Here is a 44711-nt window from a genome sequence, read left to right on the forward strand (position 1 = left end):
GGCCGGATCCGGCCATCGCCTCGGCATCCCCCGGCCCACCTGGGAAAGGATTCGGGCACCGGTCATGTGCCGATCATCGAACTCGGGAATATCCTGGGAAAAGAAGAAGGTCCAGGACCTCTTGCCGGGTGGGCACACTCCCGGGAGGTGACGCAGATGCGCGGGTCCGGCATCGGCCGGCGAGGCGGGCCGCTCGTCCGGCTGCGCCGCAGGTGCGGCTGGGAGCACAACGAGCTGCGCCGCCGGATCGACCGCGTCCAGCGGCTGATCGGCCTCGGGCTGCTCCTGCTGCTCCTCGCCCTCGCGCCGCCGCTGGCCCTGTGGGCCGGCACTTGGTCCTACCAGGCGGGCAGCGGCGCCGAACGCGCGGAGCGGGCGCACCGCCACCAGGTGGTCGCCACCGTGATCTCGACCGGCGGCATCGGGTCGTCCGGCGACCGCTACATCCACGAGACGGTGCAGGCCCAGTGGCCGGGCGCCGGCGGGGCGGTGCGCACCGGCGCCGTGCCCAGCTGGAAGAACGCCGAGGTCGGCGCGCACCGGACGATCTGGATCGACGCGAAGGGCGAGCCTACCGTGCGTCCGCGCCCGCACAGCCGCACGGTCACCGACGCGGCCTACGCCGCCACGGCCGCGGTCCTCGGCGTCGCGGCACCGGTGCTGCTGGCCTACGTGCTCGTCCGCCGCCGCTGCGACCGCCACCGCGACGCGCTGTGGGAGGCCGACTGGGCCCGCATGGACGCCGCCGGCCAGCGCTGAGGCGCCGCGGTTCGGAGGCGGACCGGCCTAGTGGTCCTCGACCAGGCGGGCGGCCACGCGGTCGAGGACGGCCAGGTCCTCCGGCGGGAGCTCGTAGAGGGCGGCCGGCGGGGTGCCGAGGATGCGCTCGGCCTCGGCGGCGGCGGCGCGGCCGGTGTCGGTGACGGTGACGAGCTTGGAGCGCCGGTCGGCGGGGTTCGCGGTCCGCTCGACGAACCCGCGCTCGACCAGGTCGTCCACCACGAGGGTGATGTAGGGGCGGTCGGTGACGAGCAGGTCGGCGAGGCCGCGCAGGGTGAGCGGCTCCGGCGCGGCGGCCAGCCGGCGCAGCACCTTGGTCCGGAAGAAGCTCATCCCGAGCGCCTCGGCGACCTCGGCGCGCCGGTCGCCCCGCTCCTGCATCAGCGTCCACAGGTTGCGCCAGACGCGGCGGGCGCGGTCCGGGTCGGTGCCGTCCGCCGGACGGGTCGCGGCGCCGGGGCCGGGCTGGTTCATCGGGTGGTCGCTCCCGTCACGTGGCGTCCGCCGGAGGCCGGCTCGGCGGTCTCGAACAGCGCGGCCGTCCGCTCGCCGCTGCGGGCGGCGCGGCGGCCGGTGGTGACGGCGCCGAGCACCAGCACGGCGGCGGCGCAGCCGGCCAGCACCCAGTATGCCGGGCGGGCGGCGGCCACGAAGCCCGCACCGCCGGACCGGCCGCCGGACGTGCCGGCGGCCAGCACCGCGCCGATCACCGCGACGCCGAGGGCGTTGCCGATCTGCCGGCTGGTCGAGGCGACCGCGGCGGCGACGCCGGCCTGCGCGCGCGGCATCCCGGACACCGCGGTGTTGGTGATCGGCGAGTTGACCATGCCGAACCCGATGCCGAACAGCACGTAGGCGAGGAACAGCGTGACGTTGCGGGTCTCGGCGTCGAACACCGCCATCAGCAGGGCGCTGGCGAGCGTGGCGGCGCCGGCGACGACCAGCGGCAGGCGCGGGCCGCGGCTGCCGACCAGGCGTCCCGACAGCGGCGCGAACACCGCGCTCATCGCGGCCATCGGCAGCAGGTAGAGGCCGGCGTGCAGGGCCGACAGCCCCCGGACGTCCTGCAGGTAGAGGGCGTTGAGGAACATGAAGCCGCCGAACGCGGCGAACATCGACACCGCGATCACGGTCGCCCCGGTGAACGGGACGCTGCGGAAGAAGCGCAAATCGATCAGCGGTTCGCGGACGCGCAGCGCGTGCCGGACGAACCCGGCCAGCGACAGCGCGGCGGCGATCGCGGCGCCGAGGACGGCGGGGTCGCCCCAGCCGCGCCCGGGCCCCTCGATGATCGCGTACGTCAGGGCGCCGAGCAGCACGATCATGAAGACCTGGCCGGCCGGGTCGGCGCGGCGCGGCCGCTCGGCGCGCGACTCGGGCACGAACACGGCGGTCAGCGCGAGCGCGGCGAGCCCGATCGGCACGTTCAGCCAGAAGATCGAGCGCCAGCCGACGGAGTCGACCAGCACGCCGCCGACCAGCGGGCCCATCGCCATGCTGAGGCCGACGACGGCGCCCCACACGCCGATGGCGCGGGCCCGCTCGCGCGGTTCGGTGAACACGTTGGTGATGATCGACATGGCGACCGGGTTGAGCATCGAGCCGCCGACGGCCTGCACGACGCGGGCGGCGACGAGCCAGCCGAGCGACGGGGCGAGGCTGCACAGCACCGAGCCGAGCACGAACAGCGCGAGCCCGGTCTGGAAGACGCGGCGGCGGCCGATCCGGTCGGCGGTGGAGCCGGCGAGGATCAGCAGGGAGGCCAGCACGATGAGGTAGGCGTCGATGGTCCACTGCAGGCCGGAGACGGAGCTGTGGAACTCGCGCCGCAGGGTGGGCAGCGCGACGTTGAGGATGGTGTTGTCCAGGCTGACGATCAGCAGGCTCATGCAGCAGATGGCCAGCACCAGCATCCGGCGGCGGGGGCTGAGGTCGGTCAAGCGGACTCCAATCGTTGTACGCCTATAACCGTTGTAAGCGTACAACTATTTCCGGTTGCCGCCGGCATTCCGCCCGTGTCCCTCATCACGCCGCGGCCGGCGGCCCGGTCACGAGGCGCGGGCGTCCTCCACGGCGCGGGCGCGCTCGGCGCCGCGTGCCTCCTGGGCGTCGCGCGCGTCCTCGGCCGCCCGGGCGAGGCGGGCGGCGCGCGCGGCGGGCACGACCAGCGGCGTCCCGGTCTCCGGGCACTCGATCACCCGGCACGGGAGCCGGAAGACCTCCTCGACCAGCTCCGCCGTCACCACCGTCCCCGGCTCGCCCTCCGCCACGATCGCGCCGTCCCGCATCGCGATCATGTGGGTGGCGTACCGCGCGGCGTGGTTGAGGTCGTGCAGGACGGCGACGACGGTGCGGCCCTCCTCGTGCAGCCGTGCGCACAGGTCGAGCACCTCGATCTGGTGGGCGATGTCGAGGTAGGTCGTCGGCTCGTCCAGCAGCAGCAGCGGCGTCTCCTGCGCGAGCGCCATCGCGATCCACACCCGCTGCCGCTGCCCGCCCGACAGCTCGTCCACCGGACGGTCCGCCAGCGCGGCCACCCCGGTGGCCTCCATCGACGCGGCGACCACCCGCTCGTCCTCGCGCGACCACTGCCGCAGCAGCCCCTGGTGCGGGTACCGGCCGCGCGACACCAGGTCGGCGACCGTGATCCCCTCCGGCGCGATGGACGACTGCGGCAGCAGCCCGAGCGTGCGGGCCAGCTTCTTCGCGGGCCAGCCCGCGATCGGCTCGCCGTCCAGCACGACCGTGCCGGACGCGGGCTTGAGGATGCGCGCGAGCGCCCGCAGCAGCGTCGACTTGCCGCACGCGTTCGGCCCGACGATGACGGTGAACGAGCCGTCCGGCACCGTGACGTCGAGGTCCCGCGTGATGGTGCGCTTGTCGTAGGCGAGGGTGAGGCCCGAGCCGCTGAGCCGCGCGTTCGCGTCCTTCATCAAATCCGTCCCGTCTTGCGTTGGGTCACCAGGAGCCAGACCAGGTATCCGCCGCCGAGCAGCCCGGTCACCACGCCGACCGGGAGCTGGTGGCCGGTGAACGCGCGCTGCGCGGCCCAGTCGGCGGCCACCAGCAGCGCCGCGCCCATGCACATGGACGGCAGCAGGTTGGGGCCGGGCGTGCGGGTCAGCCGGCGGGCCAGCTGCGGCGCGGTCAGCGCCACGAACGACACCGGCCCGGCCGCCGCCGCGGCGAACGAGGTGAGCAGCACGGCCGCCGCCAGCATGATCAGCCGGGCCCGCTCGATGGGGACGCCGAGGCCGTGCGCGGCGTCGTCGCCCATCTCCAGCATCCGCAGCGCGCGCCCGCAGCCGACCACGACCAGCGGGCCGAGGACGGCGAGCGCGACGAGGACCGGCGCCGCGTCGGCCCAGTCCCGCCCGTCCAGGCTGCCGGTCAGCCACAGCACGGCGCGCGCCGCGTCGGTGATCTTCGCCTGGGTGAGCAGGTAGCCGTTCACGCCGGTGAGGATCGCGGCGACGCCGATGCCGACGAGGATCAGCCGCTGCCCGTGCGCGCCGTGCCGGCCGGCCACCGCGTACACGACCGCGCCGGTGAGCAGCCCGCCGGCGGCGGCGCCCGCCGCGACGGCCGCGCTGCCGCCGCCGGTCAGCACGATCATCGCGAGCACGCCGGTCGCCGCGCCCTGGCTGAAGCCGAGCACGTCGGGGCTGCCGAGCGGGTTGCGGGTCAGCGACTGGAAGATCGCGCCGCCCAGCCCGAGTGCGGCGCCGACCGCGAGCGCGGCCACCGCGCGGGGCAGCCGGATCTCGTTGACGATCAGCGAGTCGGCGGGCGTGCCGTTGCCCAGCAGCGTCCGGACGACGTCGGCGGGGCTCATCGGGAAGTCGCCGCTGCCGATCAGCAGCACGCCGACGCCGAGCGCGACGGCCAGGCAGAGCAGGGCGACGGCGAGCGCGCGCGGGCGGAACCGCAGCGACAGCCCGTTCGGGGTCCTGATGACGGCGGGCTTCATGCCGCGACCGCCTTGCTGCGCGGGCGCCGGACGAAGTAGAGGAACACCGGGCCTCCGGCCACCACCATGACGATCCCGACCTGGAGTTCCGACGGCCGCACGACGACGCGTCCGAGGACGTCCGCGGCCAGCATCAGCGCGGGCGCGAGCACCGCGCAGTACGGCAGCAGCCAGCGCAGGTCGGGCCCGGTCAGCGCGCGGACGAGGTGCGGCACCATCAGCCCGACGAAGATGATGGGCCCGCAGGCCGCCGTGGCCGCGCCGCACAGCAGCGTGACCGTGACGATCGCCACGATCTTGGCGCGTCCGGGCCGGGCGCCGAGCGCGCGCGCCGCGTCCTCGCCCATCGCCATGGCGTTCAGCGGGCGGGCCAGCAGCAGCGCGAGCACGAGCCCGACGGCGACGAACGGGGCGACCTTCTCAACCGTGGACGTCTGCGCGGCGGCGAGCGACCCGACCGTCCAGAACCGCATCCGGTCGAGCGACGCGGTGTCGAGCAGCTGGACGGCGTTGACGTAGGAGTACAGCGCGGCGTTGAGCGCGGACCCGGCGAGCGCGAGCCGCGCGGGCGTCGCGCCGCGCCCCCCGCCGACCGCGTAGAGCAGGACGGCCACCGCCCCGGCGCCCGCGAACGCGAACCACACGAACCCGGCGAACGACACGATGCCGAGGAACGAGATCGCGGACACGACGGCGGCGGACGCGCCCGCGTTGATGCCGAGGAGCCCGGGGTCGGCGAGCGGGTTGCGGGTCAGCGCCTGCATCACCGCGCCGGCCAGCCCGAGCGCGACGCCGGCGAGCAGCCCGAGCAGGGTGCGCGGCAGCCGCATCTGGTGGACGACGGTGTACGAGCCCGAGCCGCTGTGGACGAGCCCGTCCCACGCCTGCCCGATCGACAGCGGTTTCGCGCCGACCGCGAGGCTCAGCATGACGACGGCCAGCAGCAGCACGACCGCCGCGACGAGTCCTGACGCGCGGGCGGAGCGGCGCCGCACGGGCTCCCGCGCGGGTGCCTCGGGCACCCGCACCGGGGCCGTCGGCTGCGGGGTTCTGGTCAACGGCACTGGCTGGCTCCGGGGGGACGGACGGGGGCTGCGGGCTCCCCCTGCCACTGGACAACGGCTTAGGTTAGGTTAACCTAAGCCGCCATCGGGCCGGAATCCGGCCATCAGGTTCGATCGGAGAAGAGCAGCCGAAATGTGGACATCCCCCTCCCCCCGTCTCACCCGCCGCGGCTTCCTCGGCGCCGGCGGCGCCGTCGCCCTCGGCGCCCTGATCAGCGCGTGCGGCGGCGGGGACGGAAACGGCGGGGCGGCCCCGTCCGGCGGCGCCTGGACCTTCACCGACGACCGCGGCACCACGGTGCGGGTCAAGTCCCGCCCGCAGCGCGTCGTCGGCTACGTCGGCGCCCTCGCCGCCCTCTACGACTTCGGCGTCGACCAGCAGCTCGTCGGCGTCTACGGGCCGACGAAGCTCAAGGACGGCAAGCCCGACCCGCAGGCCGGGAACCTGCCCGTCGACCGGCTCACGATCATCGGCAACGCCTACGGCGAGTTCAACATCGAGAAGTACGCCTCGCTCCGCCCCGACCTGCTCGTGGACAACATGTTCGTGCAGAACGAGCTGTTCTACGTCCCGGCAGAAAGCAAGGACAAGATCTACGCGCTCGCGCCGCAGGCCGCGATCTCCACCGGCGCGGTGCCGCTGCCCAAGCCGATCGAGCGGACCGCCGCGCTCGCCGCCGCGCTCGGCGCGGACCTGAAGTCCGCCAAGGTCACCGCCGCCAGGGCCCGGTTCGACAAGGCGGTCGAGTCGCTGCGCGCCGCCGTGCAGGCCAACGCCGGGCTGAAGGTGCTCGCCGCGTCCGCCAGCCCCGACCTGTTCTACGCGTCCAGCCCGGCCAAGAACACCGACCTCATCTTCTTCAAGCAGCTCGGCCTCGACCTCGTCGTCCCGGACAAGCTCGACAAGGACGGCTACTTCGAGAGCCTGAGCTGGGAGAACGCCGACAAGTACCAGGCCGACGTCATCATGCTCGACAGCCGCACGCAGGCCCTGCAGCCCAAGGACCTCGGCTCCAAGCCGTCCTGGAAGGACCTGCCCGCGGTGAAGGCCGGCCAGGTCGTCCCCTGGCAGCCCGAGCCCCGCTTCTCCTACGCGGGCTGCGCCCCGATCATCGAGGCGCTCGCCGCGACCGTCCGCTCCGCGAAGAAGACCGGCTGACCCACCGAGAGGCCCCGCGTTCACCGAAAGGCAGTGTGATGAGGACCCCCAGCCACCCGTACGCCTTCTTCGACCTGCACGTCCTTCGCTCCGCGCCGCTCGGGCCCTCGATGGTGCGCGTCACCTTCGGCGGGACGTGCCTGGACCGCGGCCCCGGCGGCTTCGTCACCGGCGGGCGCGACCAGCGGTTCAAAATCTTCCTGCCGCACCCGCACCAGGACGCGCCCGTCATGCCGGCCGACTGGTCGCCGGACACCTGGTTCGCCGACTGGCGCGCCCTCGACCCCGCCGAACGCGGCATCATGCGGTCCTACACCGTGCGGGCGCAGCGCCCCGGCGAGCTCGACGTCGACTTCGCGCTGCACCCCGGCGGGACGTCCGGCCCCGCGTCCCGCTGGGCGTCGGCCGCCGCCCCCGGCGACCGCGTCGTGGTGCTCGGCCCGACCGGGCCCGACAACGGCGGCTGCGACTTCCGCCCGCCGGACGGCCGGCCCGTGGTGATCGCGGGCGACCTCACCGCGCTCCCCGCCATCGCCGGGAACCTCGACTGGCTGCCCGCCGGGACGCCCGCCCGGGTGTTCGTCGAGACCCCGCACCCGGACGACCGCCAGGACCTGCCGACCGAGGCCGACGCGGAGATCGGCTGGGTCTCCCCCGGCGGCCTCCTCGACGCCGTCCGCGGCGCGGCGGTCCCGGACGGCGCGTACGCGTGGATCGCGGGCGAGTCCGCCACCGTGAAGGCGCTGCGCCGGCACCTGGTGAAGGAGCGCGGCATCGACCGCCGCTCCGTCACCTTCACCGGCTACTGGCGGCGCGGCGCCACCGAGGAGGACCTCCTCGCCGAAGTGGTCGCCGGCGGAAGCCCCGCCACCGAGGAGTGACCCTGCTTCGAGGGGCACCGCTCAGGGCCGCGGCAGGACGCCCTGCTCGATCGCGGCCATCACCGCCGCCGTCCGGTCCGACACGCCGAGCTTGGCGAACACCCGCAGCAGGTGCGTCTTCACCGTCGCCTGCCCGATGAACAGCCGCGCGCCGATCTCGGCGTTCGTCAGCCCCCGCGCGACCAGCGCGAGGACCTCCGACTCCCGCGCCGACAGCACGGCCGGCGCGGGAGCCGCCCGCACCGCGCTCAACCGCGCCGACACCGACGGCGACAGCACCGTCCGGCCCGCCGCGACCGCCCGGATCGCGGCCGCCAGATCCGTCCGGGACGCGTCCTTCAGCAGGTAGCCCGCCGCGCCCGCCCGGACGGCGCGGACGATGTCCGCGTCGTCCTCGAACGTCGTCAGCACCAGCACCCGGTGCGCCGGGCCGAGCCGCTCGATCGCGCTCACCCCGTCCCCGCCGGGCATCCGCAGATCCATCAGGATCACGTCCGGCCGCACCCGCGGCGCCAGCGCGACCGCCTCGTCGCCGCTCGCCGCCTCCGCCGCCACCTCCAGGCCGGGCTCGGCCGCGAGCATCCCGCGCAGCCCCTCCCGGACGATCGGATGGTCGTCCACGATCATCACGCGGAGCACGGCAGCACCGCCTCGACCACGGCGCCCGCACCGGCGCCGCCGCGCACGGCGAGGTCGCCGCCCGCCTGCTCGACGCGCCCGCGCATGCCGCGCAGCCCGAACCCGGACGCGACCGCCGCCGGGTCGAAGCCCCGGCCGTCGTCGGCGACCGTCAGCCGCGCCGCGTCCCGCCCGTACTCCAGCGACATCCACACCGCCGTCGCGCCCGCATGCTTGCGGACGTTCGCCAGCGCCTCCTGCGCCACCCGCAGCAGCACCACCTCCGCCGCCGGGCCGAGCGGCCGCTGCTCCCCCTCCACGTCCATGTCGACGGGCAACGCGAAGTCGGCGGCCAGCCGCCGCAGCGCCTCCGCCAGCGAACCCCGCGCCAGCGCGGGCGGCGCCAGCGCCGCGACCAGCGCGCGCGTCTCGGCGAGGTTGTCGCGCGCCGTCCGCGCCACCAGCTCCAGATGCCGGTTCGGCCCGACCTCCGCCTCGGCCGCCTGCACCAGCATCACGATGCCGGTGAACCCCTGCGCGATCGTGTCGTGGATGTCGCGGGCGAGCCGCTCCCGCTCGGCGAGCACCCCCGCCTCCCGGCTCACCTCCGCCAGCTCGCCGCGGGTGCGGTCCAGCTCGCCGATCAGCCGGGCCCGCTCCCGGTTCTGCGCGCTGAGCCGGCCGATGAACGTGGCGAGCAGCCCGCTGCACGCGATGCCGACCAGCATCATCACCAGCGTCAGCGTCACGCCCGCGCCGGACGCCACCATCGTCGACCCGATCGCCCCGGAGAACAGCACCACCATCAGCACGAAGCCGCGCGCCGTGCCGTACACCATGTAGACCTGCGGCGCCAGCGCGGCCAGCCCCGTCGACGTCACCGGCGCCAGCACCGTCGCCGGCACGAACATCAGCACCAGCGCCGCCGCGTACAGCCGGCACCCGGGGCGCCGCTCCTCGCGGGACCGCAGCGCCTTCCGGCCCACCGCCGCGTACGCCAGGCTGAGCAGCACCAGCAGCAGGACCGCCGCCGCCTTCCGGCCGGGCGGCAGCCCGTCCGCCGCCGTCGCCGCGATCGTGCCGACCAGCACCAGCGCGAAGTAGGCGTCCCAGAACGGGTACGACCGGTACCAGACGTCCTCCGCCCGCGCCACGCCCCCGTCGACACCGCTCATGAACTGCCCGCTCTCCCGGCGCGCCGCCCGGCCCGCCCGCCCTGTCCACCGACCGGTGGATAGTACTGCCGCCCCGCCGCCGGGAGCATTGCGGACATGAGCAACAACCCCGTCCGGGCCGCCCTGTTCGCCCTCACGATCCTCTACGGGCTCCTCATCGGGCTCCTCGCCATGCTGGACACCCCCGCCCTCGGGCTCGTCGCCGCGATCGGCGGCGTGCTGCTCGGCCTCGGCTGGGCGTTCGCCGGCCGCTTCGGCCGCGGGCGCGCCTGACCGCCGGCCCTCCTTCCGCGCGGACGCCTCGCAGGGACGGCGTCCGCGCCGGTCACGGCCACCGGCCCTCGGCGAACAGCCCGATCAGCGCGGCGTGCGACAAGGGCTTGGTCAGGTCGTCCACGTCCCCGTTGACCGTGTAGTCGAGCAGCACCACCTCACCGAGGCGCCGCACATCCTCGACCAGGTCGGCGACCTTGTTCTCCAGCACCCAGCGGTACGCGGGCAGGTAGATCTCCCGCCGCGCCCGCCCGTACGGCAGCAGCGCGTCCCCGCCGAGCCCCGCCCGGTGCCCGCGCACCGGCCCGTACCTGCGGACCGTCCGCTTGATCCCCCGCATCGAGGTCACCGCGAGCTTGGACGCGTCCACGTCCACGCCGTCGAACACCTTCAGCGCCTGCCAGACCCCCTCCACCGACGCGGCCGTCACCCCATCGGTGAACGGCACCGGTATGTCCCCGTGCGGGTAGAACGGGCTGAACCGCACCCACGGCTCCGGCCCCCGCGACGTCACGTCCAGCACCACCGCCCCGGGCCACTGCGCCACCACCGACTCCCGCGCCCGCCGCCGACTCGCCACATGAATCCCCACGCCCGCAGGCTCCCACCCGCCACCGACAATCCACCGACGCCGACGAGTGGCACGGCTTCGGTGTCGAGGACGATCTCACCGTCGGACACCAGGCCGAGCATCCGGTCGAACGCGGCGGCCGCCTCCTCGATCGACGGCGAGCCGCCCGTCCCGCTGCCGACCACCTCGACGCCCACGGCGCGTCCAAGCCCTCATGGACGCCCGCGACGCACCGCCGGACGCCTAACGGCGGCTCACTGCGAGCCGGACGGCGCGCGGCTCAGGTCGACGACGCAGAAGAGGTTCCCGTCGGGGTCGGCGAGGACGACGAAGTCCGGGTCCGGCGGGTACAGGTCCCAGTCGACCCGGCTCGCGCCGAGGCCGACCAGCCGCTCGACCTCGGCCTGCTGCTCGGCCGTGCTGTCCACGAACAGGTCGAGGTGCAGGCGCGGACGGGGTTCGGCGGGCGACTCGCTGCGCATCAGCCCGAGCGCGCGGCCCGACCCGTCCGCGTGGTTGAGCGTCCGCCAGACCGCACTCTCGAACTCCGGCGTCGGTACCAGGTTCAGCGCCGCCGTCCAGAACGCCACGGCACGCGGAAGGTCCTCTACACCGATCACGGGAAAGCCCAGCCTCAGCATGGCTCCGAGTCTAGAAGCCCCCGGATCCGTGGCGCCGCGCCCCTCCCCCGGTGTATTCATGGGCCAAATGGATATCGAGGATCTCTCGGACGCGGAGCGCGCGGTCTGGGACGCGTTCCCGCGCGCGGGCAAGGTCGATCTGACGGGAACCGGGGAGGCGGTCCGGGGCGAGGTCCTCGCGGCGCTCCTGCTCGGCGCCCGGCCCGCCGACGCCGGGCAGGTCCCCGCGCTGCGGCTCACGGGCGCGCGCGTCACCGGCGTCCTCGACCTCTCCTTCGCCGAGGTGCGGTACGCGGTGCTCCTGCGCGACTGCACGTTCGACGAGCCGCTCGCCCTCTATGCGACCCGGATGCGGCAGTTCAGCCTGACCGGCTCGCGGCTGCCCGCCGTCCACGTCTCGGACGCCCAGGTCGACGGCCTGCTCTGGTTGCGGAGCTGCCGGCTGGACGGCCCGCTGCAACTCGTCGGCACCCGCATCGACGGGACGCTGTCGCTGCGCTCGGCCCACGTCGCGGGCGTCGAGGCCAACGCGCTGACCGTCGTCCGCAACATCGACGCCACCGACGCGCATATCACCGGCGAGCTCATGCTGCAGGGCGCGCATGTCGGCGGGACCTGCGTCCTCGACGGCGCTCGGCTGTCCAATCCCGGCGCGGTCGCGCTCGACGCCTCGGGGATCGAACTGCCGTCCGGACTGCACGCGCGGCGCCTCACCGCCGACGGCGCGGTCCGCCTGCCGGACGCGCGGATCGGCCGCCGCCTCGTCCTGACCGGCGCGCGGCTGTCCGATCCGGACGGCACCGCCCTCGACGCCGACCGCGCCCGCATCGACGGGGCCGCCGTCCTGGACGCGGGATTCCGCGCCGAAGGCAAGGTCAGCATGCGCTCGGCGGTGATCGGCAGCACGCTGCTGCTCAGCGGCGCCGACCTCGACGCCCGCGGCGGCACCGCACTGAACGCCCGCCTGATCAGCATCGGCAGCAGCCTGCGCGCCGCGGACGGATTCCGGACCAGCGGGCGCGTCTGCCTGGACTCGGCGACCGTCCAGGGCGCGGCCGACTTCACCGGCGCGCACCTCAGCGACCCGGGCGGCCAGGCGCTCAGCCTCTGCCGAGCCCAGGTCACCGGCGGCCTGTTCAGCCAGGGCCTGACCGCCGAAGGCGAGATCCGCCTGCTCGACTCCGTCATCGGGGCGAGCGTCGAGTTCGACGGCGCGCACCTGTCCAACCCCGGCGGCCGGTCCCTGATCGCCTATGGCCTGACCGTCAGCGGCGTCCTGAACTGCTGCGACGGCTTCACCGCCGTCGGCCGCGTGTCGCTCGCCGGCGCCCGCGCCGGCGAACTCAGCTTCGACGACGCGACGATCAGCGGCTTCGGCGACCTCGCCCTCGGCCTCCGGCGCGTGCGGGCGGAGATGCTCTGGTTCTCCCGCTGCACCCTCACCGACGGGACGGTCGACCTGCGGCACGCCCGCATCGAGGTCCTCCGCGACGACCCCGCCCGCTGGCCGGCCCGTCCCCAGCTCGACGGGTTCGTCTACCAGACCATCGACAAGCCCGGCCCGCTCGCCGCCCGCCTCGCCTGGCTCGACGCCGCCGACGGCTACCACCCGCAGCCCTACGAGCAGCTCGCGGCGGTCTTCCAGGGCATGGGCCGCGACACCGAGGCCCGCGCCGTCCGCCTCGCGAAACAACGCCGCCGCCGTCGCACCCTTCCGTTTCCCGCCCGCGCCTGGGGCCTCGCCCAGGACTGGACCGTCGGCTACGGCTACCGCCCGCCCCGCGCCGGCATCCTCCTGGCGACGCTGCTTCTCATCGGCACAGCACTCTTCGCCGCCCACCACCCCGTCCCCCTCAAAAAGGACGAGGCGCCCGCCTTCAACCCGTTCCTCTACACCCTCGACCTGCTCCTGCCGATCATCAGCTTCGGCCAGGAACCCGCCTTCAACCCCCGAGGCCCCTACCAATGGCTGGCCGCCGCCCTGATCGCCTCCGGTTGGATCCTCGCCACCACCATCGCCGCCGGCATAACCCGCGTCCTCTCCCGCCAATGACGCACCGCCGATACCTCATGCTTGAGAGATGGGCACCTGGGTCTACATCCGCGGCTGGCTGGAGTTCTACGGCCAGGAAGCCGAGGCCAAGCGCATCATCCTCGGCAGCGGCGAAGGCTGGACCTTCCCCGAAGGCGGATGGCTCGACGCGGCCTGCTACGCCCGCGCCGTCCGCGCGAACCACGTCGACGCCGTCCTCACCCAGATCCGTGAAATCGCCGGCCTTCCCGCGACCGACGAAGACGGCGACCGCGTATGCGGCCTCTTCTTCGCGCACCACGAAACAGACGGCCAGACCGAATGGCAAATACGCGACGGCGACGTACACATCACCCCAGCACCAACCCGCTACGACTACTTGTGGCGGTAACGTCAGGAGCGAGGCCGGTACTGGCGGATGTAGTACGCAACACGCCCGCTGTACGCACGCTGTTGCGGAGGGACGCCCTTGGATTCGACGACACTCCGGGGTGACGTCCGGTACGCAACGGCCAGATTGACGGCCGGGTCGCCGGGAACGTTCTTGAGATCCTTCCCGAACGAGCACAGGTAGCGCCCCAGAGCGGGGATGGACAACACGGGGGTGATCTGCTCCGGCCTGGGAGCGGGCTCGCTCACCCCACCCGGCTGCCAATAGGCCAGCACAGCGGGCGTCCAACGAGCGATCCCGTACTCGTCCCTTCCCGGATCGCGCAGACGAGGGTCGAAGCCGCTCTCCACCTTCAGCATGGCGGCGATGAGGGCCGGACTCATCCCGGACACCTCGCACGACCGCCCCGCCTGCACGATCAGCCCCCGATAGACCCGCGGGACGTCGCTGTCGCTGCGCAGCCACCGCGCGTAAGGGTCCGGACGGACCGTGGTCATCGGCCGCACAACCGTGGAACGACCGACGACCATGCTCGCGAGCACCAGACTCAGCATGGCCCCCGCCGCCAGAAGCGGCGCCCACCCCCCGCCCCGCTGCCGCCTTCCGCCCCGAACCACAGGAACGGGCGGCCGAGCAATCGCCACCAGCAGAGGCGCCCGTCCCGTCCCCGGCGCGTATGGCGGTGAGTCCCGGGCCAGCTGGTCGATCAGGCGGCGGGTGAACGTGTCACCGCGCATCGCTCGCCGCCTCCACCGGGTCCGCCGAGGCCCGCCGCGCCTCCTCGGCCGCGGCGGCGTCAGGCAGGTGCGGTACCTGCTGGGCGAGCTTCTCGATGATCAACGGCGCAGCGACCCCGATGGCCACGGCCCCGAAAGGCCCGTTGACCTGCCCGCTGGCGCCGGTGGCGGCGGCGAGCCCCATCCCCATGGCCAGCCGGATCACGATGGACGCCAGATACGGGCCCGCACCGGGACGATCCACCGACGCCCAGGGCCAGTCGTTGGTGTGCCGGATCGACTTGGTGAACTCCAGCCCTTCGACCAGCGCCGCTCCCGCCAGCCCCCACAGCGCGCAGGTGAGTGTCGTCATCACATCTCCGGTCAGGTGACCCGAGTAGCAAGTCTGACACAGTGAGTGACGACGCGAGTCCAATGCGGCGAGCCGCGTTGATCAATCCCGGGGCACTCAGCGCTTTGTCTCGTACCTGGTCAGAACCACGCCCTCGGGGAACGTCCGGGTCTCCACCAGGGACAGGTTCACCCAGTTGTCCAGCGCCGTGAAGAACGGCGTGCCGCCGCCCACCAGGACCGGTGCGGTGGCCAGCACGTACTCGTCGATCAGCCCGGCCCGCATCGCCGCTGCGGCGAGTGTGGCGCCGCCGATGTCCATGGGGCCGCCGTCCTCGGCCTTGAGCCGGGTGATCTCGGTGACCGCGTCGCCGGCGACCAGGCGGGTGTTCCAGTCGACCGTGCTGATCGTGGAGGAGAACACCACCTTCGGCATGTCCTGCCAGCGGCGGGCGAACTCGATCTCCGCCGGTGTGACGCCGGGCTGCTGGTCGGCGGTCGGCCAGTAGGAACTCATCGTCTCCCACAGTTTGCGCCCATACAGCGCCAGGCCCGTCGCCGCCACCCGGTCGGACCACCACTGGAACAGCTCGTCGCTCGGCACGCTCCAGCCGAGGTCGTCGCCGGGTGCGGCGATGTAGCCGTCCAGGCTCAGGTTCATGCCAAAGGTCAGTTTCCGCACGGCGTCAGCCTCCAGTAAGCCGGTATTCGGCGTACAGACCAGCACGGCCCGAAAAAATCATCGCTCAGGCCACACCGAGCGGATGCTGCGTACGAGCCTCGGACACCCGATCCAAGCAGAGCCCGAAGCTAGACGGTTCCGGACCTGCGTGGAAGAGGGCCCTCGTAACCTGAACCAGCGGACGGGCAGCACCTGCCTACCCGCAACGCCTGGTCTTCCGGGACGAGTGGCCGGGTGGCTCCCGGACGTCGAAAGGCCCCGGTTCCTTGATCGGAACTGGGGCCTGACCTGTGCTTTTCTTCGCGCGCAGAGAAGCTCCCGCGATTGGACTCGAACCAATAACCTGCCGGTTAACAGCCGGCTGCTCTGCCGATTGAGCTACGCGGGATCGTGCGTCCGGCGGGGCCATGGCCCCTGCCAGCGCGTCTAGGTTAGCGCATGTGCGGGGCTGTTCGCGCACGCGTTAGGGGTGGCGGCGGCGTTCTCGGGTATGGAGGTTGGACGATCGGCCCCCATAGGGAGTGAACATGAAGTCGCGAATGATGTTCATGGCAGGCGCCGCGATCGGTTACGTCCTCGGGACGAAGGCCGGGCGGGAGCGCTACGAGCAGATCAAGCGCCTGTCGCAGCAGGTGTCGGAGAACCCGAACGTGCAGGAGGCCGCGGGCAAGCTGCGCGCCAAGGGCGGCGAGCTGGCCTCCACCGCGAAGGAGAAGGTGCCGCAGCAGATGCCCGGCCGCCACAAGGCCGACGCCGACGCGGACGCGGAGCCGAAGGTCTACCCGGGTTAGAGGCCCGTCTGGCGGCGCAGGTCCTCGAGGACCTGTTCGGCCTGGGCGCGCAGGCCCGGGTCGGCGGGGTCGAGGCCCGCGTCGAAGACGAACGTCCAGCGCACGTCGCCGCCGGCTGCGGGGCGCCGGCCGGCGATGCGCACCTTCCCGCCCCCGGGGAGCCGGGCGTGGTGGGTGACGGCGATGGTGGCGGTGACGCGTTCCCGGACGGTCTCGGGGACCGAGCCGGGCTCGGTGAGGCGGACGTGGTGCTCGGCGCCGCCGGACGTCTCGGTCACGTGCAGCCAGCCGTCCTTCCAGGTGGCCTGGTCGACGCGCTCCCACGGGACGCGGGTGAAGCCGCCGGCGGGGGCCGGGACGTGCAGGGCGGTGGTGGTGGCGACCACGTGGGAGCCGCCGCGGGTGGGGGCGGACGCGAGGACGCGTTCGCCGCGTTCGATGGTGAGCGCGTCGCGGACCGTGGAGGGCAGGTGGCCCCGGAGTAGGCGCATGCCCCAACGGTAGGCGATCAGGCGGCCTGCGGGGCGCGGCGGGCCGCGAGCAGGTCCAGCACGAGGGCGGCGGACCAGGAGTAGTCGTGGCTGCCGCGCCCGGTGCCGTCGAAGGGGTCGAAGAACTCGCGGAACCCGGACTGGCGGACGAGCCGCATCGTGGAGCCGTACAGCAGGTCGGCGACGACGGGCAGGCCGTGCGCGAGGGCGCCGTACCAGATGAGCCAGTTGGTGCTGATCCAGGTGGGGCCGCGCCAGTAGCCGCCGCGGTCGAAGGCGGGGGCCTGGATGTCGCAGGTGGGGACGGGGTAGCCGGCGGCGCCGGCGAACCGGGCCGACAGGAGGAGGTCGACCAGGTTGCGGACGTGCGCGGCGGGCAGTTCGGGGTCGAGGAGCGGGCCGAAGGAGCCGGCGGTGATGACGGGCAGGAGCCGGTCGTCGCGCAGGTCCCGGGCGCGGAAGCAGCCGGTGTCGGCGTCCCAGAGGCGGTCGAGCATGGCGGTGTGGACGCGCTGCGCGGCCTCCAGGTGCGGGGCGGGGTCGGCGCCGACGATCCGGGCGACCTCGGCGAGGGCGTGGGCGGAGGCGAGGTAGGTGGCGTTGAACAGCGGGTCCTCGACCGCGAACGGGTGCGATTCGCGCAGGTAGGCGCGGTCGTAGCGGGCCTCCCGCAGGAGGGCGACGAGCCGGACATAGCGGTCGTAGTCCTCGCCGGTGGGCAGGGTGCGGGAGCGGTGGCCGGGCGCGTAGGCGGTGGGCGGGAGCTGGAGGGCGGCGAGGGGGCGGTCCCAGGCGGGGCTGTTGTCCAGGCCGGACTCCCAGGGGTGGCAGATCGCGGCGAGGCCGGCGCCGCCGAGGTCGCGGGCGGTGGCGAGGTAGCGGTGCTGGGCGGCGAGCAGCGGGTAGAGGCGGGCGAGGAAGGCGCGGCTGCTCTCCCCGTCGTGGGCGCATTCGTGCAGGCGGAGGGCGACGAGGGCGTGGACGGGCGGCTGGGTGAGGCCGGAGGTCTGGACGCCGCGGGGGGCGGCGGGCTGCTGGGCGCTGCACCACAGGTCGGGACCGGGGAAGAACGCGTGCCGGGCGAGCGAGGTGTTGAACACGATGTGCGGGAGCATGCCGTCGGCCCACTGGCCGCGGAAGAGCGAGAGCAGTTCGGTCTCGGCGCGGGCGGGGCGGTGCCGGGCCAGGCCGAGGCTGATGAAGGCCGAGTCCCAGCTCCACTGGTGGGGGTAGAGGCCGGGGGACGCGGCGGTCGCGGTCCCGGTCCAGTTCGCGTCCAGCACGCGGGCCGCGGCCTTCCACAGGGCGGTCTCGTCGCCGGTGAGACGGGAGCTCATGCGCTCAGGGGTTCCTCCTCGCGGGCCGGGGTCTAGTGTGATTGTGACCCGCGATCGCGGCCCCGGCGACCCCCTGTGCGGCGTCGGTTGTCGACGGGGACGGGCGGTCAGCGGTGATTTTCCACCGCGTGCAGCAGCCAGTCCGTGATCTCCTGGCCGGCGGCGATGCCGCGGGACGCGGTGACGGCGGTGGACGGGGACGTCCAGCCGGCGTCGTGGAGTTCGCCGTGCGCGGGGCGGATCGAGCGGTCGGCGGCTTCGAGCAGCTCGACGTCCAGCAGCGAGTCGCCGGCGGCGAGCATCGCGGTGGCGCCGGTGCGGCGGGCGACCTCGGCCGCGGCGGCGGCCTTGGTCAGGCAGGCGGGCAGGCAGTAGACCTTGCGGCCCTGCAGGGAGGTCCGCCAGCCGCGTTCGGCGCACCAGCCGGTGAGGTCGGTGACCCAGGCGGGCGGGAGCGCGGCGCGGTCCACGACCGTGTAGGCGAACAGGTCGGACGCGGTGCGGCGCTTGAGCACGAACTCGCCGCCGACCGCGGTGAGGTGGTCGCGGATCTCGGCGAGCGGCGCGCATCCGTCCGCGATGCGGGCGCGGACGGCGGACGACCAGGCCGGGTCGTCCTCGCCGTCGACGAGGAGATGCCCGCCGTTCGCGCAGATCGCGTACGCGGGCGTCTTCTCCAGCAGGTGGATGCGCCGGTACTGCTCCGGCGTCCGCGTCGTCGTGGGGACGAACACGGTGGACGCGGCGAGAGATTCAAGGGCCTGCGCGGCCGTCTCGGTCATGTAGGAGAGCGGCGCGCCCTGGTAGAACTCGACGCAGACGAGGCGCGGCATGGTCTCGTCGGGGCCGTGCAGGGAAAAGGCCGCCTGCGAGTAGATGAGCGTACGGTCCAGGTCGGAGCACACCAGCACGCTCATTGGGCCGCTCCCTTGCCGAACCGCGGATGGATGAGCCCCATGCACGCATAGGGGAAGCGGTCCGGTTCGACGTCCACGACGGGCACGCCGCGCTCCTCCGCCAGGTGTCTGATATGCCGAAGTTCGGGGCCCGCGTCGGTACGTGCGAGGACCTTCCATGGGACGCGGCGCAGCAGCACCCGGGTCGTCTCACCGATGCCGGGTTTGATCAGGTTGAGATCGTCGATGCCGTGCTCCCCGGCGACGTCGCGGACCGCCTCCCACCCCGACCAGTCGGGCGCGCGGTCGGAGGCCGGCAGGCCCGGCGCGTCCTTGGCGACGCGCTCGGCCACGTCCGCGAACCGCGCGCAGACGGTGTCGAGGAACAGCGCGGACACGTCGTCGGCGGCGAGGTCGGCGTAGAACTTCGCGCCGTGGAAGTCGTCCGGGCCGATCAGCCGGTCGTTCAGGACCGTCCGGCTGACCAGCCCGGACACGGTGGAGTTCAGGCACGCGGACGGGATCAGGAAGTCGTCGCGGGTGCCGTACAGCGGCGCGCAGCGGCCGGGATCGGCGAGGACGGCCAGGTCGTCGCGGAACGCGGTCCCCGCGAGTGCGGCGGTCAGCTCGCGGGTGATGGCGCCCTTGCCCGTCCAGCCGTCCACGAACATGACGGCGGACGGGTCGTGCCGTCCGGCCAGGTACCGCAGCGCGACGGTGTCGATGCCGCGGTCCCGGACGATGCTGACCGCGTAGTGCGGCAGGTCGAGGCCGTGCGCGAACCGGGCCCAGCGCCGCACCAGGATCCCGACCGGCGTGCCCGCGCGCGCGAGCGAGACCAGCACGGCGTCCGGGCCGCGTTCGGCGAGGATCTGCTCGGTGACGAGCCCCGTCGCGTACGCGAGCCGTTCGGCGGACGTCTCCAGCGCCTCCTCGAACAGGCGCCGGTACTCCGGACCCGGCTGATACTCGATGGGCAGTGATTCGGCGTAGTGGGCGCGGCCCGTCTGCACCGCGGCCTCGCGTTCCTCCGCGGGCGCCTCCAGCCGGACGTCCGACAGGTCCTTCAACAGCCACGTGACGTCCTCCGCCGGGTAGCTGCCGAAATCGGGCCCGTGCAGTGGCCTCACTGGTCTCCCCTATAGGACGGGACCGTCACGACGAGGACGGGCGCCAGCGAACGCAGGCGCGCCAGCAGCCCGTCGGTGAGCGCCTGGGTGTCGCCCACGTCGTCCACGACGAGAACGATGCGGTCGAACGCCGGCCCATCGGAGGCGGGCGCGACGTTGTAGGCGTACCGCTCCCCCGGCCCGTCCGCCGGGTGGTCGTGGGAGGGGAAGGCGAGCCGGGTGCGGATCGCGTATCCGGGGTCGTCCACGGCCAGGACGGGTGACCGGGTGGTGGTGGAGTAGCGGACGTCCACGCCCGGCAGGGCGTCGGCGAGCGCCTCCCCCAGCCGCAATGGCGCGTACATCAGTTCCTCGAACCCGAGCATGAGGACCCGGGACGCATCGGCTCCGAGTTCCGACACCATCGAGTCGGCCAGGCGCGGCAGGTCCTTCTCCAGGGCGACGCGATGCTCGGGCAGGAACCCGTGGCGGCCGCCGTCCGGCACGCCGTGCGGCCAGGCCGGCGAGATGCGCGCGACAGGGAAGGAGCCGCGCTCTCGCGGCGGCGCAACGTCCGCCGACAGGTCGGAGACGATCCGCTCCCCCATCTCCAGGACGTCACCGGGCAGCTCGACACGTCCTCCGGCGAGCGACACGGCGTCGATACGCGTTCCCAGCCGCGCGGCCAGTTCGTCCACGCGCGCGCGGTCCTCCTCGTTGCGCAGATCGATCAGTGCCGCCAGGACGTAGTGCTTCCGGGGACGGATCTCATGCAGGGCGGAAATGGTGTTGAGGACCGTCTGCCCTGTCGAGAGCTCATCGTCCACGAGCACGACCGGCACATCGCGGTCGAGCGCCGCAGGATCCGAAGGCAGCAGCAGATGGCTCGTGGCGTGGCTGTGCTCCTCCTCGAACCCGCCGTAGGCGACGAAGCCCGGCACCGGCCGGCGGGTGGAATGCAGGTAGTAGGCGCCGCCCAACGCGTCCGCCACCGAATGCCCTAGCGCGGTGGCGGTCTCCGCGTAGCCGAGGACGATGGCGTCCACAGGCGGGCGTGGCTCCCGCAGAGCGTCGCGCAGGGCCGCAGCGGCACCGGGAGCGCCCGCCAACGCGTCCGCAAGCGAACCGGACGGAACGGACGCCGCCTCGTCCCGCAGGCGCGCGCGCACGAACTCGCCCAGCAGCAGCCCCGACCCGTAGACGAGGCGGGGATCGGTGGGGACGTGCTTACCGAGCACGGCCGACACCAGCAGGTGAGCACGCCGGGGGTTGCGCCGGACAGCGAGCCCCACCAGCGAGGCGAGCCCGGCACCCGCGGGACGGACGCCGTCCGCCAGCCGCACGCCGAGCCGCGACGCCACCCACTCGCCCGGCCACACACCCGTCATCGGCTGCCCGCGGCTTCCAGGAGCTCGACGAACGTGACGTCCCGCGCCGCCACCCCGAACACGCGCGCGCGCAGCATCAGCCGTTCCGCCCAGGCGCGGTGCGGTTTCGCCTCGTTCATCTTGTTCGCGTACGAGCTGGCCATGGCGCCGCCGCCGGTGAACCCGAGGATGTCGGCGGCGTCGCAGTACTCCTCGTGCGTCACCACTGACAGGGCGTGGACGGCCGCGACGTGCGTCGGGTGGATGACGGTCTTGCCGGTCAGCCCGTTCGCCTTGTCCAGATGTACCTCGCGGATAAGCCCGTCCAGGTCCGAGGTGATGAGCCGCTGCCGCAGCGGCGCGGCCCGCTGCGCCTCGAACGGCGACTGGCGCAGCTGCGGCTTGAACATCCGCTCGCCCGCCGAGAAGTACTCCCAGACCGGGCCGGTCAGCACGAAGCCGCTGCCGTCCGCGCGGCCGAGCACGTTGACGATGTCGGTGATCGCCGCGGCGACCGGCCGGATGTCGTAGATCGTCAGGTCGGGCGGGCGGCGCAGCCCGTAGGCCGCCGACATGTCGGTCGCGCCGATCCGCACCGCGAGGATCCGCTCGCGGTGCTTGGCCAGCAGCCGCGCCACGTCGTGCAGCATCTCGGTGCGGGTCTCGCTGTGCACCGCGTCCGGGCTCTCGATCACCGGCATCGCCAGCAGCCGCAGCCCGGTGCGGGCGGCGGCGTCCTCGATCGCGTCGAGGAACGCGCCACCGGCCGGAGCGGTGAACTTCGGCAGCACGAACCCGCTGACCAGCCCGGCGGCGGGCCCCAGCCGGGCGGCGATGGCGCCGATCTGCCGGGGCTCGCGGACCCGCACGAACAGCAGCGGCACGCCCCCGATCGAGCGGCCCCCGCCCCGGTCGCCGGCGTCCGGCCCGCCGGCGCCCCGGGCGTGCAGCTCCCGCAGCTGGGCGACCAGGTTGGCCTCCCCCTGCGGCACCTCGTCGTCGGCGATCGCGTCCTCCAGGCACACGACCATGCTCATGACGCCGCGCCGCGCCGCCTTCTCGATGTCGCGGGCGAGCTCCGGACGGGTGGCGGGGCAGTACAGGGTCGCGCCGAGCGCCACCGCCAGCACGTCCGGATCGTCATGCCGGCCGAACGGGCGGGGATGGCGGTAGAACAGATGCTTGCGGTAGGCGGTGTCAATATGGTCGAAATGCCGCATGTTCCCTGTCACCAATGAAACATCGGGGCACAGCTGGGTCCCCCCGTCACAGATGGGTCGACACCGTCGGCAGCAGGTGCTGGAAGGTGCGGCCGGTGGCCGTCGCGCCGATCGCCGTCATCGACCAGCCGTCGCCGTCCCGCGACACCTTCGCCATGATCTGCGCGTTGTGCTGGCCCGAGCCGGTCAGGTCGTAGCGGGCGATCTCCTGGCCGGTCGTCTCGTCCACCAGCCGGCAGAACGCGTTCTCGATCTGCGAGAAGTCCTGCCCGGTGAAGGAGTTCACCGTGAACACCAGCTGCGTGACGTTGGCCGGGACGCTCTGCAGGTCGACGTTGATGACCTCGTCGTCGCCCTCCCCCGCGCCGGTCAGGTTGTCGCCGGTGTGCTGGACCGAGCCGTCCTTGCTGCGCAGCTGGCGGAACCACACCGAGTCGGCGAGGTTGCCGCTGGCGTCGAACAGCAGGCAGGACGCGTCCAGGTCGATGGACTGCGCCTTGCCCTTGCCGAACAGGCCCTTCTTGGCGACGGCATCCCAGCCGAGGCCCATCCTGACCCGGGTGAGGGTGCCGCCGCCGGGCTTGGCCAGCGAAACCTTCTGCCCCTTCTGCAGCGAAATCGACATCGTCGGCTCCTTCGGTGATGATGCTGAATCGTCGCGGGGTGCGGGCGGTGTGCGGGTCCTGGCGGGCGGTGCGCCGGTCCTGGCGGGCGTGCGCGGGTCCCGGCGGGCGGGGCCGCGGGGCCTAGAGCTTGCTGGAGTGCAGTGGCTTGTCCTCGCCCGCCCCGGCGGCGGCACCGCCCTCGGTCCGGTTCCGCACGACGGAACTGATGAACGCGGCGATGATCAGGCCCGCGCCGATCCCGCCGGTGAGCCACTCGGGGACGTGCCGGCCGATGCTGACCAGCATGCAGACCGCCAGCGCGCCGATCGCCCAGTGGGCGCCGTGCTCGAGGTAGATGTACTCGTGCAGGGTGCCCTTGCGGACGAGGAACACCGTCAGCGACCGGATGTACATGGCGCCGATGCCGAGGCCCAGCGCGATGATGATCGGGTCGGTGCTGATCGCGAACGCGCCGATGACGCCGTCGAAGCTGAACGAGGCGTCCAGCACCTCCAGGTAGAGGAACAGGAAGAACCCGGCCTTGCCGGTGGCCAGCGCCAGCGAGCTCGGCCCGGACCTGGCCGGCGCCCGCTCCCCGGCGGCGTCCTCCCCGTCCCCGTCCTCGTCGTCTTCCCCGGTGGCCTCGGAGAACAGCTCGCCCAGCCCGTTCACCAGGATGTAGGTGACCATCCCCAGCACGCCGGCGATCATCACCTGGCCGGGGTCGTCGGCGAACAGCCCGGCGGTGAAGGCCAGCGAGCCGCCCGCGACGACCACCGACAGCTGGTCGAGCTTGCCGATCCGCTGCAGCGGCGCCTCCAGCCACGGCAGCCATTTGTCGGCCCGCTCCTCGAACACGAAGTCCAGGAACAGCATCAGAAGGAACATGCCGCCGAACGCCGCGATCATCGGGTACGCGTCGTTCATCAGGTGGTGGTACTTGTGCGGGTCGTTCAGCGCCAGGTCGAACGCGTCGTAGGGGTTCAGCTTGGCGGTGACGCCGACGATCAGAAGGGGGAAGACCAGCCGCATCCCGAACACCGCGATCGCGATGCCGACGGTGAGGAAGATCTTCTGCCAGAACGGACTCATCCGGTCCAGCACCTTGGCGTTGACCACGGCGTTGTCGAACGACAGCGAGATTTCCAGCACTGCGAGGACGGCGACCAGGGCCAGCCCGGTCCCCCCGTCGTACAGGGCTGCGACCAGAAGGCCGAGGACGGTGATGCCGAAGGCCCAACCGAAGGTGCGAAGAATCATGCGCGTATTTCTGTGAGAAAAGGGCGACCGGACGGAGCCGGCCGGCGGGCGGGGTCGCCGGCCTCAGCCGACGTTGACGCCGAAGTCCAGGGCGATGCCGGCCAGACCCGAGGCGTACCCCTGTCCGACCGCGCGGAACTTCCACTCGGCGCCGTGCCGGTACAGCTCGCCGAAGACCATCGCGGTCTCGGTGGAGGCGTCCTCGGTCAGGTCGAACCGGGCCAGCTCGCCGCCGTCGGCCCGGTTGACGATCCGGATGAAGGCGTTGCGGACCTGCCCGAAGTTCTGCTGCCGGTTGTCGGCGTCGTAGATCGACACCGGGAACACGATGCGGTCGCACTCCGGCGGCACGCCGGTCAGGTCGACGTTGATCGACTCGTCGTCGCCCTCGCCCTCACCGGTCAGGTTGTCGCCGGTGTGCTCGACGGAGCCGTCCGGGCTCTTGAGGTTGTTGAAGAACACGAAGTGCTGGTCGGACATGACCTTGCCGGTGGCGGCGAGCATCAGCGCCGAGGCGTCGAGGTCGAAGTCGGCGCCGGTGGTGGCGCGCACGTCCCAGCCGAGCCCGACGGTGACGGCGGTCAGATTCGGGGCGGCCTTCGTCAGCGAGACGTTGCCGCCCTTGGCGAGTGAGACTCCCATGATCGGGCCACTCCCTTCCCGGGGAAGAAGTCGTTAGAGGTTGACGCCGAAGTCCGTCGCGATGCCCGCGAGGCCGGAGGCGTAGCCCTGGCCGACCGCGCGGAACTTCCAGTCCGTCCCGCTGCGGTACAGCTCGCCGAAGACCATCGCGGTCTCCATGGACGCGTCCTCGGACAGGTCGTAGCGGGCCATCTCGGACCGGTCGCCCTGGTTGAGCACCCGGATGTAGGCGTTGCGGACCTGGCCGAAGTTCTGCCCGCGGCTGTCGGCGTCGTAGATCGACACCGCGAACGCGACCCGCTCGGCCTGCGCGGGCAGAGCGCCGAAGGTCACGTTGATCTGCTCGTCGTCGCCCTCGCCCGCGCCGGTGGTGTTGTCGCCGGTGTGCTCGACGCCGCCGTCCGGGGTACGCAGGTTGTTGAAGAAGACGAAGTGCTGGTCGCTGACGATCTTGCCGGAGGCGTCCAGCACCATCGCGGAGGCGTCGAGGTCGAAGTCGGTGCCGGTGGTGGTCCGCAGGTCCCAGCCGAGGCCGACGGTCACGGCCGACAGGCCCGGCGCCTGCTTGGTGAGCGAGACGTTGCCGCCCTTGCTGAGACTGACACCCACGGCGTTCCTCCAAGATCGCATGACGTACCGGACGCCGGCCAGGCGCCTCGCTATATCGACGCAGCAGCGATGCTATCCGTTCCCTCATTGGCGGTCGCATTGCGCGAGAACGTCCGGACTGCGCGAGACTGGGCATGAGGACGAGGGGAGGCGGCGTTGCGGGGACCGGGCGACCAGCGGCGGCGCGGCCGGGGCGGGCAGGCGGCCGACGCGGCGATCCAGGCGCGCGAGGCGGCCGCGGCCGCCTTCTACGACATGGATCAGGCGCAGAAGTTCCTGGACGGCCGCGTCACCGTCTTCGAGGACCTGGACGCGGGCGCCGCCGCGCCCGTCCGGCGGGAGTTCACCGGCCTCGCGGAGGCCGCCGACGCCGCGTCCGTGGCCTACATCGCGGTGCTGGACGCGCACGACCTCGACGACCGGGACCGGTCGGCCGCCGAGCACGACGCGGCGCGCCGGGCGTTCCTGGCCGTCACCGAGCGGCTTCAGCAGATCACCCGGAACCTGAACGGGTTCGCCGAGCGGCTCGCGCCGCGGATGGCGAAGCTGGAGGCGGCCCTCGACCAGCTCCCGCCGCGGCTCACCGCCGCCCGCGACGCCGTCGCCGCCGCCGACTCGGCCGTGCGGGCCGCCCGCGAGGCCGGGATGGACGCCTCCGACCCCGAGGCCGACCTGGCGCGCGCGAAGGAGGCCCTCGCGCTGCTGAGCTCGCAGGGCCTCGGCGGGCTCGGGCTGGACGGGGCGATCCGCAAGGCCGAGGAGGTCCGCGCGATCGCCGAGAAGGCGCACGAGGCCGCGGCGGAGCTGCCGAGGATGGCGGAGAAGGTGCGCAACTCCCTCGCCTCGGTGCGCACCCGGGTGGACGTCGTCGCGAACCGCGTCGAGCCCGTCCGGCAGGCGATGCGGGTGCTGCTGCGGGCCTACTCGCAGGCGTGCTGGCAGGACCTGCGCGGCGCGCCGGAGGCGATCGACGCGGGCGTCACGCGGGCGCGCGAGCGGCTGAACGAGGCGGCGGCGTTCGCCGGCCGCGCCGAGTGGAAGCAGGCCCAGCAGGCGCTGACGGCGGCGCGCACCGAGCTGAACGCGGCCGACCGGCGCGCCGGGCAGGTCACCGGGCGGGTGACGGAGCTGGAGGCGGTCGCCGCCGACCCGGACCGGCCGGCCGAGAGCGCCCGGTTCGCGGTGCGGGACGCGCAGCGCCTGGCGATGGCGCAGCCCGGCGGCGCCGCGCCGGAGCACGCGCGGGCGCTGGACGCGCTGGTCGAGCGGCTGGACCACGCGCCGAAGCGGCTCACCGGCGCGCACCCCGACTACTGGGCCTACCTGCAGGAACTGGAGTCCGTCAAGACGGCCGCGGGTGACGTGGTGACCCGCATCCGCTCCGAACGCGCCGCAGGCGGCTCCTGAGGGCCGCCTGCGCGCACCTCAGGGCGCGGGCCCTACGGCGCGGGCCCTACGGCGCGGGCCCTACGGCGCGGGCCCTACGCGAACAGGGTCTCGCCCCAGTAGCCGCCCTCCTTCACGCCGGGCGGGCACGCGAAGATCCCCGATCCGACGTGCTGGACGTACTCGTTCATCGCGTCGGACGCCAGCGACTCCTGGATCTTGATGAAGCCGGTGCGCGGGTCGCGCTGGAACGCGATGAAGAACAGGCCCGCCTCCAGCCGGCCCAGCCCGTCCGAGCCGTCGGTGAAGGAGTAGCCGCGGCGCAGGATCCGCGCGCCGCCGTTGGAGTCGGGGTGCGCGAGGCGGACGTGCGCGTCCGGCTTCATCCGCGCCAGGACGGGCTTGTCGCGCTCCTTCCTCTCCCCCACCGGCGCGCCCTCGGACTTGCTGCGGCCGAAGATGTCCTCCTGCTCGCGCAGGGACGTCCGGTCCCAGGTCTCGATGTGCATGCGGATGCGGCGCGCCACCAGGTAGGAGCCGCCCGCCATCCAGTCGGCGCCCTCGCCCCTGCCCGCCCACACGTGCTTGTCGAGCAGGTCCGTCTCGGTCGTGCCGATGTTGTCCGTGCCGTCCTTGAACCCGAACAGGTTGCGGGGCGTCTGCGCGTCCGGGGTGGTGGAGGACGTCTTGCCGAACCCGAGCTGCGACCAGCGGACGCCGACGACGCCCATCCCGATCCGCGCCAGGTTGCGGATGGCGTGCACCGCGACCTGCGGGTCGTCCGCACAGGCCTGCACGCAGATGTCGCCGCCGCTGCGGGCCGGGTCGAGGTTCTCTCCGGAGAAGCGCGGCAGGTCGACCAGCGCCGCCGGGCGCCTGGTCTTGATCCCGAACCGGTCCTCGCCGTCCTTCTCGAACAGCGACGGGCCGAACCCGATCGTCAGCGTCAGCCGGGACGCGGGCAGCCCGAGGGCCTCGCCGGTGTCGTCGGGCGGTGCCACGGCGACCTTCGGAATCGCGCCGTCGCCGATCGCCCGCCCCGCGGTCATGTCGGCCGCGGCCGCGGTCCAGTCCTTGAGCATCCGGACGAGCTTGGCGCGGTCGCCGGTGGTGACGTCGAACGCGGCGAAGTGCAGCCGGTCCTGGACGGGGGTGGCGATGCCCGCCTGGTGCGCGCCGTGGAAGGGGACGGCGGCGCCCGCCTCCGTCCCGCCCGTGTCGGCGGAGGCGACCCGGTCCAGGCCCGCCCCGGCGGCGGCGCCGACCAGCAGGCTGGCGCCGGAGAACCCGAGCATCCGCCGCCGGGACATCCCGGCGCGCCCGCCCTCCCGGCGGGACGGAGCGTCCGAAGCACCCGGCTGCGTCATTTCGCCACGACCTCCGCGAGCTTGGAGAGCGGCTCGCCCAGCGCGTTGACCGCGTCGGCGAGCTCCTTGCGGTCGTCCTTGCCGACCTTGTCGTAGGACACGTAGCCGTCGCCCTCCGCGTGCTTCTTCAGCAGCGCGTAGACGGCGGCGAAGTTGTCGTCCAGGTCCTTCGCCAGCTGCGGGTCCTTCTCCTGGACGACCGGCTTGAGCAGGTCGTAGGCCTTCTTCGCGCCGTCCACGTTGGCCTTGAAGTCGACGAGGTCGGTGTGGCTGAAGGGCTCCTCCTCGCCGGTGACCTTGCCGGTGGCGACCTCGTCCAGCAGGCCCTTGGCGCCGGCGGCCAGGTCGTTGACGGGGTCGAGGGCGAGGCTCGGCAGCCGCCCCTTCAGCGTCTCCAGGTCGGCCAGCAGCTGGTCGCCGTACTTCTCCTTGCCCTTGACCGACCCGTCCTTCCACAGGGCCTTCTCCAGCAGGTGCCAGCCGGACCAGTCCTTCTTCTCGTCCGGCTTGAGGTCGGCCTCGCGGGTGTCGACCTTGCCGTCGATGTCGCTGAACTTCTCCGCGACGGGCTCGATCGACTCCCAGCCGACGCGGGACGGCGCGTACAGCTTCTTGGCCTTCCCGACGTCGCCGGCCTTCACCGCCGCCACGAACGGCCTGGTCTGGGCGATGGTGTCGTCGAGCTGGGCGGTGACGTAGGCCTTGTAGTCGGCGGCGGCCTTGGTCAGCCGCGGGTCGGCGCCGCCGCCCTGGCCGGTGACCGTGACCTCCTGGGAGGGGCCCTTGCCGGTCTGCCCGGCGCTGCACAGCAGCTTGTACTTGCCCTCGGGCAGGTTCACGACGAAGTTCACGCTGGTGCCGGGGCCGATGTTCTCCTTCTCGGCGAGGATGCTGCCGTCCGGCTTGAGCACCTCGAACTCGTTGACCTCCGAGCCCTTGTTGGTCACCTTGAAGGAGTTCTTGCCGGCGGCCAGGGCGGTCTTGGCGACCTCGCACTTGTCCTTGGACGCCGTCACGGGGATGGCCCCGGCGGCGTCCGCCTTCCCGTCACCGCCGCACGCCGAGAGCAGGGACATCGACACGGCGGCGACGCCGCTGAGGGCGAGGACGGAGGCAGGGCGCATGGGGGGACTCCAGGGTGCAATGGTTAGGCTCACCTAAATTAGCCAAAGCTAACCTGACCCCGTCAAGTCGCCCCGGCGACAGTGAGAGGGATCCCACCCGCCCCGGAAGATCATCCGGCTTCGGGACCCGCCCCCGGACCCCTTCCCCGGCGGTCAGCGCGGACGGTCGTTGATGCCCATCGTCAGGTTCCGCGCGGCCATCGGCGGGCTCGACTGCGGGTCGCCGTAGGGCGGCAGATGCCCCTGCTGGGAGTGCTGCATGTGCTGCGACACCTGGGGGTGCGGCGCCTGCGCCGCCGGCTCGGCCCACACGGCCGTCCCGTACGCGCACACCTCGTGCCCCCCGCCGGGCAGCGCGGCCGTGTCGAACCGCATCCCGACCACCGTGTTCGCGCCCTTGCGGCGCGCCTCCTCGCCGAGCCGGTCCACCGCCTCGCGGCGCGCGCCGGCGAGCCCGGCGGCCGGCCGCTCGCCCGTCACCCGGAACGTCGCGCTGCTCCCCCCGTGCCCGGGCTGCCGCGCCCCGGCCTGATCGGTCTGGACGGCCGTCCCCAGGACCTCGCCGAGCACGCTGCGGACCTCGTACCCGGCAACGCCATCAGTCGTCACGATCAGCATGGCCATTACGGTAATCCACCGTCCGCCCGAAATGCGACGTCATGCACCGGATCCATGGGAACCGGCGCGCGCCGCCGGCGGCCCGCCCTCCGGCGGCGAGCGACCGCCCTCCGGGCCGCTCGGGCCCGGAGGGCGGTCGCCCCCTGTCGCGCTATTCGAGGTACTCCCGCAGCATCTGCGCGCGGGACGGGTGCCGCAGCTTGGCCAGGGTCTTGGACTCGATCTGCCGGATCCGCTCCCTGGTCACGCCGAACTCCCGGCCGACCTCCTCCAGCGTGCGCGGATGCCCGTCGGCCAGGCCGAAGCGCAGCTGGATGATGCGCTGCTCCCGGTCCGACAGCGTGCCGAGGATGTCCTCGAGCTGGTCCTGCAGCAGGATGAACGCGGCGGCCTCGATCGGCACCACCGCGTCCGCGTCCTCGATGAAGTCGCCGAGGTCGGAGTCCTCCTCACCGATCGGCGACTGCAGCGAGACCGGCTCCTGCGCGATCCGCTGGATCTCCACGACCCGGACGGGCGGCAGCCCCATCTCCAGGCCGATCTCCTCGGGGGTGGGTTCGCGGCCGAGGTCCTGGTGCATCTGCCGCTGCACGCGGACCAGTTTGTTGATCGTCTCCACCATGTGCACCGGGATCCGGATGGTCCTGGCCTGGTCGGCGATCGCGCGGGTGATCGCCTGCCGGATCCACCAGGTGGCGTAGGTGGAGAACTTGAAGCCCTTCGTGTAGTCGAACTTCTCGACCGCACGGATGAGCCCGAGATTTCCCTCCTGGATGAGGTCGAGGAACAGCATTCCCCGGCCCACGTACCGTTTCGCGATCGAGACCACCAGCCGCAGGTTGGCCTCGATCAGCCGTTGCTTCGCCCGGACACCGTCGCGGGAGAGCAGTTCGAGGTCGATCCGCTCGACGTGGGAGAGGACGGCCGTGTGCGCCATCTTCTCCTCCGCGAACAGCCCCGCCTCGATCGATTTCGCCAGTTCTACTTCATCTTCTGCCGTGAGAAGCGGTACGCGACCGATCTCTCTCAGATAGATCCGGACCAGGTCGCTCGTCGGCGCCCGCTTGCCGAGGTCTCCCTCATCCGCTCGCACGACGTCCTCGGTCTCCTGCTGAGATTCGAGGACCTCTACCCCCTGCTCTGCGAGCATCCGGACGACGCGCTCCAGGGAGTCGTCCGGCAAGTCCGAGCGATCGAGCGCGGCAGCGACGTCTTCGACGGTCACACCGCCGCGCTCTCTACCGCGTGCGACGAGGTCCGCCACCTGATCAACCGATGGCGCCTCGCTTGGCAGCACCGAAGGGCCCACGGGGACAGTCTGCGCCAGATGCGGCCTAGATCACAGGACCCATTTCGCGGTAATACCGGCTACTGGGATCCAAGCCCTCGCTCCCGCATCACCCGTCTCTGCTGCTCAAGCGCGACAAGATCGCCGAAGAGCCGGTTGTACTGGTCGGGGTGCTCGACCGGATTCAGCCGCTGGAGTTTAGATTTCGCATCGGCGATCATGCGGGTGAGCTGGCGTTCCTGTATTCGGGCCAGCAGTTCCACGGCATAGCGGTCGTCCGATTCCTGTGCGGACCGTACCGGCTCGACTCCGAGCATGGTGATCAGGTCCTTGACCTGGTCGTTCGGCGCCCTCTCCAGCAGGAGCAGCGCCCACTGCGAGGCGTCGCCCGCCGCCGCCACGCCGCCCGCCTCGGCGATCACCGCCCGCACCGCGGCGTGCGGCGGCGCGATGAACGCACCCGCCGGGACCTCGTCGAACACCGGCCCGAGCAACGCCGGCCGCTGCACCGCCAGCTTCAGCAGCTCGCGCTCGCGCTGCACCTCCGGGTCGTTCGGGTCGTAGGCCGGCCGCTGCGAGGGCGCGCCGCTCCCGTTCCCGTTGCCGCCGTTCCCGCCGTTCCCGGCGTTGCCGTTGCCGTTCGGGGCGCCGGTGCGGCCGTTGCCGTTACCGCGGCCGTTCTGGGCGCGGGCGTGGCGCCGGTTCGCGAGCTCCCGGACGCGCCGCAGCACGAACTGCTCGTCCATCAGCCCGAGCCAGCGGTCGAGGCTCACCGCGTACATCTGCCGCAGCGAGCGGTCCTTGATGGCCGCGACGACGGGCGCCGCCGCGTCCAGCGCGGCGAGGCGCCCCTCCACCGTGTCGAGGTCGTGCCGCTCGATCGCGCTGCGCACCGCGAACTCGAACAGCGGCAGCCGCGCGGCGACCAGGTCGCGGACCGCCGCGTCGCCGTGCCGGATCCGCAGGTCGCACGGGTCGAGGCCGTCCGGCTGGACGGCGACGAAGGTCTGCGTGACGAACTTCTGCTCGTCGGCGAACGCGCGCAGCGCCGCCTTCTGCCCGGCCGAGTCGCCGTCGAAGGTGAAGATCACCTCGCCGCGGAACTCGTCCTGGTCCATCAGCAGCCGGCGCAGGATCTTGATGTGGTCGTCGCCGAACGCCGTCCCGCACGTGGCGATCGCCGTCTGCACCCCGGACAGGTGGCAGGCCATCACGTCGGTGTAGCCCTCGACCACCACGGCCTGCCGCCGCCGCGCGATCTCCTTCTTCGCCAGGTCGGCCCCGTACAGCACCGAGCTCTTGTGGAACAGCGGCGACTCGGGGGTGTTCAGGTACTTCGGGCCGTCGTCGTCCTCGTAGAGGCGGCGCGCGCCGAACCCGATCACGTCGCCGGACAGGTCGCGGATCGGCCACATCAGCCGGCCGCGGAAGCGGTCCATGGGGCCGCGGCGGCCCTCCTTGGCCAGCCCGCCGGCGACGATGTCGCGGTCGGTGAACCCGCGCCCGCGCAGGTGCCGGACGAGGCCCTCCCACTCGCGCGGCGCGAACCCGACGCCGAAGTGCGCGGCGTCGGCGGTCTCGAAGCCGCGCTCGGACAGGAAGGTGCGGCCGATCGCGCCCTCGGGCGAGGCCAGGTGCTCGGCGTAGAACTCGGCGGCCGCCTTGTGCGCCTCCAGCAGCCGGGCGCGCTGCCCGGTGTCCTGCCGGGGGCCGCGGCCGCCGCCGTCCTCGTACCGGAGCTGGATGCCGACCTGCGCCGCGAGCCGCTCGACCGACTCCGAGAACGACAGGTGCTCGATCTCCTGGACGAACTTGATGACGTCGCCGCCCGCCTCGCAGCCGAAGCAGAAGTACAGGCCGCGCGAGGGCGTCACGTTGAACGACGGCGACTTCTCGTCGTGGAAGGGGCACAGGCCCTTGAGGTTTCCGCCGCCCGCGCTGCGCAGCTGCAGGTACTCGCCGATGACGTCGGCGATGGACGACCGCTCGCGAACGAGCGCGATGTCCTCATTGCGAATACGGCCTGCCACAGCGAAGGAGTCTACGGCGCCCCACCGACATCCGGCGCATCACGTCGCAACCCGCATGACCGCGGGACCGGCCCCGGCCCCGCCGCCGGATCCGGGCCCCGCGCGCGCCCGCGCGCCCCCGGGACGGGCGCGTCCGACCTGGCCGGACCCGGCCTTGTTAACCGCCGGTAACTCTGGATGGGCTATGGACAAACGCATTGTGACGCGATGAGATGACGCACCGAGTTCTTGCCCACCCCCAGGCGGCCCCGATGACGGATGTTGTGCTAGACGGCGTCGAGAAGGTGTATCCCGGCGGGCTGACCGCCGTCCGGAAGGTCCGGCTGCGGATCAACGACGGCGAGCTGTTCGTCCTGCTCGGACCGTCCGGCTGCGGCAAGTCGACCATCCTGCGGATGATCGCGGGGCTGGAGGAGATCACCTCGGGCGACCTGTGGCTGAACGGGTCGGTGGCCAACGAGCTGACGCCGCGCGAGCGGAACGTGGCGATGGTGTTCCAGGAGGGCGCCCTCTACCCGCACCGCACCGTCAAGGGCAACATGATGTTCCCGCTGGAGGTGTCGGGCGACGACCGCGCGGAGGCCAGCGCGAAGGTCGTCGAGCTGGCGCGCGCGCTCGGCCTCAACACGATGATCGACCGGCTCCCGGCGACGCTGTCGGGCGGCCAGCGCCAGCGCGCCGCGATCGGCCGGGCGCTGATCCGCGAGCCGTCGCTGTTCCTGATGGACGAGCCGCTGTCCAGCCTGGACGCCGGGCTGCGCGCCGAGCTGCGGGTGGAGATCGCCGCGCTGGTGCGCTCCAGCCGCACCACCACCGTCTACGTCACGCACGACCAGATCGAGGCCATGACGATGGCCGACCGGATGGCCGTGCTGCGCGACGGCGTCCTGGAGGACGTCGGCACCCCCGAGCAGATCTACGAGGACCCGGCGACGGTGTTCGTCGCCGCGTTCCTCAGCTCCCCGCCGATGAACCTGCTGCAGGCGACGGTGTGGGCGGTCGAGGGCGAGGGGCTGCTGCTGGACCTCGGCCCACAGCGGCTGACGATCCCGTGGGACGACCCGCGCGCGTCCTCGCTGATCAGCCACCACGGGCAGATGGTGATCGCCGGGATCCGGCCCGACACCCTGGTCCCGATCGCGCCGGGCTCGCCCGCCCGGCCGGGGACGGTGCTGTCCGGGCAGGTCCACGGGCTGGAGTTCCACGGCCACGAGTGGCTCGCCTACGCGCAGGCGGGCATCCCCACGGTCGACGCGAACGAGTTCGGCCGGCCGCGCCCCGCGCCGGCGGTGGCGGCCGCGCAGCCGGGCCTGCGCGACCGGCTGCGCGGGATGCTCGGCCGGCCGTCGCACGAGCCCGGGCGGGCCGAGGAGCACTCCGGGCACCACCGGCGCTCCGACCTGATCTTCCGCGCCAACCCCGGGCAGCGTCCGAACCGCGGCGACCACGTCGCGCTGACCGTGAACCTCGACCGGATGCTGCTGTTCGGCGCGGACGGCCGCCGCGTCACGCCCGTCCAGCGCTGACGCCCGTCCGGCGCCGGTGAGCGCCGGCCCTCAGGTCTCCTTTCCGTACACGCCGGCGTCGCGTTCGAACGCCGAGAGCGTCGGGTCGTGGTCGAGCGGCCCGGTGTCGGACATCACGCTCATCCAGTGGTGGAAGTTGTCGCCGCGTTCCACCAGCAGCTCGTAGAGCCGTCGGGTGAGGCGGCGCCGGACGTCCGCCAGCTCGGGGTGGTCGATCCGGTTGAGCAGCTCGTGCGGGTCGGCGCCCAGGTCGTACAGCTCGTCGCGGGACTCGGGGTTGACCACGAGCTTGTACCGGCCGTCGTGGATCATCCGCTGCGGGTACGGGAAGTGGTGGCCGTGGAACTCGGCGACGGTCTCCCGCCGCCACGGGACGTCGCGCCCTTCGACCAGCGGAAGGACGCTGCGCCCGTCGACCGCCGGGGCGGTGTCCTGCCCGGCGAGGTCGAGGATGGTGGCGGTCAGGTCCATCAGGCCGACGAACTCGCCGCGGACGCGTCCCTCCGGCGCGCCCGGCACCCGGATGATGCCGGGCGTGCGGTAGATGTCCTCGTACATGGCCGGGCCCTTGTCGTGCAGCCGGTGCGCCCCGGTGAACTCGCCGTGGTCGGCGGTGAAGAGGACGGCGGTCGAGTCGTCGAGGCCGAGGTCGGCGAGCGCGGTCAGGATCCGGCCGATCTCGTGGTCGATCATCGCGACGTAGCCCCGGTAGACGGCGATCAGCTCGCGGGACACCTCTTCCGGCAGCGTGTCGTAGGTCCACAGCTCGCTGTACCTGCGCTGCACGCTGGGCTTGCCCTCGAACGTCTCGGCCACCGAGGCCGGCAGTTCGACGGCCGCCGGGTCGTAGCGGTCGTAGTACTCGTCCGGCAGCAGGTACGGCAGGTGGGGGCCGAAGAAGTGGGTCGCGAGGAAGAAGGGGCGGCGGCCCGTCCGGTAGTCGTCGGCGTACCGCTCCAGGTGCTCGATCGCGCGGGTGGCGAGGTAGTGCTCGAACGTCGCCTCCAGCGGCTGGCTCAGCCGCGCGGCCAGCAGGTTCCCCGGCCGGCGGTTCGGCAGCGTCCCCCGGATCGGGTTCGTGATCGCGAACGGGGGCAGCCCGCGTTCCTCCAGGTAGGCGAGGTAGTCGGGGTGGTCCACCGGGTTGTGCCAGCCGGGCAGGTGCGGGCCGTCGAAGCCGTAGTCGCCGGCGCTGCGCTCAGCGCCGACATGCCATTTGCCGATGAGGCCGAGGTTGTATCCGGCCTTGGCGAGCGGCCCGGCGAAGGTGAACTGGCCGTCGGCCAGCTCGTCCAGGTAGCCGACGTTGCGCTCCCGGTTGGCGAGCAGCTTGTGCCGGAACGGCGCGTACCCGGTGAGCAGGCTGGCCCGGGCGGGCGCGCAGATCGCGGTCGGCGTGTAGGACCGGTCGAAGCGCGTTCCCGCCGCCGCCAGGCCGTCCAGGTGCGGGGTGCGCACCGAGCCGTCGGCCGCGTAGCAGCCGAGCGTGTCCACCCGGTGCTGGTCGGTCATCAGGAACAGGATGTTCCGGGGCGCTCCCCCTCCGCTCACTTCCCGGCCGCCTTCGCGTAGAGGTCGCCCGCGTAGTAGGTGTCGGCCTTCGGCGCGGTCTTCAACTTGCCGGACTCCACGAACAGCGCCGACAGCCCGTCCAGCCACTTGGCGACCGTCCCGTCCTGCGTCTTGGCGACGAGGTCGGCGGTGGTGGGGTACTCGCCGTTGGCGGCGTCGGCCTTGACCTTGTCGACCGGCAGCTTCATGAACGCGGCGGTCAGCTTGACGGTCTCGTCCAGGTGCGCGGCGCGGTAGTCGGCGGCCTCCTGCAGCACCCGGTCCAGCTTCGTGACCAGCTCCGGCTTGCGGGACGGCAGGTCGGGGCCGCTGACGAACGCGTTCGGGAAGCTCATCGCCGGATAGAAGTCGCGGTCGCCGGCGAGGTCGACCAGGTCCGGCTTGCGCTGCTTGATCGTGTCGATCAGCGGGTACCAGATGCCGGCCGCGTCGATCTGGCCGGAGACGAACGCGGACACGATCGTCGTCGGGTCCATCGCGACCTTCTTGACGTCCTTGACGGTCAGCCCGGCCCGCTTCAGCGCGAGCGAGAGGATCATGTCGCCGGACGTGCCCTCCGGAACGCCGACCTTCTTGCCCTTCAGGTCGGCGACCGTCCGGATCCCGCGCCCCGGCTGGGCGATCACGTGGTCGGCGAACCCGAGCCCGTTGATCCCGATGATCTTCGCCTTGCCGGACGCGGGCAGCCAGAACGCCCCGGGCCCGATGTAGCCGGCGTCCAGGTCCCCGGCGCCCAGCGCCTGGATCTGCAGCGGGCCGTTGGTGAACACCTTGGTCTCGGGCTTGAGGCCCTGCTTCTTCCACAGCCCCTGCTTCGCGGCGATCGCGAGCAGGCTGGAGCCGTTGAAGTCGGCGATGTAGCCGAACCGGACCTTCTCCCCCGACCCGCCGGAGCCGGCCTTCGCGTCACCGCCGCATCCGGCCGACGACAGTGCCAGCACGGCCGCGGCGAGTCCCGCCAGCGCGGTGCGCATCCTCACGTGGTGTTCCCTTCCTGGTGGTAGACCGCATGCCAGATGCGGTTGCGGATCTCCGCGAACTCCGGGGACAGCCGCACCTCCTCTGTGCGGGGCCGCGGCAGGCCGACGTCCACGACCTCCTGGACGCGGCCGGGCGACGCCATGACGACGACCCGGCCGCCGAGGTAGACGGCCTCGTCCACGTCGTGGGTGATGAACAGGACCGTGCGGCGCTCCCGGCTCCAGATGTCGAGCAGCCGGTCCTGCATGCGGACGCGGGTCAGCGCGTCCAGGGCGCCGAACGGCTCGTCCATCAGCAGGATCCGCGGCTCGGCGGCGTAGGCGCGGGCGAGCGCGCACCGCTGCCGCATGCCGCCCGACAGCGTCCGGGGGTGGGCGTCGGCGAAGTCGCCGAGCCCGACCAGGTCGATGAAGTGCTCGGCCCGCGCCCGGCGCTCGCGCCGCGGCACCCGGGCGACCTTCAGCCCGAACTCGACGTTCCCGCGCACGGTCAGCCAGGGGAACAGCGCGTACTGCTGGAAGATCACGCCGCGTTCCGGGCCCGGTCCGGTGACGGGGAGGCCGTCCACCAGGACCTCGCCGGAGGTCGGCGGGACGAGCCCGGCGGCGACGCCGAGCAGCGTGCTCTTGCCGCATCCGGACGGCCCGACGACGGTGACGAACTCCTCGTCGGCGATGCCGAGGGCGACCCGGTCGAGCGCGGTGACGGCTGCCCCGCCGCCGGCGGCCGGGTAGACCTTCCCCACGTCGCGGAACTCGATCTTGGCGGCGTCCGCCGCGGCGTCGGTCGGGGCGTCGGTCGGGGCGTCGGTCGGGGCGTCCTTGTGCGCGCCGCTCGGGCGCGTCCCGCTCACCGGCGCTCCTGCCAGCCGCCGAGCCGCCGCTCGGCGAGCAGCAGCAGCCGGTCCATGATCAGGCCCAGCACGCCGATCGTGATCAGCCCGACGAAGATCGTGGGGAGGTCGTAGTACACCTGGGCCTGCTGCATCCGGAAGCCGAGCCCCTGCTGCGCGGCGATCAGCTCGGCCGCCACCAGCGTGGCCCACGCCGAGCCGAGGCCGATGCGCATCCCGACGACGATGAACGGCGTCGAGGCGGGGACGACGACGCGGGCGAAGATGACCCGGTCCTTCGCGCCCAGCACCCGTGCCGCGTTGACCAGCGTGGGGTCCACCCCGATCACGCCCTGAAAAGTAGAGATCACGCACGACAGGAAGGCGCCCAGCGCGATCACCAGGATCTTCGGCGTCTCGCCGATGCCGAGCACCACGATGGCGAGCGGGATGATCGCCAGCGGCGGGATCGTCCGGAAGAACTGCACCCACGGCTCCAGCAGCCCGCGCGCGACGCCGTACCACCCCATCAGGAAGCCCGCCGGGACCGCCAGGGCCGTCCCCAGCGCGAACCCGAGGAACACCCGCCGCAGGCTGGCCAGCGCGTCGTCCTCGAGTGTCCCGTCGCCGAGCAGTTCGGCCGCGCGGTGCGCGACCTTGACCGGACCGGGCAGCCCCTGGACGCCGAGGCCCGCCAGCAGCGCCCAGAGCCCGATGCCGAGCAGCAGCGCGAGGAGATTGAGGGCGAGGCCGCGCACCCGGGGCGGCACACCGCGGCGCCTTACCTCGCGCACCGGCGGCGGCGCCGGCGCTGTCACGGTGCCCATCGGCCCACCTCCGCGGCCGAGAACTCCAGGGTCCGCAGGTCGTGGGCGCCGTCCGCACGGGTCATCTCGTAGTAGAGCCGCACCCGGCCGTCGCCCTGCGGGACCGCGTCCACGTACCGCACCGACCCCGTGCCGGACGCCGACACGACCGCCGGCCCGTCCGGCGTCAGCCGCTTCCAGTCCAGCAGGTCGGGCGACCAGGCGAGCCCGGTCCGCTCCTCGTAGTTGCGGGTGTGGTCCGCCTCGCCGTCGTAGAACCCGAGGTAGCCGCCGCCGGTCTCCACGACGCTGTTGAGGCGGGCGGCCCAGCGGTCCCAGCCCGTTCCCGGCGCGAAGACGATCCCGCGCCACCGCCACGTCGTCCCGTCGTCGGTGCTCTCGGCCAGCGCCGACACCGAGTCCGACAGGCCCGTGTTGTGGATGTCGGCGGTGGCGTGCGCGCGCTCGCGGTCCGCGTCCGAGAGCGCGGCCCGCGCGGCGCTGACCAGCATCACCAGGCGCCCGTCCGACGTGCGCACCACCCGCGGGTCCTTGACGCCCTCCGTGCCGGTCGTCCCGGCGGTGAGCACCGGACGCCGCGCCGCCACGTCGAACCCGTCCGGCGTCCCGGCCTCGGCCACGTCGATCCGCCACCGGCCGTCCGCCGGGTCCACGTAGCTGAGGTACAGCTGGTACCCGCCGTCGAGCCGCCGGTACAGGCTGAAGCGCTCCATCGAGGGCGTGCCCAGCTCGCGCTTCTCCACGGCCCAGACGTCCTCGAACGCCAGCCCGTCGTCGCTCACCGCGATCGCGCAGCGCCAGCCGCGCTCGGTCCCGGCCTCGCCGCGCGGACGCCGGCGCCGGTACGTCAGCAGGTGGCGGCCCTCGTCCCGCAGGACGCCGGGACAGCCCACCCAGTAGCCGGGCTCGGCCCGCTCGGGCTCGAACACCGTGACGCCCGCCTCCGGGTCGAAACTCACACGGGGGGTCATACGGGGGTCCCTCCTGCCATCAGAAACGGATAGCCCGCCAGAAGCGGGGAGTCATGGGCCACCAGCGCGATCGCGCCGAGCGCGCCCGCCTCGGGGCCGAGCCGCGCCGGGCTCAGGCGCAGGTCCGCGCGGACCATCGGCAGCGCGTGGCGCCGCAGCGTCTCCTCCGCCGGGCCGAGGACCGCCCCGGCCGCGGCCGCCAGCTCGCCGCCCACCACGACCCGCTCGGGGGCCACGGTGTTGCAGACCCCGGCGAGGACGAACCCGAGCGCCCGCCCGGCCCGCTCGAACGCCGCCCGCGCCGCGGCGTCCCCCGACTCCAGCGCGGCGAGCGCGCCGGGCAGGTCGTCGCGGCCGCAGGCGTCCAGGACGGCGGGGACCGACGCGTACGTCTCCAGGCAGCCGCGCCCGCCGCAGCCGCAGGGCGGCCCGGCCGCGTCCACCGGCACGTGCCCGATCTCCCCGGCCGTGCCGTCGGCGCCGCGCAGCAGCCGGCCGTCCGCGACGATCCCGCCGCCGACGCCGTCCGAGAGCCGCACGTAGACCACGTCGGACGAGCCGGCGCCGGCGCCCCGCGCGGCCTCCGCCAGGGCCGCGAGCCGGGTGTTGTTGTCGGCGACGACCGGCACGCCGAAATGCCCGCCGACCGCCTCCGCGACCTGCCTCGCCGCACCGCCCGGGCGCCCGTCGCGGTCGCGGGGCACCGGCCCGGCCACCCCGACGCCGACACCCGTCAGCGGCCCGAGGTCGACCTGGAACGACTCCGCCAGGGCGCACGCGGCGCGGACCCGCCGCGCCCACGAGGTGGACCGCGCGTAGGAGCGGGTCCCGGTGGCGGCCACCCGCTGCGCGGCGTCGGCAACGGCGACGTGCACGCGGCGGTGCCCGAAGTCCATCCCGAGCGTCCGGCCCGCCGCGGGGTTCAGCGTGATCAGCTCGGCCGGACGTCCCGGCGACCGCCGTCCGGTCGCCGCCGCCGTGGTGGTGACGACGGCGCCGCGCTCCTGGAGCGCGCCGACGATGTCCGACAGCGTCGACCGGGACAGCCCGGACAGCCGGGCGATCTCGGCCCGGCTCATCGGGCCCCGGGCGCGCAGCAGCGCCAGGATCCGCTCCTCGTGCCCCCGGCGGACGAGTTCGAGGACACCGGGCTCCGCGCCGGACGCCATGCCGCGCCCCCGTTCTGTCGAGACTCCGGATGAAATATCCGCTGGTGGGAGAGGACACTAACAACAGCGATGCCGATTATCCATACGGATTTAGTAGGTAATGGGGTGAACCCGGTCACAGGGCTCGGACCGGCACCCGGACCCGCCCCTAGCCGACGATGCGCCGCAGCCGGCCCAGGCCCTCGCCGATCTCCGGCAGCGTGACCGCGCCATAGCCGAACACCAGGCCGGGCACCGCCGGCCCGTCCACGGCGAACTCCGACAGCGCGAACAGGCCGACACCCTCCCCCAGCGCCTCGCGGACGATGCCTGCATCGTCCGTCCCGGCCGGCAGGGTCGCGCACAGATGCAGGCCCGCCGCCGACGGGATCGGCTCCAGCCGCCCGCCGAACCAGGTGCCGAGTAGCCCGGCGACCCGCTCGTGCCGGGCCTGGTACTCGCGCCGCGACCTCCGGATGTGCCGTGCCAGCAGCCCCTCGTCGATGAACCGGGCGAGCGCCGCCTGCACCGGCAGCTCCGCGTGCCAGGACGAGACGTACCGCGCCATCCGGAACGCCCGGTGCAGCGACGGCGGCGCGACGAGGAACCCGATCCGCAGCACCGGCCGCATGATCTTGGAGAAGGTGCCCGTGTAGAGGACGCGGCCCCCGTCGTCGAGGCTCTGCAGCGGCTCGATCGGCCGCCCCCCGTACCGGTACTCGGTGTCGTAGTCGTCCTCGACGATCACCACGTCCCGGCGCCGCGCCCACTCCAGCAGGGCGTGCCGGCGCGGCAGCGACATCGGCATCCCCAGCGGGAACTGGTGCGACGGCGTCACGTAGACGGCGCGCGCCTCGTCCGGGAGCGCGTCCACGCGCAGGCCCTCGGCGTCCACCGGCACGCCCCGCACCCGCATCCCCGCCGCGTGCAGCAGCATCCGCACCGGCGGGTATCCGGGGTCCTCGACGGCCACCACGTCGCCCGGCTCCAGCAGCACCCGGACGACCAGGTCCAGCGCCTGCTGGACGCCCGACGTCACCACCACGTCCGCCGCCGCCGCCCGCACCGACCGCGACACGCCGATGTGCCGGGCGATCGCCTCTCGCAGCTCGCCGAGGCCCGCCGGATCACCGGCCGCCGCCGGGTCGTCGAGCGCGGACGGGCGCAGCCGCCCCGCCATGATCCGCCGCCACGGCTCGTACGGGAACAGCCGCACGTCCGGCAGCCCGGCCCGGAAGTCCCAGGTGATCCCGGGCATCCTGCCCGGCCACACGCCGACCTCATCCCACACCTTCCGCGGCCGCAGCGGCGACGCCACCGGACGCTCCCGCTCCGCGAACCCGGCATCCCGGACGAACGTCCCGGCGCCCACTCGGCTCTCCAGGAACCCCTCCGCCACGAGCCGGTCGTAGGCGACCGCCACCGTGTTCCGCGAGATCGCCAGCCGCCGCGCCAGCTCCCGCGTCGGCGGCGCCGCCTCCCCCGCGCGCAGCCGCCCGTCCAGGATCGCGGCCCGCAACTGCCGGTAGATCTGGCCGGCGAGGTCCTTGCGCCCGATCAGGCTCACATGCAGGTCCACCCGCCCGACCCTAGACCGGCTCAGTCATTTTCCGCGATTTTGGCCCTGTACCTGGGCCACTCGACGTTCCTACGGTGGACGCATGGACGTTCTCACCGAACTGCTCACCACCGACTTCCGCCCGCTGGACCGCAAGGCCGCCGACCTGTACCTCTCGGCCGTCGCCCAGGTGAAACCGGACGCGCTCGCCCAGCCCACGCCGTGCCCCGACTGGACCCTGCACGGCCTGCTCCGCCACCAGGTCAGCCAGGACCAGGGCTTCGCGGCCGCCGCGCGCGGCGACGGCGCCCGCCTGTCCGCCTGGCACGGCGGCGACCTCGGCGACGACCCCTACGCCGCCGCCAAGGCGTCCCTCGACCTCGTCACCGAGGCGTTCGCCGCGGTGCCCCTCGACGCCGGGCTCGTCCTCCCCGAGATCCGCGACGGCGGCCCGTTCCCCGCCGCACTGGCGATCAGCTTCCACTTCGTCGACCTGGTCGTGCACGCCTGGGACGTCGCCGCCGCGATCGGCGCCCCCTGGGAGCCCGGCGACGACCTGCTGACCGCGTCCCTCAAGGTCGCGTCGATCGTCCCCACCGACGACCGCGAACCCGGAACGGCCTTCGCGCCCGTCGTCCCGTCCGACGACGCGGCACCGAAGAACCGCCTCCTGACCCTCCTCGGCCGCTCCCCCTCATGGAGCCGCTGAAAAGCTGGCGGCCCGGTCCCGCCGCCGGCCGCGGACCGGTCCTGGTGAGCGTCACCGACTTCACCAGCGCCCGCCCGTCCGGCCTCCCCGATGTCTACCGGGCCGGCCTGACCCTGCGCCGCGCCTGGCCCGGCCTCCAAGGCGCCGTCGGCCTCTGGCTGTGGACGAAACCGCTCCAACTGCGCAGCGGCTCCGTCTCGATCTGGGAGACCCCGGAAGACCTGCACCGTTTCGTCGCCTGGCCCCCGCACGTCGCCATCATGCGCCGCTTCCGGAACCGCGGCGCCATCCGCGCCCACACCTGGACGGCGGACGCCTTCGACCCCGCCGAGACCTGGGCGCGCGCGGCGCACCTGCTGGCTCAGGCCGGGGTGCCCTCGCAGAGCGTCCCCTGATAGAACTTGATCTTGAACTTGACCTGCTCCTGCTGCTCGCGCAGCCGGGCGATCTGCTCCTCCACGCGGCGATCGTGCTCCTGCAGCAGTCCCAGCCGTTCCTGCACGGTCTCGGCGCCGCCCCGCGCCAACTCGGAGTACCGCAGCATCTCCGCGATCGGCATCCCCGTCTCGCGCAGGCAGCGCAGCATCCCGAGCCACTGCAGGTCGTCCTCGCTGAACACACGCCGCCCCGACGCGTTCCGCGCGATCTCCGAAAGCAGCCCGATCTTCTCGTAGTAACGCAACGTGTCAATGCTGAAGCCGCTCTTCTCGGCGGTCTCAGCCGGAGAGTAAGAACTCACGTCTCCAGGATCCCACCTGGAGCGCACTCCAGGTCAACCGCCGCCCCCTTGGCGGACCTTGAGCCGCGGAGGCGGTAAGTGGCGTACGCGGTGCGGCAGGGGCGGTGCGCCGCCGAGCAGGACTACGTGCAGGCGCTCTTGTGAGGTGTGCGAGCAGGGGTAGAAGGCGGCGGGCGGATAGAAGAGGCGAGGGGCCGAGGCAAGGGGGAGCCGAGGCAAGGGGCATTCGGCGAAGGGCGGGGGTGTTCGGGTGGTGGGTGGGCGGGTGTTGGTGGAGGGGTCGGCCGTGCGGTGGGGTGGCGCTGCGTACGGGGCCGCCCCTCCAAAGTCAAGGGCGCCTTCGGCGTCGCTTCGCGATGGACTTCGTCCACCCTTGACTTTGGAGCCTCTGCGGCCCCTGAGGC

47 protein-coding genes and 1 tRNA gene are annotated in these 44711 nt (G+C 73.0%); 11 read left to right on the forward strand and 37 right to left on the reverse strand.

What is annotated here, in order from left to right:
• Positions 1-147: 147 nt before the first annotated feature.
• A complete protein-coding gene (locus ACA514_RS23200) occupies positions 148-759 on the forward strand; it encodes a hypothetical protein (RefSeq protein ID WP_375043305.1) in 612 nt (203 codons plus the stop codon).
• Positions 760-786: 27 nt separating this feature from the next.
• On the opposite strand, the gene ACA514_RS23205 is transcribed toward ACA514_RS23200, so the two are convergent.
• From ACA514_RS23205 to ACA514_RS23225, 5 genes are all read right to left on the reverse strand, one after another.
• The gene (locus ACA514_RS23205; protein ID WP_375043306.1) at positions 787-1254 is read right to left on the reverse strand and encodes a MarR family winged helix-turn-helix transcriptional regulator; all 468 of its coding nucleotides are present in this window, start codon (positions 1252-1254) and stop codon (positions 787-789) included.
• On the reverse strand, positions 1251-2720 hold the full coding sequence (locus ACA514_RS23210) for an MFS transporter (protein ID WP_375043307.1): 1470 nt from the start codon (positions 2718-2720) through the stop codon (positions 1251-1253). Before ACA514_RS23210 ends, ACA514_RS23205 begins: the two co-directional genes overlap by 4 nt.
• Before the next feature lie 108 nt (positions 2721-2828).
• Positions 2829-3713 (reverse strand): ABC transporter ATP-binding protein, encoded by an 885-nt coding sequence (locus ACA514_RS23215; RefSeq protein WP_375043308.1) that lies wholly within the window; start codon positions 3711-3713, stop codon positions 2829-2831.
• Positions 3713-4750, reverse strand: coding sequence for a FecCD family ABC transporter permease (locus ACA514_RS23220; protein ID WP_375043309.1), 1038 nt, complete (start codon positions 4748-4750; stop codon positions 3713-3715). Before ACA514_RS23220 ends, ACA514_RS23215 begins: the two co-directional genes overlap by 1 nt.
• The gene (locus ACA514_RS23225; protein WP_375043310.1) at positions 4747-5814 is read right to left on the reverse strand and encodes a FecCD family ABC transporter permease; all 1068 of its coding nucleotides are present in this window, start codon (positions 5812-5814) and stop codon (positions 4747-4749) included. Before ACA514_RS23225 ends, ACA514_RS23220 begins: the two co-directional genes overlap by 4 nt.
• 133 nt (positions 5815-5947) lie before the next feature.
• Between ACA514_RS23225 and ACA514_RS23230 the strand changes: the two genes are divergently transcribed.
• Together ACA514_RS23230 and ACA514_RS23235 are read left to right on the forward strand one after the other, a co-directional pair.
• A complete protein-coding gene (locus tag ACA514_RS23230; RefSeq protein ID WP_375043311.1) occupies positions 5948-6973 on the forward strand; it encodes an ABC transporter substrate-binding protein in 1026 nt (341 codons plus the stop codon).
• A 38-nt stretch (positions 6974-7011) separates the two neighbouring features.
• Positions 7012-7854, forward strand: coding sequence for a siderophore-interacting protein (locus ACA514_RS23235; RefSeq protein ID WP_375043312.1), 843 nt, complete (start codon positions 7012-7014; stop codon positions 7852-7854).
• Positions 7855-7875: 21 nt separating this feature from the next.
• Here ACA514_RS23235 and ACA514_RS23240 read toward each other — a convergent pair whose 3' ends face one another.
• A complete protein-coding gene (locus tag ACA514_RS23240; RefSeq protein WP_375043313.1) occupies positions 7876-8493 on the reverse strand; it encodes a response regulator in 618 nt (205 codons plus the stop codon).
• A complete protein-coding gene (locus ACA514_RS23245; protein WP_375043314.1) occupies positions 8481-9647 on the reverse strand; it encodes a sensor histidine kinase in 1167 nt (388 codons plus the stop codon). Before ACA514_RS23245 ends, ACA514_RS23240 begins: the two co-directional genes overlap by 13 nt.
• A gap of 96 nt (positions 9648-9743) precedes the next feature.
• On the opposite strand from ACA514_RS23245, the gene ACA514_RS23250 reads away from it, so the two are divergent.
• Positions 9744-9920: a hypothetical protein gene (locus ACA514_RS23250; protein WP_375043315.1), complete on the forward strand. Its 177-nt coding sequence runs from the start codon at positions 9744-9746 to the stop codon at positions 9918-9920.
• 52 nt (positions 9921-9972) lie between these two features.
• Here ACA514_RS23250 and ACA514_RS23255 read toward each other — a convergent pair whose 3' ends face one another.
• Genes ACA514_RS23255 through ACA514_RS23265 form a run of 3 tightly spaced genes read right to left on the reverse strand, consistent with a single transcriptional unit; the run spans position 9973 to position 11132 of the window.
• Positions 9973-10467 (reverse strand): hypothetical protein, encoded by a 495-nt coding sequence (locus ACA514_RS23255; protein WP_375043316.1) that lies wholly within the window; start codon positions 10465-10467, stop codon positions 9973-9975.
• Positions 10431-10688 (reverse strand): hypothetical protein, encoded by a 258-nt coding sequence (locus tag ACA514_RS23260; RefSeq protein ID WP_375043317.1) that lies wholly within the window; start codon positions 10686-10688, stop codon positions 10431-10433. The genes ACA514_RS23255 and ACA514_RS23260 overlap by 37 nt, the downstream gene beginning before the upstream one ends.
• 57 nt (positions 10689-10745) lie before the next feature.
• Positions 10746-11132 carry a VOC family protein gene (locus ACA514_RS23265; protein ID WP_375043318.1) on the reverse strand — a complete coding sequence of 129 codons (387 nt, stop codon included), beginning with the start codon at positions 11130-11132 and terminating at the stop codon, positions 10746-10748.
• A 67-nt stretch (positions 11133-11199) separates the two neighbouring features.
• Here ACA514_RS23265 and ACA514_RS23270 point away from each other — a divergent pair, with 67 nt between their 5' ends.
• Positions 11200-13185, forward strand: coding sequence for a hypothetical protein (locus tag ACA514_RS23270; protein ID WP_375043319.1), 1986 nt, complete (start codon positions 11200-11202; stop codon positions 13183-13185).
• Positions 13186-13213: 28 nt separating this feature from the next.
• A complete protein-coding gene (locus ACA514_RS23275; RefSeq protein WP_375043320.1) occupies positions 13214-13555 on the forward strand; it encodes a hypothetical protein in 342 nt (113 codons plus the stop codon).
• A 2-nt stretch (positions 13556-13557) separates the two neighbouring features.
• Here ACA514_RS23275 and ACA514_RS23280 read toward each other — a convergent pair whose 3' ends face one another.
• The 4 genes from ACA514_RS23280 to ACA514_RS23295 all read right to left on the reverse strand — a co-directional run bounded on the left by ACA514_RS23280 (position 13558) and on the right by ACA514_RS23295 (position 15692).
• Positions 13558-14109 carry a hypothetical protein gene (locus ACA514_RS23280; protein WP_375043321.1) on the reverse strand — a complete coding sequence of 184 codons (552 nt, stop codon included), beginning with the start codon at positions 14107-14109 and terminating at the stop codon, positions 13558-13560.
• A gap of 172 nt (positions 14110-14281) precedes the next feature.
• Positions 14282-14644: a hypothetical protein gene (locus ACA514_RS23285; protein ID WP_375043322.1), complete on the reverse strand. Its 363-nt coding sequence runs from the start codon at positions 14642-14644 to the stop codon at positions 14282-14284.
• A gap of 96 nt (positions 14645-14740) precedes the next feature.
• The gene (locus tag ACA514_RS23290; RefSeq protein WP_375043323.1) at positions 14741-15304 is read right to left on the reverse strand and encodes a dihydrofolate reductase family protein; all 564 of its coding nucleotides are present in this window, start codon (positions 15302-15304) and stop codon (positions 14741-14743) included.
• A 315-nt stretch (positions 15305-15619) separates the two neighbouring features.
• Positions 15620-15692, reverse strand: a tRNA-Asn gene (locus tag ACA514_RS23295).
• Between the two features lie 139 nt (positions 15693-15831).
• Here ACA514_RS23295 and ACA514_RS23300 point away from each other — a divergent pair.
• Entirely contained in the window at positions 15832-16095 is a 264-nt protein-coding gene (locus tag ACA514_RS23300) for a YtxH domain-containing protein (RefSeq protein ID WP_375043324.1), read from the forward strand.
• Here the strand turns inward: ACA514_RS23300 and ACA514_RS23305 are convergent.
• From ACA514_RS23305 to ACA514_RS23350, 10 genes are all read right to left on the reverse strand, one after another.
• The gene (locus ACA514_RS23305; protein WP_375043325.1) at positions 16092-16586 is read right to left on the reverse strand and encodes a hypothetical protein; all 495 of its coding nucleotides are present in this window, start codon (positions 16584-16586) and stop codon (positions 16092-16094) included. The genes ACA514_RS23300 and ACA514_RS23305 overlap by 4 nt on opposite strands.
• A gap of 17 nt (positions 16587-16603) precedes the next feature.
• Complete coding sequence (locus tag ACA514_RS23310; protein ID WP_375043326.1) at positions 16604-17923, reverse strand: hypothetical protein; 1320 nt, start codon at positions 17921-17923, stop codon at positions 16604-16606.
• Positions 17924-18030: 107 nt separating this feature from the next.
• Positions 18031-18840, reverse strand: a complete 810-nt coding sequence (locus ACA514_RS23315) for an HAD family hydrolase (RefSeq protein ID WP_375043327.1) — start codon at positions 18838-18840, stop codon at positions 18031-18033.
• Entirely contained in the window at positions 18837-19949 is a 1113-nt protein-coding gene (locus ACA514_RS23320) for a cysteine protease StiP family protein (RefSeq protein WP_375043328.1), read from the reverse strand. Before ACA514_RS23320 ends, ACA514_RS23315 begins: the two co-directional genes overlap by 4 nt.
• Positions 19946-21316 carry a phosphoribosyltransferase family protein gene (locus tag ACA514_RS23325; RefSeq protein ID WP_375043329.1) on the reverse strand — a complete coding sequence of 457 codons (1371 nt, stop codon included), beginning with the start codon at positions 21314-21316 and terminating at the stop codon, positions 19946-19948. Before ACA514_RS23325 ends, ACA514_RS23320 begins: the two co-directional genes overlap by 4 nt.
• Positions 21313-22515: an HpcH/HpaI aldolase/citrate lyase family protein gene (locus tag ACA514_RS23330; RefSeq protein WP_375043330.1), complete on the reverse strand. Its 1203-nt coding sequence runs from the start codon at positions 22513-22515 to the stop codon at positions 21313-21315. Before ACA514_RS23330 ends, ACA514_RS23325 begins: the two co-directional genes overlap by 4 nt.
• Positions 22516-22561: 46 nt before the next feature.
• Entirely contained in the window at positions 22562-23140 is a 579-nt protein-coding gene (locus ACA514_RS23335; protein ID WP_375043331.1) for a TerD family protein, read from the reverse strand.
• Between the two features lie 121 nt (positions 23141-23261).
• Positions 23262-24380, reverse strand: coding sequence for a DUF475 domain-containing protein (locus tag ACA514_RS23340; protein ID WP_375043332.1), 1119 nt, complete (start codon positions 24378-24380; stop codon positions 23262-23264).
• A 63-nt stretch (positions 24381-24443) separates the two neighbouring features.
• Entirely contained in the window at positions 24444-25022 is a 579-nt protein-coding gene (locus tag ACA514_RS23345; protein WP_375043333.1) for a TerD family protein, read from the reverse strand.
• A gap of 33 nt (positions 25023-25055) precedes the next feature.
• Complete coding sequence (locus tag ACA514_RS23350; protein ID WP_375043334.1) at positions 25056-25631, reverse strand: TerD family protein; 576 nt, start codon at positions 25629-25631, stop codon at positions 25056-25058.
• Between the two features lie 156 nt (positions 25632-25787).
• Here ACA514_RS23350 and ACA514_RS23355 point away from each other — a divergent pair, with 156 nt between their 5' ends.
• Positions 25788-27038: a molecular chaperone DnaJ gene (locus tag ACA514_RS23355; protein WP_375043335.1), complete on the forward strand. Its 1251-nt coding sequence runs from the start codon at positions 25788-25790 to the stop codon at positions 27036-27038.
• Between the two features lie 74 nt (positions 27039-27112).
• Here the strand turns inward: ACA514_RS23355 and efeB are convergent, their stop codons facing one another.
• The 5 genes from efeB to dnaG form a co-directional block, all read right to left on the reverse strand.
• A complete protein-coding gene (efeB, locus tag ACA514_RS23360; protein WP_375043336.1) occupies positions 27113-28384 on the reverse strand; it encodes an iron uptake transporter deferrochelatase/peroxidase subunit in 1272 nt (423 codons plus the stop codon).
• On the reverse strand, positions 28381-29508 hold the full coding sequence (gene efeO / locus ACA514_RS23365) for an iron uptake system protein EfeO (protein WP_375043337.1): 1128 nt from the start codon (positions 29506-29508) through the stop codon (positions 28381-28383). The genes efeB and efeO overlap by 4 nt, the downstream gene beginning before the upstream one ends.
• 153 nt (positions 29509-29661) lie before the next feature.
• Positions 29662-30126, reverse strand: a complete 465-nt coding sequence (locus ACA514_RS23370; protein ID WP_375043338.1) for a YbjQ family protein — start codon at positions 30124-30126, stop codon at positions 29662-29664.
• Positions 30127-30277: 151 nt separating this feature from the next.
• Positions 30278-31423, reverse strand: coding sequence for an RNA polymerase sigma factor RpoD (gene rpoD / locus ACA514_RS23375; protein WP_344278111.1), 1146 nt, complete (start codon positions 31421-31423; stop codon positions 30278-30280).
• Between the two features lie 71 nt (positions 31424-31494).
• A complete protein-coding gene (gene dnaG, locus ACA514_RS23380; RefSeq protein ID WP_375043339.1) occupies positions 31495-33444 on the reverse strand; it encodes a DNA primase in 1950 nt (649 codons plus the stop codon).
• Positions 33445-33695: 251 nt separating this feature from the next.
• On the opposite strand from dnaG, the gene ACA514_RS23385 reads away from it, so the two are divergent.
• Positions 33696-34970 carry an ABC transporter ATP-binding protein gene (locus ACA514_RS23385; protein ID WP_375043340.1) on the forward strand — a complete coding sequence of 425 codons (1275 nt, stop codon included), beginning with the start codon at positions 33696-33698 and terminating at the stop codon, positions 34968-34970.
• 30 nt (positions 34971-35000) lie between these two features.
• Here the strand turns inward: ACA514_RS23385 and ACA514_RS23390 are convergent, their stop codons facing one another.
• The 7 genes from ACA514_RS23390 to ACA514_RS23420 form a co-directional block, all read right to left on the reverse strand.
• Entirely contained in the window at positions 35001-36521 is a 1521-nt protein-coding gene (locus tag ACA514_RS23390) for a sulfatase-like hydrolase/transferase (protein WP_375043341.1), read from the reverse strand.
• Positions 36518-37516 (reverse strand): aliphatic sulfonate ABC transporter substrate-binding protein, encoded by a 999-nt coding sequence (locus ACA514_RS23395; RefSeq protein ID WP_375043353.1) that lies wholly within the window; start codon positions 37514-37516, stop codon positions 36518-36520. Before ACA514_RS23395 ends, ACA514_RS23390 begins: the two co-directional genes overlap by 4 nt.
• Positions 37517-37518: 2 nt before the next feature.
• The gene (locus ACA514_RS23400; RefSeq protein ID WP_375043354.1) at positions 37519-38283 is read right to left on the reverse strand and encodes an ABC transporter ATP-binding protein; all 765 of its coding nucleotides are present in this window, start codon (positions 38281-38283) and stop codon (positions 37519-37521) included.
• Positions 38284-38372: 89 nt separating this feature from the next.
• Entirely contained in the window at positions 38373-39182 is an 810-nt protein-coding gene (locus ACA514_RS23405; RefSeq protein WP_375043342.1) for an ABC transporter permease, read from the reverse strand.
• A complete protein-coding gene (locus ACA514_RS23410; protein WP_375043343.1) occupies positions 39170-40153 on the reverse strand; it encodes a hypothetical protein in 984 nt (327 codons plus the stop codon). Before ACA514_RS23410 ends, ACA514_RS23405 begins: the two co-directional genes overlap by 13 nt.
• Positions 40150-41322: an ROK family protein gene (locus ACA514_RS23415; protein WP_375043344.1), complete on the reverse strand. Its 1173-nt coding sequence runs from the start codon at positions 41320-41322 to the stop codon at positions 40150-40152. Before ACA514_RS23415 ends, ACA514_RS23410 begins: the two co-directional genes overlap by 4 nt.
• Positions 41323-41470: 148 nt before the next feature.
• Positions 41471-42880, reverse strand: coding sequence for a PLP-dependent aminotransferase family protein (locus ACA514_RS23420; RefSeq protein ID WP_375043345.1), 1410 nt, complete (start codon positions 42878-42880; stop codon positions 41471-41473).
• Positions 42881-42962: 82 nt separating this feature from the next.
• On the opposite strand from ACA514_RS23420, the gene ACA514_RS23425 reads away from it, so the two are divergent.
• Positions 42963-43568: a TIGR03086 family metal-binding protein gene (locus tag ACA514_RS23425; protein WP_375043346.1), complete on the forward strand. Its 606-nt coding sequence runs from the start codon at positions 42963-42965 to the stop codon at positions 43566-43568.
• Positions 43556-43963, forward strand: a complete 408-nt coding sequence (locus tag ACA514_RS23430) for a hypothetical protein (RefSeq protein ID WP_375043347.1) — start codon at positions 43556-43558, stop codon at positions 43961-43963. Before ACA514_RS23425 ends, ACA514_RS23430 begins: the two co-directional genes overlap by 13 nt.
• On the opposite strand, the gene ACA514_RS23435 is transcribed toward ACA514_RS23430, so the two are convergent.
• A complete protein-coding gene (locus ACA514_RS23435; RefSeq protein ID WP_375043348.1) occupies positions 43930-44307 on the reverse strand; it encodes a MerR family transcriptional regulator in 378 nt (125 codons plus the stop codon). The genes ACA514_RS23430 and ACA514_RS23435 overlap by 34 nt on opposite strands.
• Positions 44308-44711: the final 404 nt, after the last annotated feature.

The sequence above is a fragment of the Actinomadura sp. NTSP31 genome (genome assembly GCF_041951385.1).
Taxonomy (GTDB): Bacteria; Actinomycetota; Actinomycetes; order Streptosporangiales; family Streptosporangiaceae; genus Spirillospora; species Spirillospora napierensis.

What these genes read in the sequence shown, in the direction of transcription:
- ACA514_RS23370 (WP_375043338.1), bottom strand. Translation starts at nt 30,126, where the DNA reads ATGCTGATCGTGACGACTGATGGCGTTGCCGGGTACGAGGTCCGCAGC.
- ACA514_RS23405 (WP_375043342.1), bottom strand. Translation starts at nt 39,182, where the DNA reads ATGGGCACCGTGACAGCGCCGGCGCCGCCGCCGGTGCGCGAGGTAAGG.
- ACA514_RS23300 (WP_375043324.1), top strand. Translation starts at nt 15,832, where the DNA reads ATGAAGTCGCGAATGATGTTCATGGCAGGCGCCGCGATCGGTTACGTC.
- ACA514_RS23270 (WP_375043319.1), top strand. Translation starts at nt 11,200, where the DNA reads ATGGATATCGAGGATCTCTCGGACGCGGAGCGCGCGGTCTGGGACGCG.
- ACA514_RS23310 (WP_375043326.1), bottom strand. Translation starts at nt 17,923, where the DNA reads ATGAGCTCCCGTCTCACCGGCGACGAGACCGCCCTGTGGAAGGCCGCG.
- ACA514_RS23215 (WP_375043308.1), bottom strand. Translation starts at nt 3,713, where the DNA reads ATGAAGGACGCGAACGCGCGGCTCAGCGGCTCGGGCCTCACCCTCGCC.
- ACA514_RS23315 (WP_375043327.1), bottom strand. Translation starts at nt 18,840, where the DNA reads ATGAGCGTGCTGGTGTGCTCCGACCTGGACCGTACGCTCATCTACTCG.
- efeO (WP_375043337.1), bottom strand. Translation starts at nt 29,508, where the DNA reads ATGCGCCCTGCCTCCGTCCTCGCCCTCAGCGGCGTCGCCGCCGTGTCG.
- ACA514_RS23275 (WP_375043320.1), top strand. Translation starts at nt 13,214, where the DNA reads ATGGGCACCTGGGTCTACATCCGCGGCTGGCTGGAGTTCTACGGCCAG.
- ACA514_RS23340 (WP_375043332.1), bottom strand. Translation starts at nt 24,380, where the DNA reads ATGATTCTTCGCACCTTCGGTTGGGCCTTCGGCATCACCGTCCTCGGC.
- ACA514_RS23335 (WP_375043331.1), bottom strand. Translation starts at nt 23,140, where the DNA reads ATGTCGATTTCGCTGCAGAAGGGGCAGAAGGTTTCGCTGGCCAAGCCC.
- ACA514_RS23245 (WP_375043314.1), bottom strand. Translation starts at nt 9,647, where the DNA reads ATGAGCGGTGTCGACGGGGGCGTGGCGCGGGCGGAGGACGTCTGGTAC.
- ACA514_RS23395 (WP_375043353.1), bottom strand. Translation starts at nt 37,516, where the DNA reads ATGCGCACCGCGCTGGCGGGACTCGCCGCGGCCGTGCTGGCACTGTCG.
- ACA514_RS23410 (WP_375043343.1), bottom strand. Translation starts at nt 40,153, where the DNA reads ATGACCCCCCGTGTGAGTTTCGACCCGGAGGCGGGCGTCACGGTGTTC.
- ACA514_RS23330 (WP_375043330.1), bottom strand. Translation starts at nt 22,515, where the DNA reads ATGCGGCATTTCGACCATATTGACACCGCCTACCGCAAGCATCTGTTC.
- ACA514_RS23415 (WP_375043344.1), bottom strand. Translation starts at nt 41,322, where the DNA reads ATGGCGTCCGGCGCGGAGCCCGGTGTCCTCGAACTCGTCCGCCGGGGG.
- ACA514_RS23220 (WP_375043309.1), bottom strand. Translation starts at nt 4,750, where the DNA reads ATGAAGCCCGCCGTCATCAGGACCCCGAACGGGCTGTCGCTGCGGTTC.
- ACA514_RS23205 (WP_375043306.1), bottom strand. Translation starts at nt 1,254, where the DNA reads ATGAACCAGCCCGGCCCCGGCGCCGCGACCCGTCCGGCGGACGGCACC.
- ACA514_RS23430 (WP_375043347.1), top strand. Translation starts at nt 43,556, where the DNA reads ATGGAGCCGCTGAAAAGCTGGCGGCCCGGTCCCGCCGCCGGCCGCGGA.
- ACA514_RS23285 (WP_375043322.1), bottom strand. Translation starts at nt 14,644, where the DNA reads ATGACGACACTCACCTGCGCGCTGTGGGGGCTGGCGGGAGCGGCGCTG.
- ACA514_RS23325 (WP_375043329.1), bottom strand. Translation starts at nt 21,316, where the DNA reads ATGACGGGTGTGTGGCCGGGCGAGTGGGTGGCGTCGCGGCTCGGCGTG.
- efeB (WP_375043336.1), bottom strand. Translation starts at nt 28,384, where the DNA reads ATGACGCAGCCGGGTGCTTCGGACGCTCCGTCCCGCCGGGAGGGCGGG.
- ACA514_RS23385 (WP_375043340.1), top strand. Translation starts at nt 33,696, where the DNA reads ATGACGGATGTTGTGCTAGACGGCGTCGAGAAGGTGTATCCCGGCGGG.
- ACA514_RS23280 (WP_375043321.1), bottom strand. Translation starts at nt 14,109, where the DNA reads ATGCTGAGTCTGGTGCTCGCGAGCATGGTCGTCGGTCGTTCCACGGTT.
- ACA514_RS23265 (WP_375043318.1), bottom strand. Translation starts at nt 11,132, where the DNA reads ATGCTGAGGCTGGGCTTTCCCGTGATCGGTGTAGAGGACCTTCCGCGT.
- ACA514_RS23235 (WP_375043312.1), top strand. Translation starts at nt 7,012, where the DNA reads ATGAGGACCCCCAGCCACCCGTACGCCTTCTTCGACCTGCACGTCCTT.
- ACA514_RS23305 (WP_375043325.1), bottom strand. Translation starts at nt 16,586, where the DNA reads ATGCGCCTACTCCGGGGCCACCTGCCCTCCACGGTCCGCGACGCGCTC.
- ACA514_RS23230 (WP_375043311.1), top strand. Translation starts at nt 5,948, where the DNA reads ATGTGGACATCCCCCTCCCCCCGTCTCACCCGCCGCGGCTTCCTCGGC.
- ACA514_RS23425 (WP_375043346.1), top strand. Translation starts at nt 42,963, where the DNA reads ATGGACGTTCTCACCGAACTGCTCACCACCGACTTCCGCCCGCTGGAC.
- ACA514_RS23345 (WP_375043333.1), bottom strand. Translation starts at nt 25,022, where the DNA reads ATGGGAGTCTCACTCGCCAAGGGCGGCAACGTCTCGCTGACGAAGGCC.
- ACA514_RS23250 (WP_375043315.1), top strand. Translation starts at nt 9,744, where the DNA reads ATGAGCAACAACCCCGTCCGGGCCGCCCTGTTCGCCCTCACGATCCTC.